This window comes from Shewanella algicola (genome assembly GCF_014648035.1).
Lineage (GTDB): Bacteria > Pseudomonadota > Gammaproteobacteria > Enterobacterales > Shewanellaceae > Shewanella > Shewanella algicola.
Genome location: NZ_BMQI01000043.1, coordinates 1 through 45,732, shown reverse-complemented (window position 1 = coordinate 45,732; position 45,732 = coordinate 1). Strand labels below are relative to the sequence as shown.

The 45,732-nt window shown below is 43.6% G+C and carries 42 protein-coding genes; 16 read left to right on the top strand and 26 right to left on the bottom strand.

What is annotated here, in order from left to right:
• Nucleotides 1–418: 418 nt before the first annotated feature.
• Nucleotides 419–1,093, top strand: a complete 675-nt coding sequence (locus tag IEY42_RS16630; protein WP_188926379.1) for a DUF2238 domain-containing protein — start codon at nt 419–421, stop codon at nt 1,091–1,093.
• Between the two features lie 299 nt (nt 1,094–1,392).
• Here IEY42_RS16630 and IEY42_RS16625 read toward each other — a convergent pair whose 3' ends face one another.
• On the bottom strand, nt 1,393–2,277 hold the full coding sequence (locus IEY42_RS16625) for a DMT family transporter (protein WP_229780121.1): 885 nt from the start codon (nt 2,275–2,277) through the stop codon (nt 1,393–1,395).
• A 536-nt stretch (nt 2,278–2,813) separates the two neighbouring features.
• Between IEY42_RS16625 and IEY42_RS16620 the strand changes: the two genes are divergently transcribed.
• Genes IEY42_RS16620 through IEY42_RS16605 form a run of 4 tightly spaced genes read left to right on the top strand, consistent with a single transcriptional unit; the run spans nt 2,814 to nt 7,209 of the window.
• Nucleotides 2,814–3,977: a hypothetical protein gene (locus tag IEY42_RS16620; protein ID WP_188926377.1), complete on the top strand. Its 1,164-nt coding sequence runs from the start codon at nt 2,814–2,816 to the stop codon at nt 3,975–3,977.
• Between the two features lie 14 nt (nt 3,978–3,991).
• The gene (locus IEY42_RS16615; protein ID WP_188926375.1) at nt 3,992–4,396 is read left to right on the top strand and encodes a TerB family tellurite resistance protein; all 405 of its coding nucleotides are present in this window, start codon (nt 3,992–3,994) and stop codon (nt 4,394–4,396) included.
• A 3-nt stretch (nt 4,397–4,399) separates the two neighbouring features.
• Entirely contained in the window at nt 4,400–5,332 is a 933-nt protein-coding gene (locus IEY42_RS16610; RefSeq protein ID WP_188926373.1) for a DNA repair protein, read from the top strand.
• Between the two features lie 11 nt (nt 5,333–5,343).
• Complete coding sequence (locus tag IEY42_RS16605; RefSeq protein WP_188926371.1) at nt 5,344–7,209, top strand: DNA repair protein; 1,866 nt, start codon at nt 5,344–5,346, stop codon at nt 7,207–7,209.
• Between the two features lie 96 nt (nt 7,210–7,305).
• Here IEY42_RS16605 and greB read toward each other — a convergent pair whose 3' ends face one another.
• From greB to IEY42_RS16570, 7 genes are all read right to left on the bottom strand, one after another.
• The gene (greB, locus tag IEY42_RS16600; protein WP_188926369.1) at nt 7,306–7,785 is read right to left on the bottom strand and encodes a transcription elongation factor GreB; all 480 of its coding nucleotides are present in this window, start codon (nt 7,783–7,785) and stop codon (nt 7,306–7,308) included.
• Nucleotides 7,786–7,875: 90 nt separating this feature from the next.
• On the bottom strand, nt 7,876–8,367 hold the full coding sequence (locus IEY42_RS16595; RefSeq protein WP_188926367.1) for a hypothetical protein: 492 nt from the start codon (nt 8,365–8,367) through the stop codon (nt 7,876–7,878).
• Between the two features lie 34 nt (nt 8,368–8,401).
• Nucleotides 8,402–9,091: a TorD/DmsD family molecular chaperone gene (locus IEY42_RS16590; protein WP_188926365.1), complete on the bottom strand. Its 690-nt coding sequence runs from the start codon at nt 9,089–9,091 to the stop codon at nt 8,402–8,404.
• Nucleotides 9,092–9,143: 52 nt separating this feature from the next.
• Complete coding sequence (locus IEY42_RS16585; RefSeq protein WP_188926363.1) at nt 9,144–9,824, bottom strand: 4Fe-4S dicluster domain-containing protein; 681 nt, start codon at nt 9,822–9,824, stop codon at nt 9,144–9,146.
• An 11-nt stretch (nt 9,825–9,835) separates the two neighbouring features.
• The gene (locus tag IEY42_RS16580) at nt 9,836–12,352 is read right to left on the bottom strand and encodes a DMSO/selenate family reductase complex A subunit (protein WP_188926361.1); all 2,517 of its coding nucleotides are present in this window, start codon (nt 12,350–12,352) and stop codon (nt 9,836–9,838) included.
• A gap of 43 nt (nt 12,353–12,395) precedes the next feature.
• Nucleotides 12,396–14,387, bottom strand: a complete 1,992-nt coding sequence (locus IEY42_RS16575; RefSeq protein ID WP_188926359.1) for an MtrB/PioB family decaheme-associated outer membrane protein — start codon at nt 14,385–14,387, stop codon at nt 12,396–12,398.
• A 14-nt stretch (nt 14,388–14,401) separates the two neighbouring features.
• The gene (locus IEY42_RS16570) at nt 14,402–15,349 is read right to left on the bottom strand and encodes a DmsE family decaheme c-type cytochrome (protein ID WP_188926357.1); all 948 of its coding nucleotides are present in this window, start codon (nt 15,347–15,349) and stop codon (nt 14,402–14,404) included.
• A 194-nt stretch (nt 15,350–15,543) separates the two neighbouring features.
• Between IEY42_RS16570 and IEY42_RS16565 the strand changes: the two genes are divergently transcribed.
• The 7 genes from IEY42_RS16565 (at nt 15,544) to IEY42_RS16535 (ending at nt 25,693) form a co-directional block, all read left to right on the top strand.
• A complete protein-coding gene (locus IEY42_RS16565; protein WP_188926355.1) occupies nt 15,544–16,479 on the top strand; it encodes a helix-turn-helix domain-containing protein in 936 nt (311 codons plus the stop codon).
• A 102-nt stretch (nt 16,480–16,581) separates the two neighbouring features.
• Nucleotides 16,582–18,942, top strand: coding sequence for a Tex family protein (locus IEY42_RS16560; RefSeq protein ID WP_188926352.1), 2,361 nt, complete (start codon nt 16,582–16,584; stop codon nt 18,940–18,942).
• A 193-nt stretch (nt 18,943–19,135) separates the two neighbouring features.
• Nucleotides 19,136–20,803 carry a phosphoethanolamine transferase gene (locus tag IEY42_RS16555; protein ID WP_188926350.1) on the top strand — a complete coding sequence of 556 codons (1,668 nt, stop codon included), beginning with the start codon at nt 19,136–19,138 and terminating at the stop codon, nt 20,801–20,803.
• A 9-nt stretch (nt 20,804–20,812) separates the two neighbouring features.
• Nucleotides 20,813–21,223, top strand: coding sequence for a diacylglycerol kinase (locus tag IEY42_RS16550; protein WP_188926348.1), 411 nt, complete (start codon nt 20,813–20,815; stop codon nt 21,221–21,223).
• 73 nt (nt 21,224–21,296) lie between these two features.
• Entirely contained in the window at nt 21,297–21,974 is a 678-nt protein-coding gene (locus IEY42_RS16545; protein ID WP_188926346.1) for a response regulator transcription factor, read from the top strand.
• Nucleotides 21,971–23,401: a sensor histidine kinase gene (locus IEY42_RS16540; protein ID WP_188926344.1), complete on the top strand. Its 1,431-nt coding sequence runs from the start codon at nt 21,971–21,973 to the stop codon at nt 23,399–23,401. Before IEY42_RS16545 ends, IEY42_RS16540 begins: the two co-directional genes overlap by 4 nt.
• 381 nt (nt 23,402–23,782) lie before the next feature.
• On the top strand, nt 23,783–25,693 hold the full coding sequence (locus IEY42_RS16535; protein WP_229780125.1) for an LTA synthase family protein: 1,911 nt from the start codon (nt 23,783–23,785) through the stop codon (nt 25,691–25,693).
• Here IEY42_RS16535 and IEY42_RS16530 read toward each other — a convergent pair.
• Together IEY42_RS16530 and bioH are read right to left on the bottom strand one after the other, a co-directional pair.
• Nucleotides 25,685–26,203 (bottom strand): hypothetical protein, encoded by a 519-nt coding sequence (locus tag IEY42_RS16530; protein ID WP_188926340.1) that lies wholly within the window; start codon nt 26,201–26,203, stop codon nt 25,685–25,687. The two genes, IEY42_RS16535 and IEY42_RS16530, sit on opposite strands and share 9 nt — an antisense overlap.
• A 64-nt stretch (nt 26,204–26,267) precedes the next feature.
• Nucleotides 26,268–27,059 carry a pimeloyl-ACP methyl ester esterase BioH gene (gene bioH, locus IEY42_RS16525; protein ID WP_188926322.1) on the bottom strand — a complete coding sequence of 264 codons (792 nt, stop codon included), beginning with the start codon at nt 27,057–27,059 and terminating at the stop codon, nt 26,268–26,270.
• Between the two features lie 42 nt (nt 27,060–27,101).
• Between bioH and IEY42_RS16520 the strand changes: the two genes are divergently transcribed.
• Entirely contained in the window at nt 27,102–27,908 is an 807-nt protein-coding gene (locus IEY42_RS16520; RefSeq protein ID WP_188926320.1) for a ComF family protein, read from the top strand.
• A gap of 229 nt (nt 27,909–28,137) precedes the next feature.
• A complete protein-coding gene (gene nfuA, locus IEY42_RS16515) occupies nt 28,138–28,716 on the top strand; it encodes a Fe-S biogenesis protein NfuA (protein WP_188926318.1) in 579 nt (192 codons plus the stop codon).
• An 82-nt stretch (nt 28,717–28,798) separates the two neighbouring features.
• Here the strand turns inward: nfuA and IEY42_RS16510 are convergent, their stop codons facing one another.
• Nucleotides 28,799–29,128: an FKBP-type peptidyl-prolyl cis-trans isomerase gene (locus tag IEY42_RS16510; RefSeq protein ID WP_188926316.1), complete on the bottom strand. Its 330-nt coding sequence runs from the start codon at nt 29,126–29,128 to the stop codon at nt 28,799–28,801.
• Nucleotides 29,129–29,238: 110 nt separating this feature from the next.
• The gene (locus IEY42_RS16505; protein ID WP_188926314.1) at nt 29,239–30,588 is read right to left on the bottom strand and encodes an MATE family efflux transporter; all 1,350 of its coding nucleotides are present in this window, start codon (nt 30,586–30,588) and stop codon (nt 29,239–29,241) included.
• A gap of 14 nt (nt 30,589–30,602) precedes the next feature.
• Here IEY42_RS16505 and IEY42_RS16500 point away from each other — a divergent pair, with 14 nt between their 5' ends.
• Complete coding sequence (locus IEY42_RS16500) at nt 30,603–31,661, top strand: polysaccharide deacetylase family protein (protein WP_188926311.1); 1,059 nt, start codon at nt 30,603–30,605, stop codon at nt 31,659–31,661.
• Nucleotides 31,662–31,688: 27 nt separating this feature from the next.
• On the opposite strand, the gene IEY42_RS16495 is transcribed toward IEY42_RS16500, so the two are convergent.
• From IEY42_RS16495 to IEY42_RS16475, 5 genes are all read right to left on the bottom strand, one after another.
• Complete coding sequence (locus tag IEY42_RS16495) at nt 31,689–32,261, bottom strand: SCO family protein (protein ID WP_188926383.1); 573 nt, start codon at nt 32,259–32,261, stop codon at nt 31,689–31,691.
• A gap of 63 nt (nt 32,262–32,324) precedes the next feature.
• Nucleotides 32,325–33,233: a heme o synthase gene (gene cyoE, locus IEY42_RS16490; RefSeq protein ID WP_188926309.1), complete on the bottom strand. Its 909-nt coding sequence runs from the start codon at nt 33,231–33,233 to the stop codon at nt 32,325–32,327.
• Nucleotides 33,234–33,246: 13 nt separating this feature from the next.
• The gene (locus IEY42_RS16485) at nt 33,247–34,227 is read right to left on the bottom strand and encodes a COX15/CtaA family protein (RefSeq protein WP_188926307.1); all 981 of its coding nucleotides are present in this window, start codon (nt 34,225–34,227) and stop codon (nt 33,247–33,249) included.
• Nucleotides 34,227–34,778 (bottom strand): redox-active disulfide-containing membrane protein, encoded by a 552-nt coding sequence (locus tag IEY42_RS16480; protein WP_188926304.1) that lies wholly within the window; start codon nt 34,776–34,778, stop codon nt 34,227–34,229. The genes IEY42_RS16485 and IEY42_RS16480 overlap by 1 nt, the downstream gene beginning before the upstream one ends.
• Before the next feature lie 42 nt (nt 34,779–34,820).
• Nucleotides 34,821–35,636: an SURF1 family protein gene (locus IEY42_RS16475; protein WP_229780119.1), complete on the bottom strand. Its 816-nt coding sequence runs from the start codon at nt 35,634–35,636 to the stop codon at nt 34,821–34,823.
• Between IEY42_RS16475 and IEY42_RS16470 the strand changes: the two genes are divergently transcribed.
• Nucleotides 35,584–35,802: a DUF2909 domain-containing protein gene (locus IEY42_RS16470; protein ID WP_229780117.1), complete on the top strand. Its 219-nt coding sequence runs from the start codon at nt 35,584–35,586 to the stop codon at nt 35,800–35,802. The two genes, IEY42_RS16475 and IEY42_RS16470, sit on opposite strands and share 53 nt — an antisense overlap.
• Nucleotides 35,803–35,809: 7 nt before the next feature.
• Here the strand turns inward: IEY42_RS16470 and IEY42_RS16465 are convergent, their stop codons facing one another.
• The 9 genes from IEY42_RS16465 to IEY42_RS16420 all read right to left on the bottom strand — a co-directional run bounded on the left by IEY42_RS16465 (nt 35,810) and on the right by IEY42_RS16420 (nt 45,535).
• On the bottom strand, nt 35,810–36,685 hold the full coding sequence (locus IEY42_RS16465; RefSeq protein ID WP_188926297.1) for a cytochrome c oxidase subunit 3: 876 nt from the start codon (nt 36,683–36,685) through the stop codon (nt 35,810–35,812).
• Entirely contained in the window at nt 36,682–37,245 is a 564-nt protein-coding gene (locus tag IEY42_RS16460) for a cytochrome c oxidase assembly protein (protein ID WP_188926295.1), read from the bottom strand. Before IEY42_RS16460 ends, IEY42_RS16465 begins: the two co-directional genes overlap by 4 nt.
• Nucleotide 37,246: 1 nt before the next feature.
• Nucleotides 37,247–38,842 (bottom strand): cytochrome c oxidase subunit I, encoded by a 1,596-nt coding sequence (gene ctaD / locus IEY42_RS16455; protein ID WP_160052003.1) that lies wholly within the window; start codon nt 38,840–38,842, stop codon nt 37,247–37,249.
• 10 nt (nt 38,843–38,852) lie between these two features.
• Nucleotides 38,853–40,892 (bottom strand): cytochrome c oxidase subunit II, encoded by a 2,040-nt coding sequence (gene coxB, locus IEY42_RS16445; RefSeq protein WP_373292871.1) that lies wholly within the window; start codon nt 40,890–40,892, stop codon nt 38,853–38,855.
• Nucleotides 40,893–41,284: 392 nt separating this feature from the next.
• Nucleotides 41,285–41,791 carry a cell division inhibitor SulA gene (locus IEY42_RS16440; RefSeq protein WP_188926293.1) on the bottom strand — a complete coding sequence of 169 codons (507 nt, stop codon included), beginning with the start codon at nt 41,789–41,791 and terminating at the stop codon, nt 41,285–41,287.
• Nucleotides 41,788–42,402, bottom strand: coding sequence for a transcriptional repressor LexA (lexA, locus tag IEY42_RS16435; protein ID WP_188926291.1), 615 nt, complete (start codon nt 42,400–42,402; stop codon nt 41,788–41,790). The genes IEY42_RS16440 and lexA overlap by 4 nt, the downstream gene beginning before the upstream one ends.
• Before the next feature lie 528 nt (nt 42,403–42,930).
• A complete protein-coding gene (locus IEY42_RS16430; protein ID WP_188926289.1) occupies nt 42,931–44,178 on the bottom strand; it encodes an FMN-binding protein in 1,248 nt (415 codons plus the stop codon).
• Between the two features lie 90 nt (nt 44,179–44,268).
• Entirely contained in the window at nt 44,269–44,565 is a 297-nt protein-coding gene (locus tag IEY42_RS16425; RefSeq protein WP_188926286.1) for a VcrB family reductive dehalogenase putative membrane anchor, read from the bottom strand.
• A 13-nt stretch (nt 44,566–44,578) separates the two neighbouring features.
• Nucleotides 44,579–45,535 (bottom strand): reductive dehalogenase, encoded by a 957-nt coding sequence (locus IEY42_RS16420; protein ID WP_373292870.1) that lies wholly within the window; start codon nt 45,533–45,535, stop codon nt 44,579–44,581.
• Nucleotides 45,536–45,732: the final 197 nt, after the last annotated feature.

Here is a 45,732-nt window from a genome sequence, read left to right as displayed (position 1 = left end):
GAAGGGTGGGTCCATCTCATTATCCCGGCAATGCTTTTGAGCCGGGATCCAGGTGTTTGTTTTGCTTTTGCTGATGGCCTACGGCCACTCATTTTATGGCGTTTCGCCCACACTGAGGTAAAGAGTTAAGGTTTATTCTTGTTTAAAATCAGAGATGATACGTCGTGTTAAATAAACCATTAGCCATTGAAATATTGCAGTATGGGTTTATTGTATAAAAATAAAGCGTATTATCAATAATGACGCGGTGATAAATGTAATCTATGAGTCGTAGGTGTTTGTTGCCTAAGATTTTTTAGTGGTATTCATCCGTGACTATCGTTATTCATCTGTGTTTAGCAGGTGATGTTGAGAGGCAAGCCTCAAGTCAGCCGTTACAAGCCATAAAATATCTTTAATTCACAATGGCCAACATACTATGGAACATAAACGATATTTTTTATTGCTTTCAATCATCTTTGTTATTGAATTTATTGTTATTTCTATCAACCCTTATAATCGAGCCGATTGGGTGCTTGAGAATGTATTAATTGTCTTCTCTGCCATCTTTGTGGTGTTCACCTATAAAAAATGCCCATTATCGCGGCTTTCTTATAGCCTGATATTTGTCTTTATGAGCTTGCATGAAATCGGCTCACATTATACTTATGCCAATGTTCCCTATGATGAATTTCTGCAGTCATATTTTAATTTTAGCCTTAATGAATATATGGGCTGGGAGCGTAATAACTTTGATCGATTAATTCATTTCGCATACGGCTTCTTACTGGCATACCCAGTGAGAGATTTGTATTGCAAGATTGCTGGCGTGACAGGCTTTTGGAGCTATTTCACACCGTTAAACCTGATAATGTCGACATCGATGTTATATGAGTTAGTAGAGTGGGGCGCCGCTGAGGTATTTGGTGGCGAGCTTGGCATGGCCTATTTAGGTACCCAGGGTGACATTTGGGATGCGCATAAGGATATGGCTCTCGCTAGCCTGGGCGGAGTGTTAGCGATGGCGATAACGCTGTTTATCCATTCACGTATTCAGAAAGATTTTCCAGAGCAATGGCGATTAAGCTTAACGGTAAACCATCACGGGGATTAAGCAAAGCACAGTCAAGTCGAATAGTTATGGTTACTCTGGCTTTATGTGGCCTAAGGCCATACAAAGCCGTGGTACTTCGCTGACGCCAAAGTTGGATAAATGTCACTCAGATCCACTTCATTAAATTCGACTTCATTAAATTCGTCGGGACGACGAGAAAATAGCGAACAAGCCTCGTCAAAAACGAGTCAGCCTCTGGTGCCTCACTCTCACCATAGAATGAAGCACCATGATCTTAATGGCCACAAGCCATAAGATAATTGGTGCTACAACTAAACCCTGTTCAATCCCACAGCCCATTAGGCTTCACTATTCACCACCCTCGAACTGACTTTTTTACGTGTTTGACTGAGCGTGTAAACGCCGCTGACGACAACCAGTAGGCTGCCGAGTAGCGTCATGACATCGGGTGATTCGCCAAATATGAATATGCCCAACGCTAAGGCAAATAATAAACGGGTGTAGCGAAAGGGGGCGATGACCGATACGTCGCCAGCGCGCATGGCGATGGTGAGGGCATTGTAGGCTGCAACGCCAAAAATAATCGCGCCGATGATTTGCAACGATGCTGTGGTATTAAGTTGTGCTGGTTCATTTTGATATAACTGGATAGCGATACCTGCAGGGATTAATACAAAGAAACCATATACCCCAAGTTGCATGTTCGATAACACCGGCGGCGCTGCGCGGGTGGCTAAATCGCGGCCGGCAAAGCCTAATGTGGCGATGACCGCGAGTAGTGAGTTAACTTCAAACCCAGCGAGTCCTGGGCGGATAATCATTAATACCCCGATAAACCCTACAAGTACGGCAATCCATCTTTTAACCCCTACGTGTTCACCAAAAAATAATGCCGCGCCTATCATGGCTATCAACGGCGTGGCTTGTAATATTGCCGAGGCGCTCGATAGCGGAGTGAGAGTGATGGCTAGGGCAAAGGTAAAGCGGCCAGTCACTTCGCAGACTGCACGGATTAAAATCGGTGTTGTTATGATGGCGGGATGCAGTATCTTTTGGCCTTTACGCCACGCTAGCAGCATAAAAATCAGCATGCCGCCGAGGCCAAACAACGCCAGAATTTGCCCTAAAGAGGTGGTTTCGGCTGCGGACTTAATCAGCATGTCTTCAATGGCAAAAGCAGCCATTGCAACAACCATATAAATACTGCCTTTGGTATTGTTCAATGTGACACCTATTGGAAAGTAAAGCGATAACAGTAACTTGATAAGCAACCCTAAATGACTTTTGCTATTAGGCATAGATAATTTTATTAATGTATCGCTTTTTATCGCCTAAGCCGCGCTGAATTACGGCTTAGTTGGTGTTTTTTATTGCCGATAACTTGAGTGTTGCATTCGGTGCTAAGAGGCTGCCACGTGGCGTATATTGGGTAGTTATTCGTGTAAAAAGGCAAAGGGTATTGGCTTTACTCCGCAGTAAAAAAATGTTGGTTATTTTTCTTATTCCTTGTCCTGTATCACTTTTTTGGCATTCTACCTTGTAGTTGTCCGCTTTTGCACGTATGAATAATGTAGAATATCGATACACATTTAAAGTGGATATGGGCTGTATTTATGCTACGTCATTTTTCCATGGCGTTTGATTAAATCCCGACTCTCACTGTTATTTATTCATCGAGGATTTTTGGATTTGATCTCTTCATTCCAATTATTCTTTGGGCTTTATGCTCAGTCTTTTACTTGTCACGAATGGAAAAACAATGGAAATCAGTTTAACGCACGTACTTTTAGCGGCGGTAGGAATGGGATTCTTGGTCATTATCGTCCAAGTTATATTATTTAATAAAATCAAGCTTGTGCAAGCGGATGTTTTGCAGAAAAGCACTGATGCCAACGCACTGTTGTCTAGCACGGTAGAAGCCATACCTCATTTGGTTCAAGCGCAAATCCACACAGGCGTTGCTGAAATCACCACGGCTGTCGAGACTTACCAAAATAAAAGCCTGCAATCATTTAAGGCAGTTAATCAACTTATTTTAACTAAATTACAAGAGACGCAGACTGAAAATACCAATATGTATAACCAGTTACAGACATTGGTTGAGCAGTTTAAGCTGGTATCGAACCAGTCTGCAGCATTACAGCAACAAACCTTATCGACCATTGTTACTCAGCTGGGCAGTAACCATAACGAAGCACAAGCCAGCATTAACGAAACTCGCCGTCAATTGGACACCGCCTTACAGGATTCGCTATCGAAAGTCTTAGCTCAGCTCGCCAGTGACCATGGAGAAATGCAAAACCATGTCAATGAAGCCAATCGTCAGCTGAACACCGCCTTACAGGATTCGTTAACGAAAGTCTTAGCTCAGCTCGCCAGTGATCATGGTGAGATGCAAAACCATGTCAATGAAGCTAACCGTCAGCTGAACACAGCGATAAAGCTTGCTCAGGTCGAAGTTGGTAAAGAATCTAACAAACTGCTGTTTACCTACAAGCAGCAACAGTTAGCTAATTTAGAGACCTTGTCTGGCTTAATTCAAAACTTGCGGGTGCAAAATTTGGTTGAGCTAACTAATGAACTCGCTCAACATACCGAGCTAAGCGTCGACACCCAAGATTTTGTTAAACACCTAGGCGAATGCAAAGTTGTTAAGGTTGAAGATAAACACAGCGGTCAAGTGACTCAGATATATTACGAAAATGGCGTAAAACACAGTAGCGATACTTTATTGGGCGAGCAGCTTAAATATCAGATGTTTTATGATCATGACGGCAAGCTGGTTAAGGGCATTGAGTATGATGAGCAGCAGCGAGTGAGCTTTGAGTATTTATATGACGCTGCAGGCGAAATTAACCAGCGTGTTGAATTCGCCTATGATGCCAACGGCAAGCAAGCTGAACCCATTAGTAAAGTTTATTAGAGTAAGGTGACTTAATGTATTTGAGTGAACTATCAGTAGCAGAGCGTAAAAATTTCCTGGAGCTGGCTTATTGCACCATGGGGCTCAACGGCACCTACAAAGAACAAGAAAAAGCCATCTTCGAGTCATTTACCCATGAATGTGGCATGCCAAGTTATCAACTGAAAAAACAAGATGATATCGATGGCGTCATTAAGCTATTAACCCGGAGCGAGGTGAAAAACCGCCGGATTATTTTAGTGGAGTTATTTGGCATTGTGTTGGCTGATAATGAGTTTTGTGAAAGTGAAACTGAGTTTATGCTCAAGCTGGCTGCCGCATTTGATATTGCAGAGTTTGAGCTTAAGCGACTACAACGCTGGGTTGAGGCGATGAATGACCTAGTGCATGAAGGTTTTAGTCTTATTATGAAGGATTAATCTATGTTTGGACGGATTGGAAGCTGGGCCTCGAGCAAGATAAGCAACATGGTCGATAAGGTGGTTGAAGTTGGCCGAAAGGTCATCGATAAAGTCGTTGAAAAGGGCGCCAAGTGCTGGAACGCTTTTACTGGCAAAACCACCTTTGATAAAGCTGAGCAACTGTATCAAGAGATAACCGAGCGTTACGACAAAAAAAAGACACAATATGACAAGTCGAGTATTAAACTCATCGCGGATATAGACAAAAGAGTCAGTGCCATCAACCGTTTTAAGCAAGATATATACGATGTGCAGTTTAGTCGTTTTATCTCACTGTCTAATCGTTTACACAATGTAACGGTTAAAGGGCAACCGTTTGAAGAATTGTTTAGTGATGCCATTCTTGAAGTTAAAGCCAGTGAGTCGGTTGGCCAAAGAGAAAACCTATTTTTAATTGATTTTAACAAATTTGATTTAGTGCGAGTGGCTTCTTACGTACTGACTCTGGGCTTTTACTCGCGTAAAAAAGCCAAGCAAACTCTGCTTAAAGTGCAGGAAGAAGAAGCGCGTATTAATGAGGAAATTGCCAAAATGCAGTCACACCTGCGTCAGCTTAAAGTTGTGGCAAAATCGATTGATAACGTAGTGGAATACTTTGATGTTTTGATTAGTAACTACAGTAAGTTATTAGATCGTTTTGAGTATGGTATTCAAACTCAGCGACACAAACAAATGAGTCAATCAGGCGATATTTTTGCGCATAAACTCGATTTCAGGCTGATCCCTATTGCTCATATTGAGGAGTTTCAGGCGTTGTTTAATTTATCTATCGTGCTTAAGCAAATGGCTAACTTGGGTTACTTGTCCGAGAGCGGCAAGGTTAAGGCCGGAGATAACCAACAGGCCAAAGTCTTATTTGAAAAAGTGGTATCTATTCAGGGTATTGCCGCATAAAGGATTGATTAATGGCGACAAAAAATGACTATGCTCAGCCAGTCATCAGCACAGAGCAAGTATTGAGTGAGCTGCAGGGCTGCTCACCGCTTCAGGTGAGTAAGCAACTGATCAACATGGAGTTACATGATCAGCGTGAGTCATTGGCTGTGATGGCACAGATTTATGATGAATTTGAGCAAGGCGGTAATGTTACCGATGAGCTTGTTAAGCCGCTGATACTAAACCTTTGTGATGGCTTGCTGTGCATAAAGAAGCTGGGGTTAAAGCAGCGTGGCATCACTGCGACTCGCTTGGTGAGCGAGATAAATAACTTTGACTACCTAGGTTCTACTACCACCGAAAAAGACCAACGGTTTGAAAAGCAGCGACTCGACGCCGATAGCAAAAGTCATCAAGATGACAAAGGTGAATATGTTCGAACCAAAGCAGATGCGGACTCTCATACTCCAGATAATTATATGGAGGATGTGGGTAAGAAAACGGCTTATACCGATGCGTATTTCTCCGATAAAAAAAGGGTATACAGCGAACTTGAGGTTAATGATAGAGGTGAGCGTAAGCAGCTGCGCAGAAACTCGACAAGCTATAAGAATGAGCTTGAGGCTAAAGGGTTAAATGCGGTTGAACGGACCTATAATAACGATCATAACCTGCCGTTAAAGCATATTTTTGATGAGTATGGCTCGTCCAAGGCACTGTCGGTAGCCGACCTAAGAGACGCGGCGGGTAGCGCTGACAATTTTGACGTTGTCAGCCAAAAAATCAACAAAATAAAATTAGACTCTAGCTGGAGCGATCTTAAGCAAAAAAGAGATAACCTGAAAGCTAAGCCTAAACTCAGTGCGGCTGAAAAGAAAACGTTGGCGAGTCTTGAAACCCACGTTAATGAGGCCACCTGGAATAAAGCGTTAGCGCGTGAGTCTGAAGCGCGTACTGCAGTAGAGTCTCATCTGAACCAAAAGGTGGCAAACAAACTAACCGCAGACACTAAACTGGTAAAAGGCGAGGCGCTTAAAGCGGGTTCGAAAGCCAAAGATGAGCTGGTTGATGCAGGTATTGGTGAGCTGATTATTTTGGTGGTCAAGGCCGTGAGTTTTGAACTAAAAGACATGTTTCAGAATGGCATTACGCATGATACTGGTTGCTCATCAAGCATGGATGCATTCTCATTTAGAATGAAACGAGCGCTTAAATACATTACTCGTAATTTAATGAATATCAGCTTGGGCAGTTTCAAAGATGCCGCGATGAACTTTGTTAAATACCTGGTCAATGCCATTGTCGATATGTTTGTTGGCATATTGAAAAAAGCGTTGAAAATTATCACAGAAGGCTTTAATGCCATTCTAGCATCAATCAAAATCTTGCTGGGGGAATCATCTGGAGCCGAGAAAGCGGATGCCATAACCAAGTTACTTGCCAGTACTGTGGTGACCTATATTGGCTTTGCTTTTGAAGAGTCTGTGCTGGGCTTTATTAACAAGTTACCTTTTGGCGATGTGTTATCTGATGTTGTGATGGTGATGTTTACTGGTATCGCATCGACCGTGGTGGTTTGGCTACTGGACAAGATGGATTTGTTTTCAGTAAAAGACGAAAAGCGCGCTGCACGGGTGAAAGAAATTTTCGAGTTTCGCATTCGTCAAATTAAAGAAAACACCGATGCTTTTGAGGCTGCGGCTTTGCAAACCTTAACTCAACAAAAATTACAGTTTAGGCGCATGGCTGAGCGAATGAGTATGGCGATTGATAGCGATCAAAATGTTAATGCTAGCGTGTATGCCATGGCTGATTTTATGAAGGTGGATCTTGAGATTAACACCACTGACGATTTTATGGCCTTGCTGGTGGCTCAAGATCGCATAGAGGTGTAGGCCATTTTAAATATAACGTCTGGGCTTGTGCTGTGTAGTGCATCACAAGCCTATTTGCGTTTTAGTGCAGAATAAACTTTAGCCTTTAATATAACTTTAGTCTTTAATATAAGTAATTTTATTAATGTACCAGGTTTTATCACCTTGGGGCGTGCTGACCACCGCTTCGTCGTCGACTTCTTTTTTGAGCAGTGCGCGTGCCATAGGTGAGTCGATTGAGATGTAATCTTTGCGTTCGTCGTAGATTTCTTCTGGGCCGACAATTTTAAAGGTTTTAATGTCGCCGGCGTCGTTTTCAATTTCGACTATGGCACCAAAAAACACTTTGCCTTCTTGCTCTGGTGCGTAGTAAACAATTTTTAAGTCGGGCAGCAGTTTGCGTAAGTACCGTACTCGACGGTCTATTTGCCTTAATAAACGCTTGTTGAACTGATAATCAGCATTTTCAGATCGGTCACCTAAACCTGCCGCCCAAGTGACAATTTTAGTCACTTCTGGACGCTGCTCTTTCCATAAGTAATCGTGCTCAAGTCTGAGCTTGTTGTAGCCTTCTAGGGTAATTAACTTCGTTTTCACACGCTTCTCTTGGTGATTGTTACTCACGTTGAAATTAACTAATTTATTGGCATTTGTCGATGGGTAGTGGCGTTAAGCAGGTGTTTTAAGTTAGTGAGCGCCCATATTTCGCTTTGCTTTACGTTGTACGTTTCTGATTTGTTTTAACTGGGCGACTGCGTGAATTATCTGGGCGCTTTGATTCATCAGTTTAGTGTCTTCAATCGGCTTTTTTTGGTAGTTAATTGCATAGTACTCCGCCAGTTGAACAATGATGGCTTCTGCTTGTGAGAGCTGTTGATATTGCAGCTCTTTTACAAATAACAGCAAAAAACAATCAAATAATGTACTAGCGGCCTCAAACTGGGTTAATCCAATTTGTGGCGGCGTTAGTTCAGCTGAGTCGATAGGTGCTGTGGAGGCGTGTTGTAGAGAGGGATCGGGGAGCGGTTTCATTGCTGCTATCACGTTGGCCACAGTGATCATGGTTGTCGCTCCCACAAAGAGGCTTCTTACATACTCGTCTTGCTGCCAAAACAGCACCAGCTGATGTGACCATTCAGCTTTGTTCCATTGAGATGATACTGCGCGTATAAAAGACATTTTGCTTCCTACTGAATAACGCCGTTGCTCTGCATTACCTATGCAGTTTTCTTGGCATGGGTAATACGTTAAACGTATTAGTTAACTCGTTAATATAGGCCTTGGTCATTTTGGCCATGCCAAGGTAAAAATCGGTTTTAGCATGTTGTTCGCTTAGCTCCAAACAACGGCCTACCCATGGGGTAAAGTGCTTTTGCAATAGGGTATAAATAAACTGCGTTAATTCGGCTTTGTTGGTTTGTGGGTCTGATTCAATTAAGCGTTGGAAGCTTGAATCTAATACACTAAAAAATAACCCAATATGGTCAACCGGTTGTGGCATATCTAACGTAAATTCTACTTCATGGCGTTTGTAAAAGTCTACAAGGGCTAAGGTTGATACATCAAAATGCACTTGCTCTTCGCCTAGATAAGCTGAACCTTGTGGGATAGCTTTAGGCTCGCCAGGGCCAAAATACAGGCTGCCGTAGTCGACTTGCAGATCGGTGAGTTGGTCTGCTTGCCATTGTTTAAGGTATTGTTGTAAATAAAATTGCCCCGGTTGTTGTGGTGCAAGCTCGGCATACACTGGCCAGGTTTGGGCTACGTCATTATCGATAAAGTTGTTGATCAACTCTTCGTTTGGGTAAAAGCAATAAACGTTATGCAGTATGCGGGCAATAGATTGATATTCAGCTAACTTATCGTTATCAATATCGATTGTTGCAATGTGGTTTTCTGTCATTGTTAGGTCCTCAAAAAAAGGCAGTGATAAAAGGTTATCACTGCCTCAATTATTACACTTCTGTAGGATTCAGAATTTGACCTGTGCCACCTGTTGTACCTTGGCCATGGCGATTGGCTTTGATAATCAAGTTAGGTGAAGTCAATGATTGGTTTGGTAATGGTGCAATGTGTGAGTCGCCCGCACCGTATTTTGCTACGATATTTTCGACGGTATCAAAGTCTATTGCACGCATTGGACATGATTCTACACACACTGGCTTACGACCGACAGCTAGACGCTCGTAACAACCATCACACTTGGTCATGACTTTTCTTTCTTGATCAAGTTGTGGTGCATCGTATGGGCAAGCTCGTGCGCAGCTTTCGCATGCGATACATAGGCTTTCTTCAACGAGCACTAGGCCATCTTCACTGCGTTTGTGCATTGCGCCTGTTGGGCAAGCTTTTACACAAACAGGCTCTGAACAATGGTTACAACCGATAGACATATAGTAAGCATACACTTCTTGCTGATATGAACCGGTGTTTGGGTCAACGTTCCATGAACCGCCACCGTATTCGTATACGCGGCGCCAGTTAACGCCATTTAATGTTGGGACACCATCTTCTACAGGTTTGGTTGCACTGCGAATTTGATCGCCTTGTCTATCTTTACAAGAAATATGACAAGCTTTGCACCCTGTGCATTTGGTTGTGTCGACATAAAAACAATATTGGGTTGAGTCGCTCATAGTAGTGCCCCTTAAATAACTTTACGAATTTGAACGCGGTTTGTGTGTTGTGGGTTGCCTTTTGCGACTGGGCTTGGCATGTATCGAGTTAGGGTGTTAATCGCCCCTCCAATATCCACAACTTTACCTGCTGAGCCTGTTCTTCCATCTGGATCTGGGCTGTACCAAGCACCTTGCCCGAGTGTGACTACACCGGGTATGACACGTGGTGTCACTCTTACTGTGACTTCAATTGATCCGCGTTCGTTATATATTTCAACCGTATCACCAGACGATACACCGTAGTTTTGGGCGTCGATGGCGTTCATCCATATAGCGTCTTCTACCGCTTCACGTAGCCATGGCACATTGTGATAGCTTGAGTGAGTACGACCTTTGGTGTGGTATCCAGAAAGCTGTAATGGATAATCTGTACTGGTGTCTTCATCTTCGTAGCCGTCCCAGGTTACTGTGTATTGTGGGATAGCTGTGATGGTGTCACCTTTGGCTTTGTTTTGTTCCCAGTTTGCTGCACGCCATGCTAGCTCTGCTGAGTAGATTTCAATTTTGCCTGATGGTGTTGGCAATGTAGCGCTACCGTTGATGTATGACTCAAGTGCGACATTACGGTTGTTCATGTTTTTACGGAAGAAGCCAATTTCTTGTGCTTCTTTGTAAGTGTCTGGGAACGCAGGAGTCACACCTTCGTTAGTGCTAGACGCTTTAGTTCGCTGATATAACTCTTCAAGCCAGTCGTCTTCGGTTTTACCTTCAGTAAACTCGTTACCTACGCCCATTTTTTCAGCTATAAGTGCAGCAACTTGGTACATTGATTTACAATCCCAAATTGGGTCTGCAAAGGCTTTCATTGCAGTGATGTAACCTAATGCGCCAGATGCATAAGAGTCATTAACTAGGTCGTTTGATTCTAACCATGAGGTGTCTGGTAGAATGATGTCGGCAAATTTACTGCCTGGTGTCATCCAGCAATCGCAAGAGACAATCAGTTCAACACCGTTTTCGTCACTGTAGATTTCAGCGGTTTTATTAATATCAGAATGCTGATTTAGCAGGGTGCTATCAGACGCTGAAAAGATGACTTTGATATTAGTGCCTAATGGCGTATCTAACGTTTCTGTACCCGTAACACCGTGGGTTCTCGCTGTCATGTTTTCGCCGTTGTGAATGGCTTCAGTCCATGTAAAGAAAGAGATTCTTTCTTTAATTGGGTTAGTGCCTGTAGGAATACCACCACGGAACATGCTGTTCATGTTTGGCAGTTCACCATTTGATGCACCGACTTGACCTAATTTACCGGCTAGTACTCCTAGCATGTAAATAGCACGCACGTTTTGCTCACCGTTTGCATGGCGGTTAACGCCAGCGCCCGCAATAATGTATGGTCTGTCAGCGGCCATTAAATCGTCGGCTAAGGTGTTAATTTGTGCTTCGCTGATACCGGTGATTTTTTCTGCCCAAGCGGGTGTGCGTGGACCTCTGTCGCTGTAAATACCAAGACCCATTATATAGTCGTAGTAGTTTTCACTTGGGTTCATTGCCGCGGCATATTCAATTTTGGTGGCATCGCCACTGGCTTCAAAAATTTCTTTTTGAGCCAAAATTGATGCAGCATCATAACCGACTGCGTACTGGTTAATGAAGTTAATTGAGTTGGCATCAACCCAGCCAGAGCTGATCATTAAGTAGGCCATGGCTTCTGCTAAAGCAGCATCTGTGCCCGGTCTAATCGGTAACCAAGTCGACTCTTTACCCAGCATAGAGTCTGTATAACGCGGATCAATCATGGTGATTTTCAGGCCGTTATTACGCTGCAGAGCTTGCAAGTAATCGTAACCTTCGCCTGAACCAGATTGTCTAATTTCGCTTGGGTTATAAGCAAAGCCAAGTAAAAAGTCGCTGCTTTCTAGTGTGACAGTGGCTGAACCTGAAGTACTGCCAGAACCAAATGTGTGCTTGGCGGCTTCAGTTTGTTGTGCCCAAGAGTAGTTACCAAATTTATCTAAATAACCGCCTACTAAATTGAATAAACGGTTAAAACAGCTGTTAGAAGCAAAACCGTAATACGCACCAGAGCCGTAGCTTCTGAAAATTGCTTTGTTACCGTGTTCAGCAATCACTGAGGTTAATTTGTTCGCGATTGTCGTAGTCGCTTCTTCCCAGGTAATAGGGACAAATTTACCTTCACCACGTGCACCAACACGTTTCATTGGGGTTTTTAAACGGTCAAATGCGTAGGTTCTTTGACGTAATGAACGGCCGCGAGCACAAGCACGAACTTGATGTAAGCCGTAAACGTCTTCGACTTCGTGGTCAGTTTCAACGCGGGTGATCATGCCATCGCGGCTAAACACTTTAATTGGACAGTTAGAACCACAGTTAACAAGACAGGCTGACCATGTCATTGTTTCTTCTGATACTGGTGTGTCCACTGGTACTTTTACTGCATCTTTAGAGCTTGAGTTACAACCCGCGACGGTTGCGGCACAACCCATAGCAGCACTCATTTTTAAGAAACTTCTGCGTTCCATTGTGATGTCCTCTTACTAAATGTAAATTTGGTTTGGGTAACGTTTACAACAGGTAGCTGAAGTTCAGCATGACCTGATGGGCGCTATAGTTATGATTTAACTCACCTAAAGTGATTACGCTTGTCGTTTCATCAAGCGACATTTGTGCGTCATCTGTGTCGTAATAACGCTCATAGCGGTAAGTCAGTTTGAGTGCCATTTCGTTACTCAGGTTGTAGTTTGCGTACATGTTGACGCTGTGGTTGTATGAGTAATAGTCACCATAGGGCGTTGTGCCTGTGCTGGTGATGTAAGTGTCGCTGTTTGAGTTGCTAAACAAGTAGTCTGCACCCAGTGTCAGCTTGTCTTGCATTAAGCCGCCGTAGCTAATACCGGTACCGATATTGATAAATTCATCTTCAATGTCGGTATACCAGTCGGCTGCGCTGTAACTTTGGCTGCTCGCTTGTGCTGAGTTAATCCATTGCTGGCTGGCAAAGCCATATAAGCTGACATGTTTAGAGACAGTGGCATTAAGGTTAAGGTTGACGCCGTAGTCTTCTGATTCGGTTAAGCCGATAACGGTGTCGTCGTAATCATCTTTGGCGTAGTGTGCACTGATGTCGACGCCTAACCAGCTGAGCGGGGTGTGGTTAATGCTTAACTCAACGTTATTGCGGGTTCTGTTGGCCAGGTAGTACTTGCGCATTAAGGCGTTTTCTTCTGACGAGGTTAATTCATCCGTTTGGTACGCTGAGCCATCACGGTTGCTGTGCTCTGCTTTAATATCAATAACAACGTTGTCTATAGCGCGAATAGACAATTTGCCCCATAGCGTGTCGTCGTGGGTTTCTTCACGGGCACTGTAGCTTCTGTCTATTTCTTTACGGTCGTAACCCGCTTGCAGGCGATAGCCCTGACTGATACGGTATTTGGCGTTGAGCTTATACGTTGAACGCTCAATGTCAGTGGCAATGTTTTCTTTAAAGGTGTCGTTTAAGTCATTAAAGGTGTATTGCTGAAATTCAAATACTGAGCTGTTGTTTTCGCGGTTGCTGTAGTCATAGCTACCGCCCACACGTAAACGATTACTCAACATTGATGACACTTTTAAGGTCGCATCTGTGGTATCAACTTCACCATCCCAATTTTGTATTGGGTTACCGCTCATTGAGATTAAGTCGTCATCTTGTATCATCCGGCCGACAATAAAGCGCCCAGACATCACGGTGCTGTCTAATTGGTATTGACCCGAGAGTGAGATTTGATGCGCTTCATTGTCTGGTGCTGCGGCATAGACATCGTCTAAATAAGTGAAGCTTAAATCCTGACTGTTATTGTCGTACTGGCTTGCAAAATAACTGAGTTCGGTAAGCCAGTTCGCCCCATTTAATATCGCGCCTGCGGTAAATGAATCGGTGGTTGAGTCAACCACCAAGCCGATGTTAACAGGGCTTGGGTTCATCACACTGCTACTGGTGTAACCTGACTTATCTTCGGTTTCGAACTGCACATAACCTTGATACATGTCGTGTTGCACTTCAGCTTGCAAGGCTATTTTTTCACGTTGCTGAGAAAGCTCAAACGCGTATGGCAAGGTGCTGTTGACGAGCGTGCCCTGGTCATAATATAAGTTGCTTTGCGCATCACCCGATTGATATGTGGTGATTAACTGATAGTCGGCGTCGACGGTAAATAACCCCGGTTTACCGGCGCTCATTTGAGCAAAGCTGTTTTCGTAGCCTAATTGGTGAGTGTTAAGCTTAGCCTGGTAACCCTCGCTATTTTGGTATTGCACGTCAGCATTGGCCGTGGCAACAAAGCCATCCTGGTCAGTGCCGAATGCATTGGCCACATGTACATCATCACTTTCAATGTAGCCTGCTGCCACACTGACGTTACCGCGATAACCTGAGTTCACTTCACAGCGCTTACATTGATAGTTTTGCTGGTCAACCTGAGTCGTATTGGCCTGGCTTACGGCAAAGTTCGCTGACAGTACTGGCGCAGACGCGAGCAATAATGAGGCGGTAATAATATTGAGTTTAAAATTCATTGTGTGACTCCTCATTAACGCTGCAATGTGCTGCCAGCAGGGTGGTTAGAACCATGGATTTGGCTGTGGCAATTTAAACAACTTTTACCGCCACCAAAGGCGTCCACACCTGGTTGCTGCACCACACGACTCGCATGGCCATCATCGGCATGACATTGTTGACACAGTTGAGGTGCACGATGGGTTAGCATGCTTTCGTTTACGCTACCGTGCGGGTTATGGCAGGTAACACAGTTTTCGGTGACTGGCGCATGTTCCCACAGAACGGGGCCACGCTTTTCAGCATGGCAGCTGTAACATGTGTCATTAATAGAAGGTTTGTTTAACGCGCTTTCGCTCATTGACCCATGTGGTGAATGACAATCGATACAGGTCATTTGGTCCCATTTCATTGGGTGACTAGAGCGTTTGTTCATGTCTGCTTTTTCACGCGTGTGACAGTTGGTACAGGTGTCGTTGACGGTGAGTTTTTCAAGTGCAGGGTCGGTTGCGGCATGGACAACATGACAGTCGGCACAAGCAATGTCTTCAAGATTGTGTGTGCTGTTATGCCACGCCATTTGCTTGGCATCGTTATGACAACCCTGACAAACGGTATTTTGAGTTTGAGTCGACAGTTTGCTGTCTTGACCAAACTGGATCATCGGCTCTTTACCACCGCGGTTATGGTTACCGAGCGGTCCATGACAGGCTTCACATTGAAGGCCGGCCATAGGTGAATTTGAATTAGTGACATTGCCATGAACACCTTTAAAGATATCCATCACTTTGTCATTTTTTTTATGACACATTAAGCAGCTATCTGCACCTTTAGGTGAATAGTTACCCTCTGCAAACTTTTCAATGAGTGTGGTTTCAAGTTGCTCTGAATCGAGTTGTTCCCAAGGTGTAGATGCAGCATTAAATGCACACCCATAAATGACCAGTGAAAGCGCAAAGAGCAGTTGCTTGTATGCGTTCATAGGGGGTTCCTACCTTAACTTATGTAAATGATGTATATCGTAATAGGTAGTTTAGATGTCGAAAGTGGGGTTAGCCATGCTAAGAAATTGGCATAAAACGACAAGTGTGACTAAGATCAACACTCAATATAACAAAAAAGATAAAATGTCATTTAATGTAAATTAGAGTCAATTGACGAGGTAAAGTTCACCCCGTGATCAAATTTAAATGTCGCCCTGCACTGCATACTAAAATTGTTATTGAATATTGCGATAGCAAAGGTATTTCTGTGCCTGATGAATATCAACATATACGGTTGTTATCCGATGATGACAAGATTAATTATTACTCAATTAATAATATTTTATATGAAATGGAAGCCATGGATAATAATCCATACTTCTTTGCTGATTTAGAACATGTGTTCAGAGAAAGATTAATTCCTTTTACTATTAAAATATTAGACTTTAATAAGTCAGCGGCACTTAATCTATTAGATTTTACTCATTATTATCGAAGTATTTCAGATCTTGCATGGTCTAGCATTGTGTCTAAAACTAGCGTTACCCTTGTTGCAAAGCGAGGTCCAGAGCAGCTCGCCTCAAAATATGATGATTTGTTTATCTATTTTTGTATGATTGAAATATTTAAACCTTTATTAGAAAAATCCGATGATATGTTAATTCGTCTTCCATATGGTCGTGACTTTTATAGTAAATATATAAATATGTTTGAGCAAGTTGAATTTAATAAAGATCATTTTAGTGTCACGATAAATAAAGATGAGGGTGATATTGTTGAAGATAAACAGTTGGTTGTCGAAAACATAAGCGAATTAGAAAGGGTAAATGCAGCTGCAAATAGTATTCCTTATCATTCGTTATCACTTGCTGCATTGTCTCAAGTTATTAATATGACGCCGAGAAGTTTGCAAAGAGAATTAAAATTGTTAGATACAAACCCCCAAAGCATTATTAATGACGCAAAGATTAATCATATTATTTCTAGATTACTTATTAACAAAGGAAACATAAAATTAACAGCGTATGAGTGCGGATTTACTGATATGTCTACTTTTAGTCGATTTTTTTCTAAGGTGGCAGGCTTATCACCAAAAGCGTTTTGTAACGCCAAAATTTCAGCTTCTTAAGACCGTTTACTGTTCATGTTGTCTAATCAGCGTAAAACTCTATCAAAGAGTATGCTATCTTTGGCATAATTTTATTTTAAACCATGCCGAACTCGATCCATTATGCATAATATTGCCCAGATTATCGCTCAAGAGCTTAACGTTCGTGAGCAACAGGTCGCTGCGACCATTGCACTTTTAGATGATGGTGCAACCGTACCGTTTGTGGCCCGCTATCGTAAAGAAGCCACCGGTGGCTTAGATGACACTCAGCTGCGTAACTTGTTTTCACGCCTTGGTTATTTGCGTGAATTGCATGACCGTCGCCAAGTGGTGTTGTCGAGCATTGAAGCGCAAGGAAAGTTAACCCCAGCGTTGTCGCAAGCCATTAATGAAGCAGACAGTAAAACCCGCCTTGAAGATTTATACCTGCCATACAAACCTAAGCGTCGTACCAAAGGCCAAATTGCCATCGAAGCCGGCATTGAGCCGTTGGTGGATGCTGTTTTAGCCGATCGCCAATTAGATATAGAGACCAAAGCGGCTGAGTTTTTAAATCCAGAAGCCGGTTTTGCCGACATTAGAGCAGTATTAGACGGTGCGCGTTACATTTTGATGGAACGCTTTGCTGAAGATGCAGAGCTGTTGCGCAAAGTGCGTCAGCATTTAAGCCAACAAGCAGTGCTTGAGAGCCGAATGGTCAAAGGCAAAGAAAAAGAAGGCGCTAAGTTTCGCGACTATTTTGAATATAATGAGTTGATGAGCAAAATCCCATCACACCGCGCCTTAGCCATGCTGCGCGGTCGTAATGAAGGTGTGCTGAGCTTGTCGATGAATGCCGACCCAAATACCGAAGCCACTCAAGGCAGTTATTGCGAAGTGATCATTAGCGATCATTTCAACTTAGTATTAACTGACTCTAGCGTTGATAGCTGGCTAAAAACCGTGGTGACCTCAACTTGGCGCATTAAAGTGGCCTTGCAAATGGAAACTGAGTTTATTGCCAAAATGCGTGAAAGTGCCGAAGAAGAAGCCATTAAAGTGTTTGCCCGTAACTTAGGCGACTTATTAATGGCGGCACCTGCAGGCGCTAAAGCCACTATGGGGCTAGATCCTGGGATCCGCACCGGCGTTAAAGTGGCCATTGTTGATAACACTGGCAAGTTAGTGGCTCACACCACGATTTTCCCACATGCACCGCAAAACTTATGGGACAAATCAATCCGTACCTTAAGTAACCTAGTGGCGATGCATAAGGTCGAGATTATTGCCATTGGTAACGGAACGGGTTCGCGTGAGACCGATAAGTTAGCGGGTGAGCTTATTGCGGCTGTTAAAGAGTCGCAACCTCAATTAACCAAAGTGATGGTAAGCGAAGCGGGCGCATCAGTGTATTCAGCGTCTGAATTTGCAGCTAATGAGTTTCCGGATTTAGATGTGTCTATTCGCGGTGCAGTATCGATTGCTCGTCGTTTACAAGACCCATTAGCCGAGCTGGTTAAAATTGAACCTAAAGCCATCGGCGTTGGCCAATATCAACATGATGTTAGTCAAAGCATGCTGTCGCAGTCACTTGAAGCGGTTGTTGAAGATTGTGTAAACGGTGTGGGTGTAGATTTAAACATGGCGTCAGCGCCGTTATTGACTCAGGTGGCTGGGTTAAATAAAACCCTCGCAAAAAACATTGTTGATTATCGTGATGCCAATGGCCAGTTTACTAACCGTAAGCAAGTGTTGAGCGTGCCGCGCCTTGGTCCAAAAGCCTTTGAACAAGCCGCGGGTTTCTTGCGTATTCGCAATGGCGACAATCCGCTTGATGCCTCATCGGTTCACCCAGAAGCCTATAGCTTAGTTGAAACCATTGCTGCAGCTAAGCAGCAACCGGTTGCGCAGCTTATTGGTAACCCCGATTTATTGCACGACATTAATGCCGCGGACTTTGTCACTGACACCTTTGGTGTGCCAACCATTAACGACATTTTGTCTGAACTCGATAAACCAGGACGTGACCCGCGTGGTGAGTTTAAAACCGCTAACTTTAAAGACGGCGTAGAGGAGTTAAAAGACCTTAAGCTTGAAATGATTTTAGAAGGCGTGGTGACCAATGTGACTAACTTTGGTGCCTTTGTGGATATTGGCGTGCATCAAGATGGCTTAGTGCATATTTCATCCTTAACCGACAAGTTTGTGAGTGACCCTCATACTGTGGTGAAAGCGGGTGATGTCGTAAAAGTTAAGGTGATGGAAGTGGACGTAGAGCGTCGCCGCATTGCCTTAAGCATGCGCCTAGATGAAAAGCCTGCGCCTGCCAAAATGGGCCAAGCTAAATCGGGATCACAAAAGGCTTCATTTAGTGGCAAACCGAGTCATGGTAAATCTAAACAAAACAACCAGCCCAAACAGGCTAATAAACCGGTAAAAGCACCGCAAAATGCAGCAATGGGTAATGCCTTTGCTGATGCGTTTGCCAAACTGAAGAAATAATGTATTTACGCTGACGCATTGTTAAGTTAGCTTAATGCATTGATTTAAAGCCCTTACTTTGTTGAGTAAGGGCATTTTTATGCTCTTTTAAAACTGAATGTCTACAGTCAGTAATAATTCAGTTTTTATTCAGTGGATCTTAAGTGTTTTAGTTGAATATCAACGCCAGTCGAGTTTAACGCGAGTGGTTATTATGAAATTATTAACTGAAACATGGTCACGCATTACCCCACAAAGCATCAGTTATGAAGCGATGACGGGCATTATTGCGGTATATTTTGGCCTGGTATTAAACTTCCCCATTATTCGTAAAATTTACCAATTATCGACAGAGGGCCATGTGCTATTTTCGCTAACGCCAGCGATTTTGCTCAGTGGCTGCTTTATGGTGATCTTCAGCATATTTGCCTTTCGTTTTGTTTATAAGCCAGCAATGATTGTACTCATATTGTCTTCGTCTGCGGCGATGTACGCCATGCTTCAGTACAACGTTATTTTAGATTACAGCATGATCGAAAATATCTTTGAGACCAACTCTGGCGAAGCGATTTCTTATTTAAGTATCAACTCAGTAGGCTATGTGTTGGTATTTGGGATCTTGCCGTCTGTTTGGGTGTACCGCACAAATATTGCTAGCCAGGTATCATTAACCAAAGCCTTGTTTCGTCGGGTAGGATTTGTTGTCCTTGGATTAGCTGTTATTGGAGTGATGGTGTTGTTTTTTTATAAAGATTACGCCTCTGTTGGGCGCAATAATCAGTACCTCAATAAAATGATTATTCCTGCGCATATTTACAACACTGCTAAGTATATTAATCAACGCTTCTTTAGTGAAAAATTGACGTTTAATCCTATTGGTCAAGATGCGAAGTTAGTGCCAGTTGCCAATGGTAAGCCTACATTAATGGTATTAGTGGTTGGCGAAACTGCGCGAGCGCAAAACATGGCTCATAACGGCTATCAACGTAACACCAACCCATACACTGAAAACCTAGGCATTATCGCGCTGCAAGATGTGTCCTCGTGCGGAACCGCCACTGCACACTCGCTACCTTGTATGTTTTCAAACTTAACGCGTAATGACTACAGTCGCAAAGCTGCTGACGCGCAAAATAACGTGCTTGATGTCATCAAGGCGGCAGGTGTTGAAGTAACCTGGTTTGACAATGACGGTGGCGATAAAGCGGTTGGAGCACGGATTAATAAAATTGACATATCACCTAGCGAAAATAACCCATTGTGTGATGGTTTAAGTTGCTACGATGAGATATTAATTGAAAAGCTTACTCAAAAATTACAACAAGATACACAGACTAGTGCCGCGTCGGGTAAAGGGTTAGCGAACCAATTTATTGCGTTACATACTATTGGTAGCCATGGGCCAACTTACTGGCAACGTTACCCTGCAAACAAAGCTTCGTTTACCCCTGAGTGTAACCGCAGTGATATTGAAAACTGCACTGACCAAGAGATAGTCAATGTGTACGACAACACCATTGTTTATACCGACTTTGTGTTAGCCAAAACCATTAAGGTGCTTGAGCAATACCAAGACAAATATAACGTGGCATTGGTTTACCTGTCTGATCATGGTGAATCATTAGGTGAAAACGGCATGTACTTACACGGCACGCCTTACAGTATTGCACCTAGCCAGCAAACACATGTGCCTTGGTTTATGTGGTTGCCGCAAGATTACACTCAAGCAAAAGGTGTCGACCGTGAATGTCTTGTTGAACATGCCCAAACGGCAAGCTACTCACACGACAATTTGTTTCACAGTTTGTTAGGGCTTTATGGGGTTAATACCTCGGTGCGTGACGCCGCCTTAGACATGACTAGTCGCTGTAAATTGAATTAGGACATCACCATGAGATCATCAACCACAGTGAACAAAGTAAATAGTACTGAACAGCCAAAAATAGTGGTTAAGCGCCAAGGAATAATGCGTTTATTGTATACCTGTAAACATACCTTTAATGGCTTAAAGTGGATGTGCCGTAACGAAGCGGCTTTTCAACAGGAGTTGATGTTATTTGTGCCATTAACCGTATTGGCTTGTGTCGTCAATATCAGTGTTGCGCAATCAGCCATATTGGTGCTCGCATTACTGTTTGTATTGTTTGCTGAACTGGTTAACACTGCTATAGAAGTGGTTGTGGACCGTATTGGTTTAGAATTTAATACCTTATCAGGCTTGGCCAAAGACATTGCATCAGCATTTGTGTTTATCAGCATGCTGATGGCTGTGATTGTGTGGTGGGCGGTTTTATGGCCATAAGTGTTTCAATAACTGAGTACAGTGAAGCATCAGTCGGTTAATGGGTAAGGCATAAATAGGATAAGGGCACTCAATGAAAGTGTTGTTAATTGAAGACTCAGAAGCGCTGCGGCGCGGAATTAGAGTGGGGTTAGATCATTTAGGTTATACCGTTGATGAAACCGGCGATGGCTCTGAGGGCTTAAGTATGGCGTTGACTAACCAGTATGACTTTATCATTTTAGATTTAATGCTACCCAATGTTGATGGTATTAGCTTATTGAAAAGTATTCGTAAGTTAGGTAACCAAGCCAAGGTGATTATTTTGTCGGCTAAATCTCAGGCGGAAGATCGCGTTAACGGATTATTGTCTGGCGCGGATGACTATTTAACCAAACCATTTTCGTTTGATGAACTGCAAGCGCGGCTGATTACCGTGGGCCGACGTGGTGAGTTAAATCAACATACTAAAACAATTAGTATTGCTAATTTTGTCCTTGATAGCAGCAATAAATCATTGCTGGTGAATGGTCAATTTATCGACCTAACTAAAAACGAATTTAAGATAGTTGAATACCTATTTAATAACCCTAAACAAGTGCTTAATCCGGAGCAAATCAGCGAGGCTGTGGTGGGGTCGTTTAATCACTTATCTAAAAATACCATTGAAGCGCATTTATCGTCTGTGCGTAAAAAAGCCAAAGCGGTGGGGGCAACATTGCCGGTAAAAAATAAACGAGGTTTTGGTTACTTTGTGGATGAAAAAGCATGAAGTCATTAACCTCTAAACTAATGAACACCATGACCTACGTGGTGTCGGCAATTTTGATTCTGGTGTTTTTGGCTATCGACATAAGCATTGATAACTGGGTTGATGTTGAGTTTGATAATGCACTCACAGATAAGTCTAATTATTTAAAAACGTTAGTAAAAGTAACACCAGAAGGTACTGAGTTTGATTTTGCAGGTGAGTTTATGCCTGAGTTTGGTACCTCAACTAAAGCCAGTTTTTTTCAGTTGTGGCAAGGCGATGCAGTATTTGAGCGCTCGGAGTCGTTAAACCATTTTCCTAGAGTAGATTTACTCAAAAAAGACATTCCACTGAACAGCGCCATTTTTGCTGATGTCGATTTGCCTGATGGTCGCTCTGGGCGAGCGATGGTGGCGTATTTTGAACCTCAAGTGCCAAAGTCTTTAGGTGATGCTGCCATTAATGTTGAGCCTATGTGGTTAACTGTGGCGATTACGACAGAAGACCTCACTCAAATTTTAGTGATTATCGACTCGAGTTTGGCGATTGGTTTATTGCTGGTTATTGTGTTGATCCGCTGGGCGGTGGTGAAAGTGATTTATCGTGGCTTGGCACCATTAAATGAGCTCAATGACGCCTTAAAACATGCAGATGTGACTCAAAAATACATTCCTTTGTCGGCTGGCGCTGAGCGCTATTTGGAAATCGAACCGATTCGGGATGAACTGAATAAATTTGTAAAAATAAGCAAGCAGTACCTGCAAGCTGAAAAACGGATTACTGCCGATATCGCCCATGAGCTGAAAACGCCTATTAGCGAGTTAATCAGTTTAAGTGAAGTTTATATTCGCTATCCGGATGACCAGCGTATTGCGACAACATACAAACAAGATGTGTTGAATATAAGCCTTAGAATGAAGACCATTGTGAGTAACTTATTACTGCTGCAGCAGGCATCATCTGAGCATATTCATTTAAACCGCCAACAGCTCGATATCTCAACATTACTTGAACATATTATTGAAACCTTGGCGTTTAAATACCACGACATTAATAAACGCTTACTCATTGATAACCAGTTAATGGACAAACATATTTTTGCGGATGAGTTTTCATTGGATCTTATATTAACTAATTTATTCGACAATGCGCTTTATTACAGCCCCGAGCAGTCTGAGATTAAATTGAGCTTATTTGCAGAAGATAACGGTGTGACTATTTATGTAGAAAATACATTGCTTAAATCACTTAACTCCCATGACCTAGAGCACCTTACTCAACCGCTGTTTCAGGCTGAACAATCTCGAACCAATACCGACCGCCATGGTCTTGGCCTCGCGATTGTTGAAAATATAGCGAAAGCGAATGGCTTTACGTTTAGTTTTGGGCTGATTTCAGAAGATAAAATCCGTTTTAGTTTGCATATAACCAAACCAGCATTGCCATGAAGAACCTGATTTTATCGCCACCAAGACTGTTGCAGGTGTTTAAGGCGAGTGACGTTGAAATAACCCACACCATCACCAACAGTATGCTGTAAATATTGATAGGCCTGAATCCTCTAGTTTGATGATAACGGCCTTGTTATACACGCTTAGTATATAAGCCATCCTTAAGACCTAACCTATTTCCAAATAACGACTCGTTACTTGGGGCAGCTTTGTGCGCGCAAAAAAGGACTTAACGCAAAATAATAATAAATATTGGAGTCATTAATGTTCACTATTTTCAATCGTTACACTGATAATAAAACGTTAAAAAACCAAATAAATTCATCAGCTAATATATTTGGCGTTATTGTATTTTTTAGTGTGATAAGTTTTCTGGTGATGAGTGTGAGTCGCTTAGGTTTGTCTTTTTGGCAAATGGATCGAGTCGCTAATGCTCAAGGCTGGAATGATATTTTAATCCAAGGCCTGCGCGTCGATTTTGCCTCTTTATGTTGGTTTTTTGGCATTGCAGCCCTTGGCAGCGTGGTATTTGCAGGAGAGCATTTAATCGGTCGAGTTTGGCTGATAATCTTACGTATTTGGTTAACCCTAAGTTTGTGGTTAATTGTCTTTTTAGAAGCCTCAACGCCCTCATTTATTGCTGAATATGGCTTTAGACCAAACCGTTTGTATGTTGAGTACCTGATTTACCCTAAAGAAGTGTTGTCGATGCTTTGGTCTGGCCGCAAAGCTGAACTTATTTTGTCTGTTTTAATTTCAATTGCCACGGTGTGGTTTGGTTGGCGCCTAAGTGGACGTTTAACAACGAATATCAAATATTCTCGATGGTACTGGCGCCCTGCTTTAGCTGTGATTGTGATTGCAGTGACTGTGTTGGGTGCTCGTTCATCGCTAGGGCACCGGCCGTTAAACCCATCATTAGTATCGTTTTCTGATGATCCTTTGGTGAATTCATTAGTTTTAAATTCGTCATTTTCACTGATGTTTGCAATTTCACAGATGAATAATGAACAAGATGCGTCTAGCGTTTATGGCAAGTTAACAACAGATAAGATTATCGATATTGTGCGCCGAGAAAGTGGCCGACCATTAAGTGCATTCACCTCCAACGATATTCCGAGCCAATCTTTTAACCAGGCCAGTTACAGCGGCAAACCTAAAAACTTAGTGATTATTTTACAAGAAAGTTTAGGGGCACGTTTTGTTGGCAGTTTAGGTGGATTACCGTTAACACCAAATATCGATGAGCTGTCGCAAGAAGGTTGGTTTTTTGAAAATCTGTATGCAACAGGTACCCGTTCAGTAAGGGGGATTGAAGCGATTACCACAGGTTTTACGCCAACACCTGCACGTGCAGTTGTGAAGTTAGGTAAGAGCCAAACAGGCTTTTTTACCATTGCAGATTTATTAAAGCAGCATGGTTATGAAACTCAATTTATTTACGGTGGAGAAAGTCATTTCGATAATATGCGTAGCTTCTTTTTAGGCAATGGGTTCAGCAATATTGTCGACCAGGGTGACTATACTAATCCTGCATTTGTTGCGTCATGGGGGGTGTCAGACGAAGACTTATTATTTAAAGCTGATGAAGAGTTTTCGCGGATGCATAAACAAGGTAAACCTTTCTTTAGTTTAGTGTTTAGTTCGAGTAATCATGACCCTTTTGAGTTTCCTGATGAACGAATTGAATTATATGAACAGCCTAAATACACCATGCATAATGCGGTTAAATATGCCGATTATGCGGTGGGAGAGTTTTTCAAAAAGGCAAAACGGTCAGAGTATTGGAAAGACACGATATTTTTAGTGGTGGCAGATCATGATAGCCGTGTGGGTGGTGATGCGTTGGTGCCGGTTTCTCGGTTTCGTATTCCGGGATTAATTTTAGGCGAGGGTATCGACATTAAGCGTGATGCTCGCGTTGCTAGCCAAATCGACATGCCGCCCACATTGTTATCGCTTATGGGGATCTCTGACAATTATCCAATGCTAGGCCGCGACTTAACGAAAGCGCCAGATGATTGGAAGGGTCGTGCATTGATGCAATATGACAAAAACTTTGGACTGTTAGAAGGGAGTCAAATCACTATTTTACAGCCAGAACGGCCAGCACAAACATTTAGTTATGACTTTGTCAGTGAGCAATTAACACCCAATTCACTTGACCAAAGGCAAGCTGAATCCGCTTTAGGTTGGGCGTTATGGGGGAGTTTTGCATACAGTCATATGGCGTATAAAACAGCCATTGTCCCTGGAGTCATCAAAACAGATGAGGTTGGGTCACGCTAGAATTTGCAGTTGCGACTCAATATTGGGGGCGGATTGTTGTTGATAAAATTGACCAATTCGCTGACCAAACTGTTGGGCATTGGCATTAGACATACTGCTGTCTTTTTGGTGCTGTTTTAGTTCAGTTTGATCGTTAACTGCCGTTGATTGTGATTTGATTTGAATATCTTTGCGTTGCAAGGCTGGCGTGAGATTGGCAAGCACTCGAACCGTTTGCTGTTGTCGCGTTTGTTGGCGTGTAGGTTGTTGCAACAATGCTTTTGGGTCAACAGACTGTTGGGTTAACCCTTGCTGTTGTCGCTGTGATTGGTCTTGCTGTTGTTTTTTCTCGGCAACAACATAAGCTGCAGCACGTTCATTTTGTGGATTAAACGCGCGTTCTTCATGGCCTTTGGACGGTTCTTGCGGTGGAATGATCGGCGGTTTTTGTTGGTTATCCACTCGTGCAAGATCCGTCGCAACATTCGATGTTGCTAAAGGCACTTGCGGATAATGAGTGTTAATGATCATTGCGGGTCGCTACACCATAAAACCATGGCTAAATTATAGCCAATATAGTGCGCTAGCTAAAGCATTATTGCTGATATTTTGTCAGCCAGGGTAATAAATTGTGCAAAAATTCATCTGAATGAGAAATAAACGGTGCATGAGAAGCTTTGCTTAGCAATATGTCGCTGATGTTTTCTGCTTGTGGCATTTGTTGAATAACCCGCCGAGGCACTAAGCCATCGAGTTTACCCCACATCCGTAACCAGGGTTGTGTTATCTGGTTCAGCTGCTGCCGCAGGTCAACCTCTTCTAACATTGTCAGTCCCTGTGCCAATGCCTGTCTGCTAGGCATGGGTTTACTCAGCACGAGCTGTTTTATTTGGCTAATATCGGCTTTTGCGTTATCACTGCCCATGGCTTGAATGGCTAAAAAGCGCTCAACCGTGCGCGGCAAGTCGCGATTAAGTTGTGTTGAAAACTGCGCTAATACCGCGGGTAATATTCCTGGCCAAGCAGGCAAAGCATCGTTAGCGTCTCTGGCCATAAAGCACGGCGATGAGGCGAGGGTGACTAACGTTGAAACCGAATCAGGGAAATCTACCGCCACTTTAGTGGCAAGTAATCCTCCTAATGACCAGCCTATCCATATGGCATTTTTAGGTAATTGCTGCGCCAAAGCTTGCACCCATTGGTTAATATCACCGTCAATATTAGGGCTTAAGCCAAAACCCGGCAGATCAACATAATGCACTCTATACTGGTGTAATGCGTTTTTTAATGGACTGAATACAGCGTTATTGACCCCCCATCCATGCAGTAGGACTACATTTGGCCCTTGGGTGCCAACAGTATCGATATGCAGTGCAGGAAAGCTCACATTAATCCCTCTTATTCGACTATTTCATGGAATGAATAGCCTATGCCTGTAACTGTATTTAAACGTAAAATGACCGGTTTAGTGGAGCACAGTAAATCTGTGTACCAGTTTGCAAACGTGGCATTGCTGAGCAGTTTACCCAACCGTTGCCAGCTGTGCCAGCACCGAATTGAGCAGCTCGATTATCAACGGTTATTTCCTAACCAGGTGCTGAGCGGTATTTGTCAGGTGTGCCTGGCTGCAAGTTTGTACCAGCATGAAGTCTGTTTAGGCTGCGGTCGTGAAATCCCTTTGCTGCAAGCTTATTGCGGAAAATGCCTTAAGCTTACCCCTATGTTGGTGGTGGCGCCGTGCAGTTATCACCAAGGTTTGGGTCCCTTGATTGCAGCAATTAAATATCAGCAGCAATGCGCTCCGCTTAATGCCATTACTCAGCAATTGGCCACGCGGATAAACCAGTTGATTGAGCATAAACTCATTCGCGCGCCGCAAGTATTAGTTCCGGTACCTTTGCATCCTAATCGCTTACGTCAGCGCGGGTTTAATCAAGCCTGGCTGATTGCAAATCGGCTGAGCCAATTGCTTGATATCCCGTTAGATGACAGCAGCTTAACCAGAGTGGTCGATACCGCTCCCCAGGCTGACTTGTCTGGCAAGCAGCGGCGAAAAAATTGTTTTAACGCGTTTAAACTTAGCGATAAAGTGCAATATCAACGCGTTGCGTTAATTGATGATGTGGTCACAACGGGCACTACGGTGGATGAAATTGCCCGCTTATTCAGCCAGCAATTTATTTATGTACAAACCTGGTGCCTGGCCCGCGCTGAAGCACCAGGATTATTAGATTAATTCGATTTGAGTAATAACAATAATATTTAATAATTAAAACAAATGATTAGTTGTTTCAATGCCACGTATTATTCGGTTTTACAGGGTGCTTATAATGTAAAAAAACTTTGCACTGGATCATTTTTTCAAGATCAAATCATCCTGAGACTACAAAGCAAATCCAAGTCGGAGTATCATGTATCTAATTCTTACTAAATTACTCAGGTATACCCTGAGGGAGCAGGTTTTAATGATCACCATTTCCGATACAGCTCAGGCCCATTTCGTTAAATTATTGGCCGATCAGCCAGAAGGCACGCACATTCGTGTTTTTGTTATCAGCCCAGGCACTGCACAAGCTGAGTGTGGTGTGTCTTACTGCCCACCAGATGCGGTAGAAGCTGACGATGTTGAGTTACCATTTAATGGTTTCAGCGCCATGGTTGATGAGAAAAGTGCCCCATTTTTAGATGACGCCAGCATTGATTTCGTGACAGACCAATTAGGGTCACAATTAACGTTAAAAGCACCAAACGCCAAAATGCGTAAAGTAGCGAGTGATGCGCCGTTAGTTGAACGTATTGAATATATTATTCAGTCAGAAATTAACCCACAACTAGCCAGCCATGGCGGTAATATTATGTTGGTAGAGATTACCGATGATGGTGTTGCTGTACTGCAGTTTGGCGGTGGATGTAATGGTTGTTCACAAGTTGATATCACCCTAAAAGATGGTATTGAAAAGCAGTTACTGGATATGTTCCCTGGTGAGTTAACAGGCGTGCGTGACGTGACTGATCACCAACATGGTGAGCATTCTTACGCTTAATAGTGTTGAGTGTGAGCAAATAGCCTGAGCCTAGGTTAAATAAAAAACGCGACCGATTAGGTCGCGTTTTTTATTTATTGGCTTAATCGTCTCGGGTGAGTACTTCAAGTAATTCAATATCAAAAAACAAATCAGAGTGTGCTGGAATACGCTCACCAATCTGGCGTTCTCCATAGGCTAAATGAGCTGGGACAGATAACTGACGTTTGCCACCCACATTCATACCTATAATGCCTTGATCCCAACCTTTAATGACTCGGCCAGTACCAATGACACATTGAAACGCATCAGATGCATCAAACTGAGTTCCATCAGCTAAACGCCCACTGTAGCGGGTCGTTATTAGCGCGCCTTTTACTGCGGTTTTGCCACTGCCTATTTCGACATCGGTTGTTATCAATTCTTGAGTCATTCTATTTTCTCATGTCATTAACTTGAGATTATTTTACCTCAAGATTGGCAGCCAGGAAGCGCTCTATTTCTATAAATGTAGTTAAGAATGCCGCTAGCCGGATTTCATCGCTAAACGTTTGATGTTTTTAGTCTGTATCTAAGCTTATAAAAATAATGCCAACCTAATGTCATACTGCGACATAGCATAAATACCGACATGGCCGCCCATAAGCTGTGATTTCCCCATGCTTGCAATAAGTACCAGCACGGGAAGTACACTGCAAAGGTCGCAATAATCATACTGTTACGCATAATTTTACCTTGGGCTGCGCCAATATAAACCCCATCAAACAGGTAGCAACCAAAAGCAAGTATTGGCAAAAATATCAGCCAAATAAGGTACTGGTTGGCTGCTTGTTGTACCGCTTCTACATTGGTGAGCAATTGAATGATCCCACTGCCTGCGCCCCAAAATAACAGGCTAAATAATACGGCAATGGCTGCCGACCAATAAAAGGCAAGTTGCACGCTGTCGTGCAGTAATGGTTGGTTGTTTTGTCCAAATGCGCGGCCCACTTCTGCTTCGGCGTAATAGGCAATCCCGTCGAGGGCATATGAGATCAGCATTAATAGATTAAGTAACACCGCATTTGCTGCAATGATGTTGTCGCCTAACCCTGCACCGTGGAATGTCATAAAACTAAACGCCGCTTGTAAGCACAAACTACGAATAAAAATATCTCGATTTAACGACAATAAACGGCCATAACCGCGAAGGGTTAATTGGCTGAGACGGTGTTTTAAATTAAAGTCGCCCATTTTAGTCAATTGACGTTTAACCATAATCAAGGCGACCGAAAACGCGCAGATATCGGCAATCACTGAGGCTAATGCTGCTCCTTGGACGTCCCAATTAAAGCCGATTACAAATACCACATCGAGAATAATATTGGCGCAATTGGCGATGATAAGTTGCCACATAGCGGCTTTAGGGGCTTGGCGCCCTAATAACCACCCCAGTAATACCAGGTTAACTAGGGCAAAGGGTAATGACCAAATACGAATATCGACATATTGACGACAGTAAAGCATGACTTGTTCACTAGCATCACTGAGACTTAACGCAAAGTTTACGATGGGAGATTGCAATATAACGCAGGCAACCCCGAGTGTTAATGCTAAGATACAACCTTGTAACAACAATTGTTGCTGAGTTATTTTGTCGTCTGCACCATAGGCTTGTGCAACGAGTCCGGTTGTCGACATTCGTAAAAAGCCGAGTAGCCAAATCATCAAAGTTATTATGGTGCTACCAAGCGCCACGCCACCGAGGTAATAAGCTTGGCCTAAATGGCCTATCACTGCAGTATCAACAAGTCCTAATAGTGGAATAGTGATATTGGACAGTATCATCGGTGTCGCTAATGCCAATAATTGACGATGCTTATGATGATTTAATAGTAAAGCGCTAACTGACATAGGTATAGGTAATCATGGTTAAAAAAATCGTTTTAGGTTTAATGGTTGTCTGTTGTAGTTTGTTGCACTACCACGCGCAAGCGGTGGTGATTTTACAGTATCATCATGTTTCTGACAGTACGCCTAAAAGCACGAGTGTGACTCCAGAGCAGTTTGCTGAACAAATGCAATATTTAGCAGAAAACAACTTTACGGTGATGCCGTTAACGGATGCCGTTGATGCCATCAAGAATAACACGTCAATTGCCAATAACAGTATTGTGATTACCTTTGATGATGGTTATCAAAGTATTATTCAAAATGCTGCACCCATTTTAGCATCGCACAACTTTCCCTTTACTGTATTTGTGTCGCCAGCGCCGATTATTGCAGGCTATGACGGCATGATGAGCTGGCAAGACATCAAAACGCTAGCCGAACAAGGTGTAACGATTGCTAACCACAGTTGGGGGCATGAGCACTTAATCCGTCGTCTCCCAAAAGAAACCACCGCGCAGTGGCATGACCGAGTTGAAAACAATATTTTATCAACCGAGGCTGAGTTGCTAAAACAAACGGGCCAAAGTGTGAAGTTTCTTGCTTATCCGTATGGTGAGTATACTGCCGCACTTGAGGCTATTTTAGTTAAACATGGCTTTGTGGGCTTTGGGCAGCAATCTGGTGCGGCAGGTGAGTATTCATCCATTACGGCGTTACCGCGTTTTCCGGTGGCGAATGCCTACGCTGATTTATCGAGTTTAACGGTTAAGTTTTCAAGCTTGCCGATGCCGGTAGTAAAACAAAATATTAGCGAGCCTGTATTGAAGACGGGGCAATTTCGACCCAAGTTAGTGATTACTTTAGACACCACAGACTTATATCCACATCAGTTAATGTGTTTTATTCAGGGGCAAGGGGCTAAAAAACCGATTTGGTTAAGCGAGGATACCTTTAGTATTCAAGCGCCAGCAGATGTCACTCCGGGAAGGTCACGTTATAACTGTACTGTGCCCAGTAAAACCCGCACAGGGTATTACTGGTTTTCACAAATGTGGATTAGACCCAAAGATGATGGTAAGTGGCCACAAGAGTAGTCTTATCACATTGAGCCAAAGAGATTGTTAGTGCCAAGCGCTAACAATCTTATTCACGTCGCTTATCAGTTCACTGTTAATAATCTGCGGCAATTGTCCAGGAGTGGGCTTGGTTTTGAACACGGCGGTTTTCTCGCCACGGGGAGACACCAATACATACGAGGCACTGTGATCTACTTGATAATCACTGTCTTCGCCGACCATTGCGTATACAAAGCCTAAGTCACGACTAAACGGAAACAGCTCAGTGTGCTCTGCGCTGACGGCTTTAAACTCTTTATTGAAAAAGTTGATGTAATCGAGCCGTTTAATTTGAGTGTCGCGTTTAGGGTCGGCTGACACAAACACCACTTGAAACGAATCTGATATTTTTTGCAGTTTAGGGTATGCCGCCGCCAGTTTGTTCAACGTAGTAGGGCATACATCAGGGCAGGCAGTATAGCCAATAAAAAACAAACTCCATTTGCCTTGCAAAGACTGGTTAGTAAATTGATTACCGTATTGATCTGCAAGGGTAAAAGGCGCTAATTCTCTGGGTTGATCAAAGACATAACTAGTGGCCAAATCAAGTGGCCGTGATTGGGTCATTTGATAAGCCATAACACCAGCAACCAGTAATACCAGCACTCCAATAGCAATAAGTTTTTTCAATGCAATACCCTTCTATGCAACCCAAAAATAATGATCGACCAACAGTACAATAAATAACACCATCAAATGATAAATAGAAAAGGTAAACACCTTCATCGCTAAACCAGGATAGTCATGGTATTTAAGTTGCCACGCTTTATAAATAAACCCGCAACTGAGAATCGTTGAACCGATTAAATATACCGGCCCGCACATGCCAACTAATACCGGCAATAAGCAGGCAATGGCCAGTAAAATGGTGTAAAGCAAAATACATGTTTTGGTAAATTCTACCCCATGGGTGACAGGCAGCATAGGGATGTCGACTTTGGCGTATTCTTTACGGCGATGTATCGCTAATGCCCAAAAGTGTGGAGGGGTCCAGGTAAAGATAATAATCACTAACAGTAATGCGTAGCCATGTAGCTCGTTAGTGACGGCTGTCCAACCAAGTAGTGGTGGCATTGCACCCGCTAACCCGCCAATCACAATATTTTGCGAGGTCGCACGCTTAAGGTAAGCGGTATACACAAGGGCATAACCGATTAGGCTGGCAAATGTGAGCCAGGCGGTGAGCGGGTTAACCAAGGCATACAATACCACAAAGCCAATTAACCCTAACATAACGGCAAACACTGTGGCTTTGGTGGTGGAGACTTTCCCCTTGGGCAGTGGCCTGTTGTAAGTGCGCGCCATTAAGCCATCGATTTTACGGTCGATTAAGTGGTTAAAGGCTGCTGCCGCGCCCGCCATCATGGCAATGCCTGCCATTCCTGCAACTAGGGGCTGTAGAGGGACAATACCTGGCACGGCTAGGCACATGCCAACCAAAACGGTTAGTAGCATTAGGGCAACCACTTTGGGCTTGGTCATTTCAAAATAGGCACGCCAAGACAGAGACAGTTTTTGTTGTGGCTGGCTTAGGGTAAGAGGTTTTGTCATGGTCAATCCTCGCTTATGCTTTACGCCACAGGGCGTAATTTATAAAAACTAAGTTGAGCAGCAAAAATGCCGCTCCTGCGTTGTGAGAGACCGCAATACCCAGAGGTAAATTCATTACCACATTACTGATCCCAAGGCCGACTTGCATTATGACTAACAGCAGTAATAAATACCCGCTGTTACGCATGATATGTGAGTGTGAATAACGTAATTTCATCGCGAGCCAAATCAACATAACGGCGGTGACGACCGCCCAAATTCGGTGAGTTACATGAATTGTCATGCGTGTGGGGTAGTCTAAAACTCCAAATTCAAAACTGGGGTGTTCGCCTTGAAATGGCGAAAATGCATCGGCAAAGCGGAGGTTATCTACCCAGTTACCTTCGCAAATCGGTAACGTGGTGCAAGCGAGTGCTGCATAGTTTGATGATGTCCAACCGCCTAGCATAATCTGAATAATCAATACCCCTAAACACACTAAGGCCAGGGGCATTAATTTACGTGCATGGCTATCGCCGCCGGGGATCCGCAGTGGTTTGAGGCGTAAATACAGTAATAACAGTAAAGCAAATAAACTAAAGCCGCCGATAAGGTGCGCCATCACTACGATTGGCATGAGCTTCATGGTGACTGTCCACATGCCAAGTGCGGCTTGAAAGATAATCAGTGCGGCAATAAAGCTGGGTAGTTTTTTAGGCGCTTGCGGCTGCTTGAGACACAAAATAAGAATTGCCAACACCATTAAGCCTAATGTGCCAGCGATGTAGCGGTGGATCATTTCAAGCCAGGCTTTTTCAGGCTCAATAATCATATCTGGGAAATGCTGCTCTACTTTTGCTAGCTCATGACTTGCACTGGGTACAGCTAAATGGCCATAACACCCCGGCCAATCAGGACAACCTAAACCCGCATCCGACAGCCGGGTATACGCACCCATTAAAATCACTGCGAGGGTGAATATTAAGGTGAACTTAATAAGCCTTTTTATTGTCATTAGCCAACCCTCGATAACTTAAGCATTTTGCGCAAATCGGCAATCATGGCTTTACCCTGGGTGATGTTGGCATCACGACCCGCCACGTCGTCATATTGCATTATCAAGCTGCCTAAAGGGTCAACAATAATGACTTGTTGTTGAGTCATTAATGCCGCGATGGCTTTATTGGCAGTCACTTGCTCAAAAGGTATCTGTAATGTGCTGAGTATGCTGGTGTCGCTATGGCTCTCAACCAAAATAATTGGGCTGACTCTGTCGCGGTTTTTACCTAAGGCGATGTAGCTTTGATTCAGTAGGTATAACCTGTCCTGGCATGATTGCTCACAGGTTTGTGGCAATAGGTACAAAATCTGCCATGAATGTGGTTTGGGGTTGGCCATGGCCAAACTTGAATAGTTAATGTCGGTCGCCAGTAATGCCCCTTTATTGGTTGCACCGCCTTGATACAGCTCTAGGCTCAATACTAGTTTGGCCACCGCAATGGGTAACACAAACACCACTAGCAATAAGATTAATGCTTTATTATTTTTCTTAGGCTGGGAGTTCATTGTATCTCCTCGTATCATTTTAATTGTTGTGTGTTGCTGTGATTATTGACGTCTACATTGCCTTAAGGCTATCCAGAGCATCAGCCCTAAAAATACAGCCGCCATGGTGAACCACTGTAAGGCATATCCTTGATGTTTTTGCGCCGACAGTGGAATCGGTACCCAGGGTTGCGGTAGTGAGTATTGCGGCACGTTATCTGGCTGCAATACCACTGCGGCAATATCATGATGTAATAATTCAGCTAACGCAGGCATCGATAAATTTTGAAACCGTATCGGTTTGTCTGGGTGTATTTCTGGATGAAGTTCATCACTTAATGGATTAGCTTGTTTTTGATAAACCCGGCCAGTTAACGCATATTGCCCAGCTTGAATGGGCGCTAAAGCGGGTAGTTCGCGGCGGTCGTTACCAGCGCCCACAAAGCCTAATTCAACCAATATCCATGGTTGCTGCGTAGTGACTTCAAATACTTGGTAGGCAAGGTAACCTACCTGACCCTGATACACTTGATTATCGAGTAGTAATAATGGTTGCTTGACTGGGGTTGCCTGTATCGACAAACGATAGCCGGTCAGTAAGGCGGCTTCTTCAATGGCAGATGACTTCGCCTTCATAAGTGAAAGCAGCTGCGGATAGTTGAGCGCTGCTTGTTGCTCACGTAATGCTAAGGTTTGTTGCCATTGTTGCTTAAACTCAGCTCGCGACAGTTGCCACAGTCCTAACTTGACCAAAATGGTAAACACGACCAAAGTAATCAATACCAATAACACGCGAGACACACTCACACCGCCAAAAGGATTGCCCGTGACAACACCATTGATTGTTAAGTTATTTTTAGTCTCGTTGCTTGTATTCATAATATTTAACCTGGGTAGAGCATTGTTTATTATGGTTAAAGGACAGCATCAGCAGTCAATGAGTCAGTATTTAGGGCGTCGTGTTTTATTTTCTGTGGTGGTGATTGTGCTGCTGCTGGTGGCTTTAGGGTTGGGCTATATTCAGCCCAACACACGGCCTTATTAACCTGCAATTACAGCACGTACACAAAGATGAATAAGCATAACCACACCACATCGACAAAGTGCCAATACCAACTCCCCGCTTGAAAGGCGAAATGCTTATCTGGGGTAAAATGGCCTTTGATTATTCTGAGCAACAAAATCATCAAAAACAGCGTCCCTATGGTGACGTGCATGCCATGAAACCCAGTCAGTAAAAAGAAGGTATTACCATAAACCCCTGAGGTGAGCGTGAGACCCATTTCTTGGTAAGCATGGCTGTATTCTTCTACTTGTAATCCAAGGAACACCGCACCTAAAACCACCGTTAAACTTAACCAGATAATGAGGGGTTTACGCTTGGCTTTTTCTAAACTGACATGAGCAAAATGCAGCGTCACAGATGATGTGATTAAGATAATGGTGTTAATTAGTGGCAAACCAGTCCACGGCATGGCTTCGGTGGTGGTGCCATCAGGGGTTTTGATTAATGGCCATGCGGCCTCAAATGCAGGCCATAATACTTCTTGGGTCATGGCATTGTTTGACGCGCCGCCTAACCAGGGCACTGAGATCATTCGCGCATAAAACAAGGCTCCAAAAAAGGCGCCAAAGAACATAATTTCAGAAAAAATAAACCAGCTCATTCCCTGTTTAAACGACCGGTCCATTTGTGGCGAGTATAGGCCAGCCATTGATTCGTCAATGACGGTTTTAAACCAGCCAAATATCATAAAAATAATCACTGCGATACCGGCTAATAAAATGTAGCCGCCAGAGGTTTTTTCGGTGGCTAACTGTTGAATATAATTACCCGCACCAAAGGCAATTAAAAATAAGCCAATGGCGCCAATAATAGGCCAACCACTTTGGGTTGGTACGTAATAGGTTTGATGCTTTGTGGTCATCTTGCTGCTCCTTGCTTTGCCGATACCGCTTGCTTGTCAGTGATATCGTAAAGGGTATAAGAGAGAGTCAATGTATTAATGGACGCCGGTAAATCTGGGTCCACATAAAAAATCAGTGGTAGCTCAGCACTCGTGTCGGCTGCGAGAGGTTGTTGATTAAAGCAAAAGCATTCTGTTTTGTTAAAGTATGCCGCGCCTTGTCCAGGCGAAACTGATGGGATCGCTTGGCCAATAATGTTTTTTGCCGACAGATTTTTAACCAGAAATTTGGCGTGGGTAAGCTCTCCGGGGTGAACGGAAATTTTGTTCACTTTAGGAGAAAACTCCCATGGCATATCCGATTGCACTTGGGTGACAAATTCAATCGTCACAGTACGATTTTTATCAACAACGACCGCGTCATAACTGCTGGCAGTATTTTGGGTTTTGCCGTTAATCCCCAAGGTGTCGCACAGCACGTCATACAGCGGTACCAAGGCAAAACCAAACCCAAACATGCCTATAGATCCTAAAATAAGCATGGTGAGTAATTTACGGTTTGATTTTGGCGTTGGGCTCATATCACTTAATCTCCGGTGGGGTCGTAAACGAGTGATAAGGCGCTGGGCTAGGGATTGACCACTCTAAGCCATCAGCGGCTTGCCATGGATTATCTCCAGCGGGTTTGCCGCCTTTAATACACTTGAGTACCACCGCCAGAAAAATCAATTGCGATAAACCAAAGGCAAAGCCGCCGATGGAGACAATTTGATTCACGTCAGCAAACTGAATCGCATAATCTGGAATACGGCGAGGCATACCCGCTAAACCCAAAAAGTGCATCGGGAAAAACAGCACGTTGACCGAAATAACCGAACACCAAAAATGCCACCTGCCAAGGGTTTCGCTATACATATTACCGGTCCATTTAGGTAACCAGTAATACGCCGCAGCCATAATGGAGAAGATGGCACCCGTCACCAGCACATAATGGAAATGAGCCACCACAAAATAGGTGTCATGGTATTGGAAATCCGCCGGGGTAATGGCGAGCATCAGCCCTGAAAATCCACCAATAGTGAACAAAATAATAAAGGCAACGGCAAATAACATTGGGGTTTCAAAGGTCATAGAGCCTCGCCACATAGTGGCAACCCAGTTAAACACTTTTACGCCGGTCGGCACGGCAATGAGCATGGTGCAGTACATGAAAAACAGTTCGGCAAACACCGGCATACCGGTAGTAAACATATGATGCGCCCAAACCAGAAACGACAAAATAGCAATACTGGCGGTTGCGTAAACCATTGATGAGTAGCCAAATAATGGTTTGCGGCTGAAGGTCGGTACAATCGCCGAGATAATACCAAAGGACGGTAAAATCATGATGTACACTTCTGGGTGCCCAAAGAACCAAAAAATATGTTGGAACATCACTGGGTCGCCGCCACCTGCAGCATCAAAAAAGCTGGTGCCAAAAAACTTATCGGTAAGCACCATTGTCACCGCACCTGCAAGTACGGGCATAACGGCAATCAATAAAAACGCCGTGATTAACCAGGTCCACACAAATAGGGGTAACTTCATCCAGGTCATTCCGGGTGCACGCATATTAACGATAGTCACCACCACGTTAATCGCACCCATAATTGAGCTTATCCCCATAATATGGATGGCAAATACAAACAGCGCCGTTGAATCAGGGCTATAAGTCGTCGATAACGGGGCGTAGAATGTCCAACCAAAATTGGGGCCGCCGCCTTCCATAAATAACGAACCCAGTAACATGGTGAACGCGAAAGGTAAAATCCAAAAACTCCAGTTATTCATGCGAGGTAAGGCCATATCTGGCGCGCCAATCATCATCGGAATTAGCCAGTTTGCCAGCCCGGTAAAGGCTGGCATGACTGCACCAAACACCATGACTAACCCATGCACTGTGGTCATTTGATTAAAAAAGTTTGGTTCAACTAACTGTAAACCAGGCTGAAACAGTTCTGCGCGTATGACCATGGCCATTGCGCCACCGGTTAAAAACATGATGAAACTAAACCATAAATACAAAGATCCAATGTCTTTGTGATTGGTGGTCAGTACCCAGCGCATCAGCCCTTTAGGAGCGCCGTGATGATGTTCATCATGGGCAGTGTCGATAGTATCGTGCGTTGTTGTGCTCATTGGTTTTCCCCTACTGTCCATGGTTAGCGACATCGGCCGCTTGTACTGCATCGCCAGAATTATTGCCCCATGCATTACGCTCATAAGTAATCACTGCAGCCATTTGTCTTGGGCTGAGCTGACTACTGAAAGCCTGCATTGCAGTGCCCGGCTTGCCATGCATAACCATCTCGATATGCCCGCTAACCGGCCCAGTTATTACCGGACTGCCAATGAGTGAGGGGAAAGCGCCGGGTATTCCTGCGCCAGTGGCTTGGTGGCAAGCTGCACATGTTGTGGCATAAACTTGCTCACCTTCTGCCATGAGCTGCTCCATGGTGAGTGTGGGTGTTGCTTCTGGCGTGAAGACTTTGTCAACGACTTCGGCTGCTTGATTAGCCGCATCGGTTATCGTGTCTGCAACAGTATCAGCGCCAGCGGTTGCTGTATCTGTTACTTGCGCAGCAACAGTTGGCTGAGATGTTGCGGTGCCGTTATTTGCGTAGTTGCTTATGTCTGCCGCCTGTACTGTATCACCAGTATTATTGCCCCACGCATTACGCTCATAAGTAATCACAGCGGCTATTTGCTGTAGGCTAAGTTGAGCACTGAAAGCCTGCATTGCGGTGCCAGGCTTGCCATGCATAACCATCTCGATATGCCCGCTAACGGGTCCTGTTATTACCGGACTGCCAATGAGTGACGGGAAAGCGCCGGATATTCCAGCTCCTGTGGCTTGGTGACAAGCGGCACATGTTGCGGCATACACTTGTTCACCTTCTGCCATGAGCTGTTCCATAGTGAGTACGGGTAAATCTTCTGGCGCCACGGCTTTTGTAACGGCTTCAACAGCTTGGTTGGCTGTTTGGGCTAGCGTATCAACAGTATTATCAACCATAGCTGTTGCAGTGTTGGCTTGTGCCGCCGCTGCATTTGGTGTTGCGGCACCGTTACTTGAAAAGTTACCTACGTCTACTGCTTGCACTGCATCGCCACTGTTATTACCCCATGCATTGCGCTCATAGGTTATGACTGCGGCAATGTCTTGTGCAGATAGCTGTTTGGCAAAGGCTTGCATCGCTGTACCGGGCTTACCGTTGATCACAATATCGAGGTGACCTTGCACAGGGCCTTTAATCATTGGGCTGCCAATAAGCGATGGAAATACCCCTGGAAGGCCTGCGCCATTGGGTTGATGACACGCTGCACAGCGGGCAAGGTAAACTTGCTCGCCTTGTTTGCTTAAGTCTTCAAGGGATAAGGTTTGTGACATGGATGCTGCCGCTGCAGCAGCTTCGGTTTCAGCCAGTTGTTTTTGCTCTACTAGCCAGTTATCAAAATCAGCTTCAGATAGCGCATTAACCACAATGGGCATAAATCCATGGTCTTTGCCGCATAACTCAGCGCATTGACCTCGATAAATGCCGGGCTTGTCTATGCGAGTCCAGGCTTCGTTAATAAAACCAGGATTGGCGTCTTTTTTAACGGCAAATGCGGGCACCCACCAGGAGTGGATAACATCGTCTGAGGTCATTAAAAAACGTACTTTTTGATTAATCGGCAATACCAGTGGCTTGTCTACTTCGAGGAGGTAATTCACACCTTTGGTTTGGTCGCCATCGATTTGTTCTCTTGGCGTTGAAAGCGTGCTGTAAAATTCGATGTCTTTATCGAAATAGCTGTAATGCCACTTCCATTGAGACCCAGTAACTTTAATAGTCAGATCCGCATTGCTGGGGTCTTCCATTGCGATTAGGGTTTTGGTGGCAGGGATTGCCATAGCAATTAAGATGATAAACGGAATGACGGTCCAGGCGATTTCCACTTTAGTACTTTCGTGAAAATTGGCCGCGACTGCACCTTTTGATTTACGGTGATAGATCATCGAGTAAATCATGATCCCAAACACCACTAACCCAATAGCACAACAAATATATAAAATAGTCATGTGGAGGTCGTAAACCTTACCACTGATATCTGTTACACCTTGAGTCATGTTGAGGGGCATTTCTGCAGCCCCGAGTGGAAGTGCTAACAGCACAACCAACAAACAATACCACCTTTGCTTCACAAGACTTCTCCTCTGATAATTGCAAATAGCAATTACAAAGAAGAGTCACACAGTAAGTCTCTGCTCTATGCAAACTCTTCGATTCCCAAAAAAGTTTGATGACCTCAAAGTACCCTGGTGGTTGTAGGCTGCAAGCCTACGCATTTTTGTTAGCTGAACACCACACTTGTACCTACGACTGAACTAATCAATTTATGTTGACGTGTTCCCATCGATGGCTGTTGTGTCTGCCAATTCACGTCATATTAAGGATAGACAATGTTTCACCCTTGTTAACAACATTACTTGTAGATTAAACATTGATCAAGATCACTTTGTCCGCTAATCGTCTGAAAAAATGCAAAAAAAAAGCCCTGATTTGAATGCAGGGCTTGGTGTTTATGGGTTCGTTGTTAATGAAATGCTGAAAAATTACTTGTCGCATTTGTCATAGATGGATTAACTATTGGGTGTTTTTCTGGTGAGTGAGCGTTCACATCTTCAATCACGACACCTAATGCACGGGCACTTTTGGCGACAATTTCTAAACGGCGGCTGTCACGAGCATCTAATGAGCTAGTCCAGGTAATGACCGCACTAGACGTGCCACTGGTTAATGCTTTTTCCATGGCCCATAAGGTTTCGACTTCATCTTTAGTGTGCACTAATAAAATGCGATCCATTCTTACCCCGGCGCTGGCAAGCATATGCTTATAACCAATGTGTGGCGGGCTAATTAATACAATCCAGCGTCCTTGTTGGCTTAAACTTGCTAGTTGGCTACACAGTTGCCCTAGCTCAGACTCACCTTGAGTGACGGTTTGTAATGTTTGAATGGTTTGGCTGCCGTATATATCAGCCTCGGTTAAATCTACCCATAAGCCTGGGTGGCGCGGGGCGGTGCCCATTAGTTTGTTCATAACCAATCTCCATTACGGATAACGCCAACTGCAAGCCCTTCAATGGTGAGGCTTTGGCAACTTAAGTCTACTTTAATCGGGTTGTATGCTTCGTTTTCAGCATGTAGATACACCACATTGCCTTTTTTCTCGAAACGTTTAACCGTGACGTCGTCTTCAACGCGGGCCACAACAACCTGGCCATTGCGTGCTTGCTGCATTTTATGAACGGCAAGTAAGTCACCTTCTAAAATGCCAATGTCTTTCATACTGTCACCGCGGACTCGCAATAAAAAATCTGCGGCGGGTTTAAACATGCTTGGGTCAACTTGATAATATTGCTCAACATGCTCTTGGGCTAAAATGGGTTCGCCTGCGGCAACCTGGCCAATCAGCGGTAAGCCTGTTTCTTGTTCTTCTTCGTGAGGTAAGCGGATACCTCTTGAAGTGCCAGGCATGATCTCGATAAAGCCTTTTTTGGCTAATGCTTTTAAATGCTCTTCGGCAGCATTTGCACTTTTAAAGCCAAGACGTTTTGCAATTTCAGCACGAGTCGGTGGCATACCTGTTTCGGCGATATTGTTTTTAATTAAGTCTAAAATTTCTGCTTGGCGCGGCGTTAACGGTCTCATGATGATTCCTGTCTTTTTATACAGTGACTGTCATTATATACAGTGTTTTTGTTCGCGCAAGTATTAACCAACTGTTTTTTGATATTTTTCGTTTAGCCGTTAACAAATTACGCTTTTTTTAAGCGTTATACGTGATAAGTTCTATGTTAAGCTTTTGATTTTATTGGAGGTGCATACTTGTTGCGGACAGGGGCTGAAATAAGAAAAATAGGCTTGTGCGGGATTAGATGAAACCTATGACGGTATGACTCTTAAGGTGATGGGGTTTACTGTATATAAAATATTGAGTTTGCACTAAGGTAATTAACTTTTTTGAGTTATTTACCTTAGTGCTGTGACTGGCTAAATGTATGTGGGAGCAATCCTTTGCGGTTATGTCGGCGATATATTCAGGTCACTAAGATTTATTTCCAGGCTCAATTGTCTTCATTTCGTCGGCATAGTTGATTTCACGTTCAAGGTTATTGCCAACATCGATGATGACCAATACTGTGCATAGCAAAATAAATGCAACGATCACAATTTCTTTCAGATCTTTCTTTTTGGGTATATTTTTGTCCATGTTTCAGATGTCCAATTTTGTAAATGTTTGATAAAGGCTTCAACCGGTTTAATAGGACAGAGATAACGGCACCAAGGGCGATGAATAAATAGTGCAGAAAGCAAAACAAGCCCAAGTAAAAAAAACTGTGTGACGTTGCCATCTAAATCAAACATAGTGCCAAATATTTCGTAACTGGATAAGCCAGGGTTTCGATAAAGTAAGGCAATAAGTACCGCCGCAAAAGCAAGACCACGCTGGATCCACTGCATTTTTGATTGATAGCTGCGTAATGTATGCGCTTTTGCTCCGCCGATTTTTCCCATACATTCTTGAGCGGCGCCAAAAGGACAAAACCATTCACAATATGGATTTTTGTTAAACACGGTCATAGAAAACAGAATCCCTATGATTAACAAATACCAATACAAGTGAGTGTGCCAATCGGGCCAGAAACCCAGTAGCATTTGATTTAGCATTGAAATGGTTAAGGGGTTTGTGTAAACAAATCCAAGCATAATCATGCCAGTTACCATGCAAAACCAGCGCATTTTTTTGGTATGTCTAAATGATTTTTTACGCCCGATAATACCTAAAACAAATAAGGCGATTAAGGTGATTTCAGGCAGACCGAAAATAAACTTTGTCGGCGCTTTTGGGGGGACATCGAGGTCTAATTCTTGTTCGGCAAGTCTACGAACCCCCTCTAATGAAGCATTAGCTAAGCCACGAGAGGTGTATGTTGCACCGCTGACACCATCGACATCCGAGTTAAGTGAAAATGCATCGTTATAACGCTTGCCAATTAAGCGCGAGATTAGGCCGTTTTGAAATACTCGTTCAAACCAGCGAGGGGTTTCTAAGTGTTTTATCACGGTGAGATCAGTAATCTCACCTTCAAGGTTTATGGCGACAGCTAATTGCATTGGTCCGCCGTAACCGTTGCCTTCCCCAATGGCAATATAACCAAGTAACTGATTATTATTAAATGCGATAAAGTTTCCTAATGCTGATTTTTCTATCTTATCCGCGGTAGGCATAACTTGATGAAGATAAGGTTCAATGTCTGCACTTTCTCGATAGATGCCTATTATCCAAACCGCGATAATTAACATGATCGATATTGCAGCAATCTTGCGTTCTTTGCTTTGCTTTTTAGGCCGACATTGTTTGTTAGTGGTTGAGCGGTGACTAACGGGAGGCCGTTGTTTTTTGATGATGAGTTGTTGTTCCATAACTTTCAACTTAGTGTATTTTAAATATCAATTGAGGGATTTTCCTTGGTTTTACGCGCACCAAGGAAATCCGTATTTAAGCTAAGAGTATTAAGAGGTTAACCTTGCACGATACGAGCGTAAAACAATCACAGCCATCACAATGATGGGTAGCCCCATAAACACAATCGTAAGCCAAGCTACTCGTGGTTGCCCTTCATGAAATGAAGCAATAAATGTTTGCCCCATCAACATGAAGGTAATAAAAATAATGGCGGTCAGTAATAGTTCATACCAATTAAATTTGGTGGTTTTTTCTTTAATTAAAGCATGTAGATAAACGGCTCCACCGCCCATGATAAAACCGAGTAAGACATACCAAAACCAATTCCAACTAATGATGCGCATGATGCTCTCCTTATTATGAGCGTGACTTATCTAAGCCAAATAGTGGAATATCTAAATGATTAACTTCCCACGGTGATTTAGTCGGTGATGGCTCTTGTCCATAACCGAATACATCGTCCATTTTTCGGATAGCTTCATTCAGCATTGGCGCTTTAGAAATCGATATGCGAATGAGGTCATGCATCACCGCTTCATCAAATTTTGTGAAAGGGCATACCGCTTGGCAGCGGCTGCAGTCTGGGTCTCCACCAAGCATGTACGAGTAGCACTTCTTAGCATCTTGATACCAGCCTTTATAGCCTTTAGCTTGCCACGATTTGTCGCCTCCCCATGAAGGTTCATCATCCATTGGGATTGCTTCTGACGGGCACATTTCTGCACATTTTTTACACGCCTTACAGAACTCGAAGATACCGGCGTCGATAGGTTTCGACTCCGCTAAAGGTAAGTCAGTTACAGTGAGCATAACGGTTCTAAAGTTTGTGCCCCATTGAGGGCTAACTAAGATACCAGCACGTCCAGCTTCACCTAGCCCAGCCATTACACCAAAGGGGACACTTCGGCCAATAGCACCTGTGTCGCCACCGTAATATTGGTAACCAAGACCACGTAAAAAGACATTAATGCGATTGGAGTAAATATTGGCGCGAGAATAGGCCGCGGTGTTAGCTGCTGCCCAGCTCATGCGGTCGGTAAATTGTGCCATCCATAAACTTTGAGGGATTACCGCGCAAATAACCCATAAGTCTTTGTTTGGTAGTACAAATGTTCCATCTCCTGGGTCATAGCCTTTTTCTACATCCTCGAAGCGGATATTGCCATATAGTAATTTTTTTGTTTTGTCTGTTAATTTCACAAACCCCATATCTGCAGCGCCTAACACTCGGCCTGCTACACGTAGCATACGAGCATTCTCTTCCGGTGTGCCCTCGTGACGTGGGACACCGAAATCTTCAGGGGTATAAAACATTGTTGGATGTTCCCAGCCATCAACAACTTCTAATTCAGGGCCTGTCCACCCCGGTCTAACGGTCGTATTTGTTCCCCAGCCCCAGCAGTTTGCATCACCAAGCGCGCGATCTCGTAGGGAGTAACCAAGGACATTGTGTTCTGGTCAAGTCCAACCGGACACTTTTCTAAAAGAAATTTCAAAATCAATCGGTGACT

Bases quoted from the DNA above. Each gene is read 5' to 3' on its own strand.
- IEY42_RS16630 (WP_188926379.1), top strand. From the start codon at position 419: ATGGAACATAAACGATATTTTTTATTGCTTTCAATCATCTTTGTTATT.
- IEY42_RS16620 (WP_188926377.1), top strand. From the start codon at position 2,814: ATGGAAATCAGTTTAACGCACGTACTTTTAGCGGCGGTAGGAATGGGA.
- IEY42_RS16615 (WP_188926375.1), top strand. From the start codon at position 3,992: ATGTATTTGAGTGAACTATCAGTAGCAGAGCGTAAAAATTTCCTGGAG.
- IEY42_RS16610 (WP_188926373.1), top strand. From the start codon at position 4,400: ATGTTTGGACGGATTGGAAGCTGGGCCTCGAGCAAGATAAGCAACATG.
- IEY42_RS16605 (WP_188926371.1), top strand. From the start codon at position 5,344: ATGGCGACAAAAAATGACTATGCTCAGCCAGTCATCAGCACAGAGCAA.
- IEY42_RS16595 (WP_188926367.1), bottom strand. From the start codon at position 8,367: ATGTCTTTTATACGCGCAGTATCATCTCAATGGAACAAAGCTGAATGG.
- IEY42_RS16590 (WP_188926365.1), bottom strand. From the start codon at position 9,091: ATGACAGAAAACCACATTGCAACAATCGATATTGATAACGATAAGTTA.
- IEY42_RS16585 (WP_188926363.1), bottom strand. From the start codon at position 9,824: ATGAGCGACTCAACCCAATATTGTTTTTATGTCGACACAACCAAATGC.
- IEY42_RS16580 (WP_188926361.1), bottom strand. From the start codon at position 12,352: ATGGAACGCAGAAGTTTCTTAAAAATGAGTGCTGCTATGGGTTGTGCC.
- IEY42_RS16575 (WP_188926359.1), bottom strand. From the start codon at position 14,387: ATGAATTTTAAACTCAATATTATTACCGCCTCATTATTGCTCGCGTCT.
- IEY42_RS16570 (WP_188926357.1), bottom strand. From the start codon at position 15,349: ATGAACGCATACAAGCAACTGCTCTTTGCGCTTTCACTGGTCATTTAT.
- IEY42_RS16560 (WP_188926352.1), top strand. From the start codon at position 16,582: ATGCATAATATTGCCCAGATTATCGCTCAAGAGCTTAACGTTCGTGAG.
- IEY42_RS16555 (WP_188926350.1), top strand. From the start codon at position 19,136: ATGAAATTATTAACTGAAACATGGTCACGCATTACCCCACAAAGCATC.
- IEY42_RS16550 (WP_188926348.1), top strand. From the start codon at position 20,813: ATGAGATCATCAACCACAGTGAACAAAGTAAATAGTACTGAACAGCCA.
- IEY42_RS16545 (WP_188926346.1), top strand. From the start codon at position 21,297: ATGAAAGTGTTGTTAATTGAAGACTCAGAAGCGCTGCGGCGCGGAATT.
- IEY42_RS16540 (WP_188926344.1), top strand. From the start codon at position 21,971: ATGAAGTCATTAACCTCTAAACTAATGAACACCATGACCTACGTGGTG.
- IEY42_RS16535 (WP_229780125.1), top strand. From the start codon at position 23,783: ATGAGTGTGAGTCGCTTAGGTTTGTCTTTTTGGCAAATGGATCGAGTC.
- IEY42_RS16530 (WP_188926340.1), bottom strand. From the start codon at position 26,203: ATGATCATTAACACTCATTATCCGCAAGTGCCTTTAGCAACATCGAAT.
- IEY42_RS16520 (WP_188926320.1), top strand. From the start codon at position 27,102: ATGCCTGTAACTGTATTTAAACGTAAAATGACCGGTTTAGTGGAGCAC.
- nfuA (WP_188926318.1), top strand. From the start codon at position 28,138: ATGATCACCATTTCCGATACAGCTCAGGCCCATTTCGTTAAATTATTG.
- IEY42_RS16510 (WP_188926316.1), bottom strand. From the start codon at position 29,128: ATGACTCAAGAATTGATAACAACCGATGTCGAAATAGGCAGTGGCAAA.
- IEY42_RS16505 (WP_188926314.1), bottom strand. From the start codon at position 30,588: ATGTCAGTTAGCGCTTTACTATTAAATCATCATAAGCATCGTCAATTA.
- IEY42_RS16500 (WP_188926311.1), top strand. From the start codon at position 30,603: ATGGTTAAAAAAATCGTTTTAGGTTTAATGGTTGTCTGTTGTAGTTTG.
- IEY42_RS16495 (WP_188926383.1), bottom strand. From the start codon at position 32,261: ATGGCTTATCAAATGACCCAATCACGGCCACTTGATTTGGCCACTAGT.
- cyoE (WP_188926309.1), bottom strand. From the start codon at position 33,233: ATGACAAAACCTCTTACCCTAAGCCAGCCACAACAAAAACTGTCTCTG.
- IEY42_RS16485 (WP_188926307.1), bottom strand. From the start codon at position 34,227: ATGACAATAAAAAGGCTTATTAAGTTCACCTTAATATTCACCCTCGCA.
- IEY42_RS16480 (WP_188926304.1), bottom strand. From the start codon at position 34,778: ATGAACTCCCAGCCTAAGAAAAATAATAAAGCATTAATCTTATTGCTA.
- IEY42_RS16475 (WP_229780119.1), bottom strand. From the start codon at position 35,636: ATGAATACAAGCAACGAGACTAAAAATAACTTAACAATCAATGGTGTT.
- IEY42_RS16465 (WP_188926297.1), bottom strand. From the start codon at position 36,685: ATGACCACAAAGCATCAAACCTATTACGTACCAACCCAAAGTGGTTGG.
- IEY42_RS16460 (WP_188926295.1), bottom strand. From the start codon at position 37,245: ATGAGCCCAACGCCAAAATCAAACCGTAAATTACTCACCATGCTTATT.
- ctaD (WP_160052003.1), bottom strand. From the start codon at position 38,842: ATGAGCACAACAACGCACGATACTATCGACACTGCCCATGATGAACAT.
- IEY42_RS16440 (WP_188926293.1), bottom strand. From the start codon at position 41,791: ATGAACAAACTAATGGGCACCGCCCCGCGCCACCCAGGCTTATGGGTA.
- lexA (WP_188926291.1), bottom strand. From the start codon at position 42,402: ATGAGACCGTTAACGCCGCGCCAAGCAGAAATTTTAGACTTAATTAAA.
- IEY42_RS16430 (WP_188926289.1), bottom strand. From the start codon at position 44,178: ATGGAACAACAACTCATCATCAAAAAACAACGGCCTCCCGTTAGTCAC.
- IEY42_RS16425 (WP_188926286.1), bottom strand. From the start codon at position 44,565: ATGCGCATCATTAGTTGGAATTGGTTTTGGTATGTCTTACTCGGTTTT.
- IEY42_RS16420 (WP_373292870.1), bottom strand. From the start codon at position 45,535: ATGTTTTATACCCCTGAAGATTTCGGTGTCCCACGTCACGAGGGCACA.